The organism is Streptococcus sp. HMSC062B01, from assembly GCF_001811085.1.
In the GTDB taxonomy this organism is placed as follows: Bacteria; Bacillota; Bacilli; order Lactobacillales; family Streptococcaceae; genus Streptococcus; species Streptococcus gordonii.
Genome location: NZ_KZ672765.1, coordinates 1 through 55,637, shown reverse-complemented (window position 1 = coordinate 55,637; position 55,637 = coordinate 1). Strand labels below are relative to the sequence as shown.

64 protein-coding genes, 1 tRNA gene and 1 riboswitch (1 of these 66 running past the window's edge) are annotated in these 55,637 nt (G+C 39.3%); of the genes, 8 read left to right on the top strand and 57 right to left on the bottom strand.

Features of this window, described 5'->3' with window-relative positions; translation table 11 throughout:
- The 26 genes from nifJ to HMPREF2780_RS00535 form a co-directional block, all read right to left on the bottom strand.
- Positions 1 to 2,119, bottom strand: partial view of a pyruvate:ferredoxin (flavodoxin) oxidoreductase gene (gene nifJ / locus HMPREF2780_RS00660; RefSeq protein WP_105025961.1) — the 5' portion only. The gene continues 1,535 nt to the left of window position 1, outside the view; 2,119 of the gene's 3,654 nt are visible here — the first part of the coding sequence; the start codon lies at positions 2,117 to 2,119; the stop codon falls past the left edge of the window.
- Between the two features lie 111 nt (positions 2,120 to 2,230).
- On the bottom strand, positions 2,231 to 2,512 hold the full coding sequence (gene eutM / locus HMPREF2780_RS00655) for an ethanolamine utilization microcompartment protein EutM (RefSeq protein ID WP_061599033.1): 282 nt from the start codon (positions 2,510 to 2,512) through the stop codon (positions 2,231 to 2,233).
- 26 nt (positions 2,513 to 2,538) lie between these two features.
- Positions 2,539 to 2,811, bottom strand: coding sequence for an ethanolamine utilization microcompartment protein EutM (eutM, locus tag HMPREF2780_RS00650; protein ID WP_061599035.1), 273 nt, complete (start codon positions 2,809 to 2,811; stop codon positions 2,539 to 2,541).
- Between the two features lie 93 nt (positions 2,812 to 2,904).
- The gene (locus tag HMPREF2780_RS00645; RefSeq protein WP_061599037.1) at positions 2,905 to 3,597 is read right to left on the bottom strand and encodes a phosphate propanoyltransferase; all 693 of its coding nucleotides are present in this window, start codon (positions 3,595 to 3,597) and stop codon (positions 2,905 to 2,907) included.
- A gap of 9 nt (positions 3,598 to 3,606) precedes the next feature.
- Positions 3,607 to 5,256: an acetaldehyde dehydrogenase (acetylating) gene (locus tag HMPREF2780_RS00640; protein WP_061599039.1), complete on the bottom strand. Its 1,650-nt coding sequence runs from the start codon at positions 5,254 to 5,256 to the stop codon at positions 3,607 to 3,609.
- A 14-nt stretch (positions 5,257 to 5,270) separates the two neighbouring features.
- Positions 5,271 to 5,906, bottom strand: coding sequence for a BMC domain-containing protein (locus HMPREF2780_RS11870; RefSeq protein ID WP_061599041.1), 636 nt, complete (start codon positions 5,904 to 5,906; stop codon positions 5,271 to 5,273).
- A 9-nt stretch (positions 5,907 to 5,915) separates the two neighbouring features.
- A complete protein-coding gene (locus tag HMPREF2780_RS00630; protein ID WP_061599043.1) occupies positions 5,916 to 6,548 on the bottom strand; it encodes a cupin domain-containing protein in 633 nt (210 codons plus the stop codon).
- Between the two features lie 15 nt (positions 6,549 to 6,563).
- A complete protein-coding gene (locus tag HMPREF2780_RS00625; RefSeq protein ID WP_061599045.1) occupies positions 6,564 to 6,860 on the bottom strand; it encodes a EutN/CcmL family microcompartment protein in 297 nt (98 codons plus the stop codon).
- Positions 6,861 to 6,871: 11 nt separating this feature from the next.
- Positions 6,872 to 7,714 carry an ethanolamine utilization protein EutJ gene (eutJ, locus tag HMPREF2780_RS00620; RefSeq protein WP_061599047.1) on the bottom strand — a complete coding sequence of 281 codons (843 nt, stop codon included), beginning with the start codon at positions 7,712 to 7,714 and terminating at the stop codon, positions 6,872 to 6,874.
- 4 nt (positions 7,715 to 7,718) lie between these two features.
- Positions 7,719 to 8,321, bottom strand: coding sequence for a hypothetical protein (locus HMPREF2780_RS00615; protein ID WP_061599049.1), 603 nt, complete (start codon positions 8,319 to 8,321; stop codon positions 7,719 to 7,721).
- Positions 8,322 to 8,382: 61 nt separating this feature from the next.
- Positions 8,383 to 9,531 (bottom strand): 1-propanol dehydrogenase PduQ, encoded by a 1,149-nt coding sequence (locus tag HMPREF2780_RS00610; protein WP_061599051.1) that lies wholly within the window; start codon positions 9,529 to 9,531, stop codon positions 8,383 to 8,385.
- On the bottom strand, positions 9,528 to 9,974 hold the full coding sequence (locus tag HMPREF2780_RS00605; protein WP_081106048.1) for a EutP/PduV family microcompartment system protein: 447 nt from the start codon (positions 9,972 to 9,974) through the stop codon (positions 9,528 to 9,530). Before HMPREF2780_RS00605 ends, HMPREF2780_RS00610 begins: the two co-directional genes overlap by 4 nt.
- Positions 9,971 to 10,321: a BMC domain-containing protein gene (locus HMPREF2780_RS00600; RefSeq protein WP_061599053.1), complete on the bottom strand. Its 351-nt coding sequence runs from the start codon at positions 10,319 to 10,321 to the stop codon at positions 9,971 to 9,973. Before HMPREF2780_RS00600 ends, HMPREF2780_RS00605 begins: the two co-directional genes overlap by 4 nt.
- Before the next feature lie 20 nt (positions 10,322 to 10,341).
- On the bottom strand, positions 10,342 to 11,328 hold the full coding sequence (cutD, locus tag HMPREF2780_RS00595; protein WP_105025960.1) for a choline TMA-lyase-activating enzyme: 987 nt from the start codon (positions 11,326 to 11,328) through the stop codon (positions 10,342 to 10,344).
- Positions 11,329 to 11,399: 71 nt separating this feature from the next.
- Positions 11,400 to 13,946, bottom strand: a complete 2,547-nt coding sequence (gene cutC, locus HMPREF2780_RS00590) for a choline trimethylamine-lyase (RefSeq protein ID WP_061598646.1) — start codon at positions 13,944 to 13,946, stop codon at positions 11,400 to 11,402.
- A gap of 49 nt (positions 13,947 to 13,995) precedes the next feature.
- Positions 13,996 to 15,351, bottom strand: coding sequence for an aldehyde dehydrogenase family protein (locus HMPREF2780_RS00585; protein ID WP_105025959.1), 1,356 nt, complete (start codon positions 15,349 to 15,351; stop codon positions 13,996 to 13,998).
- Positions 15,352 to 15,366: 15 nt separating this feature from the next.
- Positions 15,367 to 15,675, bottom strand: a complete 309-nt coding sequence (locus HMPREF2780_RS00580; protein ID WP_061598643.1) for a BMC domain-containing protein — start codon at positions 15,673 to 15,675, stop codon at positions 15,367 to 15,369.
- An 11-nt stretch (positions 15,676 to 15,686) separates the two neighbouring features.
- Positions 15,687 to 15,986: a BMC domain-containing protein gene (locus HMPREF2780_RS00575; protein ID WP_061598641.1), complete on the bottom strand. Its 300-nt coding sequence runs from the start codon at positions 15,984 to 15,986 to the stop codon at positions 15,687 to 15,689.
- 18 nt (positions 15,987 to 16,004) lie between these two features.
- A complete protein-coding gene (locus HMPREF2780_RS00570; RefSeq protein WP_061598639.1) occupies positions 16,005 to 16,277 on the bottom strand; it encodes a hypothetical protein in 273 nt (90 codons plus the stop codon).
- Complete coding sequence (locus HMPREF2780_RS00565; RefSeq protein ID WP_061598636.1) at positions 16,278 to 17,306, bottom strand: DMT family transporter; 1,029 nt, start codon at positions 17,304 to 17,306, stop codon at positions 16,278 to 16,280.
- A gap of 27 nt (positions 17,307 to 17,333) precedes the next feature.
- Complete coding sequence (gene eutM / locus HMPREF2780_RS00560; RefSeq protein WP_061598634.1) at positions 17,334 to 17,615, bottom strand: ethanolamine utilization microcompartment protein EutM; 282 nt, start codon at positions 17,613 to 17,615, stop codon at positions 17,334 to 17,336.
- A gap of 574 nt (positions 17,616 to 18,189) precedes the next feature.
- Positions 18,190 to 19,059: a MerR family transcriptional regulator gene (locus HMPREF2780_RS00555; RefSeq protein WP_061598632.1), complete on the bottom strand. Its 870-nt coding sequence runs from the start codon at positions 19,057 to 19,059 to the stop codon at positions 18,190 to 18,192.
- 216 nt (positions 19,060 to 19,275) lie between these two features.
- Positions 19,276 to 19,584, bottom strand: coding sequence for an MGMT family protein (locus HMPREF2780_RS00550; protein ID WP_061598630.1), 309 nt, complete (start codon positions 19,582 to 19,584; stop codon positions 19,276 to 19,278).
- Between the two features lie 96 nt (positions 19,585 to 19,680).
- The gene (locus HMPREF2780_RS00545) at positions 19,681 to 20,331 is read right to left on the bottom strand and encodes a phosphatase PAP2 family protein (protein WP_061598628.1); all 651 of its coding nucleotides are present in this window, start codon (positions 20,329 to 20,331) and stop codon (positions 19,681 to 19,683) included.
- Positions 20,321 to 20,878 (bottom strand): ECF transporter S component, encoded by a 558-nt coding sequence (locus HMPREF2780_RS00540; RefSeq protein WP_061585578.1) that lies wholly within the window; start codon positions 20,876 to 20,878, stop codon positions 20,321 to 20,323. The genes HMPREF2780_RS00545 and HMPREF2780_RS00540 overlap by 11 nt, the downstream gene beginning before the upstream one ends.
- Positions 20,879 to 21,009: 131 nt before the next feature.
- Positions 21,010 to 21,160: riboswitch (FMN riboswitch) on the bottom strand.
- 55 nt (positions 21,161 to 21,215) lie between these two features.
- A complete protein-coding gene (locus HMPREF2780_RS00535) occupies positions 21,216 to 21,722 on the bottom strand; it encodes a tRNA (cytidine(34)-2'-O)-methyltransferase (protein ID WP_061598626.1) in 507 nt (168 codons plus the stop codon).
- Between the two features lie 360 nt (positions 21,723 to 22,082).
- Here HMPREF2780_RS00535 and trkA point away from each other — a divergent pair, with 360 nt between their 5' ends.
- Positions 22,083 to 23,432 carry a Trk system potassium transporter TrkA gene (trkA, locus tag HMPREF2780_RS00530; protein WP_061598624.1) on the top strand — a complete coding sequence of 450 codons (1,350 nt, stop codon included), beginning with the start codon at positions 22,083 to 22,085 and terminating at the stop codon, positions 23,430 to 23,432.
- A 4-nt stretch (positions 23,433 to 23,436) separates the two neighbouring features.
- Complete coding sequence (locus tag HMPREF2780_RS00525) at positions 23,437 to 24,879, top strand: TrkH family potassium uptake protein (RefSeq protein ID WP_061598622.1); 1,443 nt, start codon at positions 23,437 to 23,439, stop codon at positions 24,877 to 24,879.
- A 368-nt stretch (positions 24,880 to 25,247) separates the two neighbouring features.
- Here HMPREF2780_RS00525 and yidD read toward each other — a convergent pair whose 3' ends face one another.
- The 11 genes from yidD to HMPREF2780_RS00470 all read right to left on the bottom strand — a co-directional run bounded on the left by yidD (position 25,248) and on the right by HMPREF2780_RS00470 (position 32,607).
- Positions 25,248 to 25,502 carry a membrane protein insertion efficiency factor YidD gene (yidD, locus tag HMPREF2780_RS00520; RefSeq protein WP_008809589.1) on the bottom strand — a complete coding sequence of 85 codons (255 nt, stop codon included), beginning with the start codon at positions 25,500 to 25,502 and terminating at the stop codon, positions 25,248 to 25,250.
- Positions 25,499 to 26,227 carry a pseudouridine synthase gene (locus HMPREF2780_RS00515; protein WP_045773079.1) on the bottom strand — a complete coding sequence of 243 codons (729 nt, stop codon included), beginning with the start codon at positions 26,225 to 26,227 and terminating at the stop codon, positions 25,499 to 25,501. Before HMPREF2780_RS00515 ends, yidD begins: the two co-directional genes overlap by 4 nt.
- A gap of 36 nt (positions 26,228 to 26,263) precedes the next feature.
- A complete protein-coding gene (gene scpB, locus HMPREF2780_RS00510; RefSeq protein ID WP_048777600.1) occupies positions 26,264 to 26,830 on the bottom strand; it encodes an SMC-Scp complex subunit ScpB in 567 nt (188 codons plus the stop codon).
- Positions 26,831 to 26,832: 2 nt separating this feature from the next.
- Positions 26,833 to 27,534, bottom strand: coding sequence for a segregation/condensation protein A (locus HMPREF2780_RS00505; protein ID WP_045773078.1), 702 nt, complete (start codon positions 27,532 to 27,534; stop codon positions 26,833 to 26,835).
- Positions 27,534 to 28,262 (bottom strand): site-specific tyrosine recombinase XerD, encoded by a 729-nt coding sequence (gene xerD / locus HMPREF2780_RS00500; protein WP_061596013.1) that lies wholly within the window; start codon positions 28,260 to 28,262, stop codon positions 27,534 to 27,536. Before xerD ends, HMPREF2780_RS00505 begins: the two co-directional genes overlap by 1 nt.
- A complete protein-coding gene (gene cbpB / locus HMPREF2780_RS00495) occupies positions 28,259 to 28,720 on the bottom strand; it encodes a cyclic-di-AMP-binding protein CbpB (RefSeq protein ID WP_061596014.1) in 462 nt (153 codons plus the stop codon). Before cbpB ends, xerD begins: the two co-directional genes overlap by 4 nt.
- A complete protein-coding gene (locus HMPREF2780_RS00490) occupies positions 28,717 to 29,238 on the bottom strand; it encodes a metallophosphoesterase (protein WP_008809595.1) in 522 nt (173 codons plus the stop codon). Before HMPREF2780_RS00490 ends, cbpB begins: the two co-directional genes overlap by 4 nt.
- The gene (locus tag HMPREF2780_RS00485; RefSeq protein WP_061596015.1) at positions 29,214 to 30,191 is read right to left on the bottom strand and encodes a nucleoside-triphosphate diphosphatase; all 978 of its coding nucleotides are present in this window, start codon (positions 30,189 to 30,191) and stop codon (positions 29,214 to 29,216) included. The genes HMPREF2780_RS00490 and HMPREF2780_RS00485 overlap by 25 nt, the downstream gene beginning before the upstream one ends.
- Positions 30,188 to 30,982, bottom strand: coding sequence for a glutamate racemase (racE, locus tag HMPREF2780_RS00480; RefSeq protein WP_008809597.1), 795 nt, complete (start codon positions 30,980 to 30,982; stop codon positions 30,188 to 30,190). The genes HMPREF2780_RS00485 and racE overlap by 4 nt, the downstream gene beginning before the upstream one ends.
- Positions 30,983 to 31,053: 71 nt before the next feature.
- Positions 31,054 to 31,302: a YneF family protein gene (locus HMPREF2780_RS00475; protein WP_061596016.1), complete on the bottom strand. Its 249-nt coding sequence runs from the start codon at positions 31,300 to 31,302 to the stop codon at positions 31,054 to 31,056.
- A 54-nt stretch (positions 31,303 to 31,356) separates the two neighbouring features.
- On the bottom strand, positions 31,357 to 32,607 hold the full coding sequence (locus tag HMPREF2780_RS00470; RefSeq protein ID WP_061596017.1) for a diaminopimelate decarboxylase: 1,251 nt from the start codon (positions 32,605 to 32,607) through the stop codon (positions 31,357 to 31,359).
- Between the two features lie 330 nt (positions 32,608 to 32,937).
- On the opposite strand from HMPREF2780_RS00470, the gene HMPREF2780_RS00465 reads away from it, so the two are divergent.
- The 4 genes from HMPREF2780_RS00465 (at position 32,938) to HMPREF2780_RS00450 (ending at position 36,208) form a co-directional block, all read left to right on the top strand.
- The gene (locus HMPREF2780_RS00465) at positions 32,938 to 33,927 is read left to right on the top strand and encodes a PTS sugar transporter subunit IIB (protein WP_105025958.1); all 990 of its coding nucleotides are present in this window, start codon (positions 32,938 to 32,940) and stop codon (positions 33,925 to 33,927) included.
- 118 nt (positions 33,928 to 34,045) lie between these two features.
- A complete protein-coding gene (locus tag HMPREF2780_RS00460) occupies positions 34,046 to 34,846 on the top strand; it encodes a PTS mannose/fructose/sorbose transporter subunit IIC (protein WP_061596018.1) in 801 nt (266 codons plus the stop codon).
- Between the two features lie 17 nt (positions 34,847 to 34,863).
- Positions 34,864 to 35,775, top strand: a complete 912-nt coding sequence (locus tag HMPREF2780_RS00455) for a PTS system mannose/fructose/sorbose family transporter subunit IID (protein WP_008809602.1) — start codon at positions 34,864 to 34,866, stop codon at positions 35,773 to 35,775.
- 70 nt (positions 35,776 to 35,845) lie between these two features.
- Positions 35,846 to 36,208 carry a DUF956 family protein gene (locus HMPREF2780_RS00450; RefSeq protein ID WP_002908911.1) on the top strand — a complete coding sequence of 121 codons (363 nt, stop codon included), beginning with the start codon at positions 35,846 to 35,848 and terminating at the stop codon, positions 36,206 to 36,208.
- A gap of 187 nt (positions 36,209 to 36,395) precedes the next feature.
- Here the strand turns inward: HMPREF2780_RS00450 and HMPREF2780_RS00440 are convergent, their stop codons facing one another.
- The 3 genes from HMPREF2780_RS00440 to HMPREF2780_RS00430 are packed head-to-tail and all read right to left on the bottom strand — an operon-like array spanning position 36,396 to position 38,170.
- On the bottom strand, positions 36,396 to 37,028 hold the full coding sequence (locus HMPREF2780_RS00440) for a GNAT family N-acetyltransferase (protein ID WP_061596019.1): 633 nt from the start codon (positions 37,026 to 37,028) through the stop codon (positions 36,396 to 36,398).
- Between the two features lie 13 nt (positions 37,029 to 37,041).
- Complete coding sequence (locus HMPREF2780_RS00435) at positions 37,042 to 37,620, bottom strand: NAD(P)H-dependent oxidoreductase (RefSeq protein ID WP_008809603.1); 579 nt, start codon at positions 37,618 to 37,620, stop codon at positions 37,042 to 37,044.
- The gene (locus HMPREF2780_RS00430) at positions 37,613 to 38,170 is read right to left on the bottom strand and encodes a TetR/AcrR family transcriptional regulator (protein WP_004193252.1); all 558 of its coding nucleotides are present in this window, start codon (positions 38,168 to 38,170) and stop codon (positions 37,613 to 37,615) included. The genes HMPREF2780_RS00435 and HMPREF2780_RS00430 overlap by 8 nt, the downstream gene beginning before the upstream one ends.
- Before the next feature lie 310 nt (positions 38,171 to 38,480).
- Here HMPREF2780_RS00430 and serS point away from each other — a divergent pair, with 310 nt between their 5' ends.
- Positions 38,481 to 39,758, top strand: coding sequence for a serine--tRNA ligase (serS, locus tag HMPREF2780_RS00425; RefSeq protein ID WP_061596020.1), 1,278 nt, complete (start codon positions 38,481 to 38,483; stop codon positions 39,756 to 39,758).
- A 498-nt stretch (positions 39,759 to 40,256) separates the two neighbouring features.
- Here serS and HMPREF2780_RS00415 read toward each other — a convergent pair whose 3' ends face one another.
- The 16 genes from HMPREF2780_RS00415 to HMPREF2780_RS00340 all read right to left on the bottom strand — a co-directional run bounded on the left by HMPREF2780_RS00415 (position 40,257) and on the right by HMPREF2780_RS00340 (position 53,839).
- Positions 40,257 to 41,321, bottom strand: coding sequence for an acyl-CoA dehydrogenase family protein (locus tag HMPREF2780_RS00415; RefSeq protein ID WP_048777617.1), 1,065 nt, complete (start codon positions 41,319 to 41,321; stop codon positions 40,257 to 40,259).
- Between the two features lie 18 nt (positions 41,322 to 41,339).
- Positions 41,340 to 41,888, bottom strand: a complete 549-nt coding sequence (locus tag HMPREF2780_RS00410) for a carboxymuconolactone decarboxylase family protein (protein WP_009659051.1) — start codon at positions 41,886 to 41,888, stop codon at positions 41,340 to 41,342.
- Between the two features lie 244 nt (positions 41,889 to 42,132).
- A complete protein-coding gene (locus HMPREF2780_RS00405) occupies positions 42,133 to 42,849 on the bottom strand; it encodes a hypothetical protein (protein WP_223359950.1) in 717 nt (238 codons plus the stop codon).
- A 118-nt stretch (positions 42,850 to 42,967) separates the two neighbouring features.
- The gene (locus HMPREF2780_RS00400) at positions 42,968 to 43,738 is read right to left on the bottom strand and encodes an acetyl-CoA carboxylase carboxyl transferase subunit alpha (RefSeq protein WP_045504127.1); all 771 of its coding nucleotides are present in this window, start codon (positions 43,736 to 43,738) and stop codon (positions 42,968 to 42,970) included.
- Positions 43,735 to 44,598, bottom strand: a complete 864-nt coding sequence (accD, locus tag HMPREF2780_RS00395) for an acetyl-CoA carboxylase, carboxyltransferase subunit beta (protein ID WP_012130743.1) — start codon at positions 44,596 to 44,598, stop codon at positions 43,735 to 43,737. Before accD ends, HMPREF2780_RS00400 begins: the two co-directional genes overlap by 4 nt.
- 67 nt (positions 44,599 to 44,665) lie before the next feature.
- The gene (locus tag HMPREF2780_RS00390; protein ID WP_045773066.1) at positions 44,666 to 46,045 is read right to left on the bottom strand and encodes an acetyl-CoA carboxylase biotin carboxylase subunit; all 1,380 of its coding nucleotides are present in this window, start codon (positions 46,043 to 46,045) and stop codon (positions 44,666 to 44,668) included.
- Positions 46,046 to 46,062: 17 nt separating this feature from the next.
- The gene (gene fabZ, locus HMPREF2780_RS00385) at positions 46,063 to 46,485 is read right to left on the bottom strand and encodes a 3-hydroxyacyl-ACP dehydratase FabZ (protein WP_048777619.1); all 423 of its coding nucleotides are present in this window, start codon (positions 46,483 to 46,485) and stop codon (positions 46,063 to 46,065) included.
- Positions 46,482 to 46,970: an acetyl-CoA carboxylase biotin carboxyl carrier protein gene (gene accB / locus HMPREF2780_RS00380; RefSeq protein WP_048777622.1), complete on the bottom strand. Its 489-nt coding sequence runs from the start codon at positions 46,968 to 46,970 to the stop codon at positions 46,482 to 46,484. The genes fabZ and accB overlap by 4 nt, the downstream gene beginning before the upstream one ends.
- A gap of 6 nt (positions 46,971 to 46,976) precedes the next feature.
- Positions 46,977 to 48,209: a beta-ketoacyl-ACP synthase II gene (fabF, locus tag HMPREF2780_RS00375; RefSeq protein WP_048777624.1), complete on the bottom strand. Its 1,233-nt coding sequence runs from the start codon at positions 48,207 to 48,209 to the stop codon at positions 46,977 to 46,979.
- Between the two features lie 89 nt (positions 48,210 to 48,298).
- A complete protein-coding gene (fabG, locus tag HMPREF2780_RS00370) occupies positions 48,299 to 49,033 on the bottom strand; it encodes a 3-oxoacyl-[acyl-carrier-protein] reductase (RefSeq protein WP_061596021.1) in 735 nt (244 codons plus the stop codon).
- A 9-nt stretch (positions 49,034 to 49,042) separates the two neighbouring features.
- The gene (fabD, locus tag HMPREF2780_RS00365) at positions 49,043 to 49,963 is read right to left on the bottom strand and encodes an ACP S-malonyltransferase (protein ID WP_048777628.1); all 921 of its coding nucleotides are present in this window, start codon (positions 49,961 to 49,963) and stop codon (positions 49,043 to 49,045) included.
- On the bottom strand, positions 49,956 to 50,933 hold the full coding sequence (gene fabK, locus HMPREF2780_RS00360; protein WP_048777631.1) for an enoyl-[acyl-carrier-protein] reductase FabK: 978 nt from the start codon (positions 50,931 to 50,933) through the stop codon (positions 49,956 to 49,958). The genes fabD and fabK overlap by 8 nt, the downstream gene beginning before the upstream one ends.
- Before the next feature lie 288 nt (positions 50,934 to 51,221).
- The gene (locus HMPREF2780_RS00355) at positions 51,222 to 51,446 is read right to left on the bottom strand and encodes an acyl carrier protein (RefSeq protein WP_002893611.1); all 225 of its coding nucleotides are present in this window, start codon (positions 51,444 to 51,446) and stop codon (positions 51,222 to 51,224) included.
- Between the two features lie 55 nt (positions 51,447 to 51,501).
- The gene (locus tag HMPREF2780_RS00350; RefSeq protein WP_048777633.1) at positions 51,502 to 52,476 is read right to left on the bottom strand and encodes a beta-ketoacyl-ACP synthase III; all 975 of its coding nucleotides are present in this window, start codon (positions 52,474 to 52,476) and stop codon (positions 51,502 to 51,504) included.
- Positions 52,476 to 52,910, bottom strand: coding sequence for a fatty acid biosynthesis transcriptional regulator FabT (gene fabT, locus HMPREF2780_RS00345; RefSeq protein WP_008809618.1), 435 nt, complete (start codon positions 52,908 to 52,910; stop codon positions 52,476 to 52,478). The genes HMPREF2780_RS00350 and fabT overlap by 1 nt, the downstream gene beginning before the upstream one ends.
- A gap of 137 nt (positions 52,911 to 53,047) precedes the next feature.
- Complete coding sequence (locus tag HMPREF2780_RS00340; protein ID WP_048777635.1) at positions 53,048 to 53,839, bottom strand: enoyl-CoA hydratase; 792 nt, start codon at positions 53,837 to 53,839, stop codon at positions 53,048 to 53,050.
- 252 nt (positions 53,840 to 54,091) lie between these two features.
- Here HMPREF2780_RS00340 and HMPREF2780_RS00335 point away from each other — a divergent pair, with 252 nt between their 5' ends.
- On the top strand, positions 54,092 to 55,462 hold the full coding sequence (locus HMPREF2780_RS00335) for an aspartate kinase (RefSeq protein WP_048777637.1): 1,371 nt from the start codon (positions 54,092 to 54,094) through the stop codon (positions 55,460 to 55,462).
- 98 nt (positions 55,463 to 55,560) lie between these two features.
- Here the strand turns inward: HMPREF2780_RS00335 and HMPREF2780_RS00330 are convergent.
- Positions 55,561 to 55,634, bottom strand: a tRNA-Asn gene (locus tag HMPREF2780_RS00330).
- Positions 55,635 to 55,637: the final 3 nt, after the last annotated feature.

Genomic DNA, 55,637 nt, shown 5'->3' with positions numbered 1-55,637 from the left:
GTCGAATAGCAGCATGCGGACAAACGAAAGAGCAAAGTCCACATTGAATACAAAATTCAGGATTCCATTCAGGAACTTCCCAGGCAAGTGATCTTTTCTCTGTTGCTGAACCTCCCAAGGGAATGGAACCATCTGCCATTCCATTATTTATTAATTGACTAACCGAAACAGAATTACCTTTTAAGCGATTGAAGGGTTCCTGTACTTCTTGTTTGAATATGGTCTTAGCTTTATGATTCCTTGGCTTCTCCACGCAGTTTGCCCACTCACTCGGAACTTCTATTTCCTCAAGCGCGTCTATAGACAAAGAGATCGCTTTTAAATTTTGTTCAACAATCAAATTTGACTTCTTAGAGAAATTCTTGGCAATCTCATCTTTCATAAATTCAAGAGCAATCTCAAATGGCAGTACCTTAGTTAATTTAAAGAAGGCAGCCTGCATACTGATACTAAATTTCCCAATCAAGCCAACTTCTTGGGCAATTTTATAAGCATTTATAATATAGAATCTAATATTGTTTTGAGACAGGTATTTTTTAATCTTATTAGGTAAATATCTATCCAGTTGTTCTTTCGTCCAAGTCGTATTGAGAAGAAAAATTCCTCCTTGCTTTAAACCTTCCAAAACGTCATACTGATGCAAATAGGCTGGCATCGAAACCCCAATAAAATCTGATTGCTGAATAAAGTAAGTCGACTGAATAGGCGCATCACCAAACCTTAAGTGTGAAACTGTAACCCCATCTCTCTTTCTGGAATCAAAATAGAAGTATGCTTGAACTTTTTTGTCCGTTTGGTTTCCAATTATACGTATACTGGAATGATTCATGCTCACAGTTCCATCCCCACCTAGGCCCCAGAATTTTACTTGATAGGTCCCTCGCGGAGTTAAATCATGTTCTGTTTCCACATTTAAAGATAAATGTGTAATATCATCCTCAATTCCAATGGTAAATTGTTTTTTAGGATTTTTTTTCCGAAGTTCTTGGAAAACAGCGAGGATCTGGCCAGGAGTGGTGTTTTTTGAGCCAATTCCATACCGCCCTCCAATGATTGTTGGGCGATGAGGACTGTCGTACAAAGCCGACTGGACATCTAAGTAAAGCGGTTCTCCTAACGATCCAGGTTCTTTAGTTCTATCTAGAACTGCGATCGACCTGATTGTTTCTGGAATCTTCTCTAAAAAACAATCCACTGGGAATGGTCTGTATAGGTGAACCTGTATCATCCCTACCCTTTGTTCCCTCTCATTCAAATAATCAACTACTTGCCGAATAGTTGCTGAAGCTGATCCCATAACTACAATTAATTCTGTAGCTTGATCATGACCATAATAGTTGACCAAATCGTAATCTGTCCCCTGCAACTCATTTATTTTTTTCATGTATTTTTGAACAATATAAGAAACAACTTGGTAGTTTCTATTCACCGTTTCTCTTTGCTGAAAGTATAAATCAGGCCCCTGATTTGTTCCAGATACTTTGGGATGATTTGGGTTCATTCCTCTTGTTCGAAAAACTTCCAATGCTTCATTATTTATGAGAGCTTTCAGCTCCTTCTCTTCCAAAACATGAATTTTTTGTATTTCATGACTAGTTAAAAAACCATCAAAAAAACTGACAAAGGGCACTGAACTTTCCAAAGTAGCTAAGTGAGCAACAGCTGATAAATCCATGACCTCTTGAACGGATCCTTCCGAAAGAATTGCAAAACCTGACTGACGAACAGCCATCACATCACTGTGATCTCCAAAAATACTGAGGGCATTCGTGGAGACTGATCTCGCAGCCACATGAAAAACAGAAGGCAATAATTCTCCAGCAATTTTGTACATATTTGGCAACATGAGCAATAGGCCTTGAGACGATGTAAAAGTCGTTGTTAAAGCACCCGACTTAAGAGATCCATGAATAAAACCTGCAACTCCAGCCTCCGACTGCATCTCAACTACTCTAACCTTTTCATCAAAAAGGTTTTTCCTTTCCTCAGCTTGCCAAATATCTACAAGTTCCCCAATTCCAGAACTAGGAGTAATAGGATACAAGCCAGCTACTTCACTAAAATTATAGGCTATATAAGCGGCTGCTGTATTTCCATCCATAACTTCTTGATGTGTCATGTTACCCTTTCCTCCTTACTGTTAATTTATTGATATTAGTTAATAAGCTCATCCCAAGAAATTTGGGATGAGCTTATCAACTGTCAAACAGTCTCGTTCGATTTCCCAAATTTATTTTTGATTAGGTAAAATCGATTCCACTTCGGTATGTGGACGTGGGATAACGTGAACTGAAATCAATTCTCCCACACGTTGTGCTGCAGCTGCTCCTGCATCTGTCGCCGCCTTCACGGCGCCAACATCTCCACGAACTAAAACAGTTACTAATCCACCGCCAACATGTTCTTTACCTATCAAGGTAACGTTAGCTGCTTTTACCATTGCATCTGCTGCTTCTATTGAACCAACCAATCCTTTGGTTTCAATCATTCCTAATGCTTCTGAAGTACTCATATCTAGATCCTTTCTATGCTATATCTTTATTGAGGTAAAATAGTTTCAACCTCAGCGTGAGGACGTGGGATAACGTGAACTGAAATCAATTCTCCCACACGTTGTGCTGCAGCTGCTCCTGCATCTGTCGCCGCCTTCACGGCGCCAACATCTCCACGAACTAAAACAGTTACTAATCCACCGCCAACATGTTCTTTACCTATCAAGGTAACGTTAGCTGCTTTTACCATTGCATCTGCTGCTTCTATTGAACCAACCAATCCTTTGGTTTCAATCATTCCTAATGCTTCTGAAGCCATTATATTCCTCCTTATTTTAAACCATTGTAAAAAGTTATGAAATGAATCTTGCACAATCTTCTAGATTCCGCAGAATCATTTTAATGAAGCCAATTATTTAATTATTTTCAAACGAGAGTCTCCATTAATCCCCAAAGCATTTGCTTCTTCGGTATCTAAATGGCACTCTAGAGTAAAGGATTTATCTACACGAATACTTACATTATGTATAACCCCACCTCTTTCTCCAGGAATTTCTAAGGACACATCCTGGTTATTCCTGACATCTAGACGAATTGCATCATAAGGATCCATGTGAATATGTCTCTTGGCAACAATGCAACCTGAATTCAACTGAACAGATCCAGCTGGACCAATCAAGGTACAACCAGGTGTTCCAGACAAATCCCCCGATAATCGAAGAGGTGCCCGAATTCCAAGTTTAAAACAATCCGTTGTCGTTAATTCAACTTGCGTTTGATTTCTAACAGGACCTAAGACCCGCACTCTCTCAACAACGCCTTTTGGACCCGCTAGAATAAGGCATTCCTTGTATGCAAACTGCCCTTTTTGTGATAAAGGTTTTAGTTCAGAAAAGTTATAACCTTTCCCAAATAATATATCTGCATCTGCTTGTGATAGATGAACATGGTGATTTGAGACACCCAACGGAATATTAAACTTTGGATCGCATTTGACAACAGGTTTCTCTATCGATTCTTCCTCCTTTATCTCCGTATGAAGCGCTTCTTTTCCACCTAAATGTTCTACAGCCATGTAAAACAAGTCTTCTAAGTCTTCACTCATAAGCGCCTCCTATTTTTGTTTTAAGCTTGATAAAATTTCCCTTACGATTGCCTCATTGTGTTCGTCATCCGTCAACACCGTTGTAGTAGAGCTTGATTCACAAATATCTTTCCCATTTTTACTTTCAAATGAAGCCTGAATTTCTTGAGGAGTCAAGTTCAAAAAATCTTTTGATGAAACACCAGCTACTTTGTTTTTTATAGAAGCTGAGCTTACTGCATCCACACTATTAGGACGATTGCTTACAGCTACCTTAGGCAAAGTATGGAAATAAGAATCTTCTTCAACTAATTTTGTAACATCCTTTATACCGTATGCTACTGTCTTCACATTGATGAGATGTTCAGGGGTTAGATTATCTGATACAGAACTTCCTCCATCCGTTCCACATCCCAATGTAAAGGCAATCGGTAAGCCTGTAGAGATTCCTGTCCCCCCTTGGCTACCACCTGTGTTAATCAGGATTCGAGAGGCAGGTTTACTAGAGAATTTAAAGATTATATCAGGATTACTTGTATGAAGACTCATTGTATGTCCGATACCATTCTGCAACAATCGGATGCTTAAAGCACAAGCTTCTTCCCAATTTTTCACGACATAAAAGCCTAAAACTGTAGTCAGTTTTTCAAAAGAAAGTGGATTCCCTTCGCCCACGCCTGATTGAGGACCGATCAAAATCTTGGTTCCGTCCGGAACTGAAATCCCTGCAGCATCTGCAATAACTTTAGCAGGCTGACCAACAAATTTAGGACTCATAGCAGGGTGACCATTAGAAACAGCTCTGAAGAGTAAGGAACAAACCTTGTCCGTTTCTTCTTTGGTCATCATATAGCATCCCTGCTTGACTAGCTCTGCAATGACTGCTTCTTTATTTGACTCTTCACAAATCAGAGCCTGTTCTGATGCACAGATAGTGCCGTTATCAAATGTTTTAGAGGCAATAATATTAGAAACAGCTTTTTGTACATCAGCAGTTCTCTCGATATAAGCAGGAGAATTTCCAGCTCCTACACCAATAGCAGGTTTACCACTGCTGTAGGCAGCTTTTACCATACCTGGCCCACCCGTTGCAATAATCACTGCTATATCGGGAGATTTCATAAGTTCATTAGTAGCCCCCATTGTTGGATTCATAACACATCCAACAATATGCTCAGGGGCACCTGCTTCCACAGCCGCTTTTAAAATCATTTCAGCCGCTGCAAAACTACAACGCTTTGCAGATGGATGGGGGGCAAAGACAATTGCATTTCGAGACTTAATGGCAATTAAAGCTTTATAAATAATAGTTGAAGTAGGATTTGTAGATGGCGTGATTCCCAGAAGCAATCCCATAGGTTCTGCAACTTTAAAAATTTTTCTTGATTCATCAAAGCTTAAGATGCCTGATGTCTTATAATCTTTAATTTCATCATAAAGCAAGGTTGAGGCTGCATAATTCTTATATGCTTTATCATTGAGCTTTCCAAAACCTGTTTCTTCAACGGCCATATCAGCCAAATAATATGCATTTGCTTCAATAGTCTTTACAATATTTTTTAAAATGAGGTCAATTTGTTCATCCGAATAGGACGCAATCTTTTCGGCTGCAACCTTTCCATTTCTAACCAAGTCACGTGCTTCTTGAATTGAACAAAGATCCACATCAATAGTTGTCATGCATTTACTCCTTTCTATTGATCTTTACTTTGATTTCGTTTTTCAAAATCATCTAACAAGATTCCTACCATTTGTTTTTTGGTTAAACCAATAGTATCCATTGCTGTCGAGTCATTATTTTTTAGTTTAGAGATTTCGTCTCGCAATTCAGCAGCTTTTAATTTCAAAAGTTTTCGTTTATAGTCTGGAAGCGTCAGTTTTTCTTTTACCTCACTTCTAACTTGCTGGGGTTGATTTGGTTTGACAACTTCTATTTTTTCTGAAAGAATCTCCTTTGCTTGGTCAACTTTAATATCTTGTTGAACTGGCTCAGTTACAACCACAATTTCTTCTAATTCCCTTTGACTTTTGATTTCCTCATCGCTTTCCTTCTTAATCTCTGATGAGTAAAAAGAATCGATTTGTAAATCCGGCCGTGGAATAACATGAGAAGCGTATAGTGATTGTTCACCTAGGGCTCGGACTGCCGTAGCAGCCGCTTCAACAGCAGTCTTTACCGCTCCCACATCGCCAGCAATGCTGACCAAGACAAGGCCACCTCTGACCTTTTCTTTCTTCAAGAGGGTTACATTTGCTGTTTTGAGCATGACATCAGCCGCTTCAATGGCACCAATTAAACCAAAAGTTTCAATCATTCCTAATGCTTTCATAAGAAACTCCTACATTAAATCTGGCCAGTTTGACGGGAAAGTCGTGTAGAAAACTCTTGCTTTATCTGGAGATCCCCAAACGACACTTGAACCAGAAGGTACAAAGAGGACATCACCTTCTCTTGCAACATAAGTCTGGCCGTCAATCTGAACGGAAAGGGTGCCTGAAATGACATAATCAATTTCTTCATATGGTAAATCCCAGGCAAAGGTTGAATGATCAATGGTAAGGAAACCTGCGCTCATTTTTGACTCATCCTTATGAACTAACTCCTGATACTCGACCCTTGCTTTTGGATTCCCAGTATCAAATTTATCTAAGCGAATAGTTTGGCCCTTGACAACTTTCAATCCATTACCATGCTTCACACAACGATAAGGTAATGGAGCCTCAACCTCTTTTGCGTTATCAACTGATAACATCTTTTTTAATAAGCAGAGTATTTCATCGCCTGTGATACTTTGATCATTTGCTTGATTAGATGAATCACAATGGTTGCAACACTCTTTTAATTCAATGTCCCGTTTCTTAGCTTCATCCCTTGCAGCAGGTGTTATGATTGTTCTTGCCTCAATATAACATACTGACTGCCCATTTTCGGAACACTCAATAATATCTTTGGCTGTAATTAATTTCGACATTTGTTCCCTCCTCCTTTAAGAGAATCTCTGAACTTCTCCATTTTGTCTTTTTACTTCATCATAATTTTCGTCAATGATACCAACAATTGCTGCATCTACTGGCATTGCATCATCTTCCATCATCCTTCTAGCTGCAGAGCCAGTAACGACAATTACTCGATCCCCAATTCCAGCACCAATCCTATCAACAACGACTAATAACTCACCAGACCTCAATCCACCTTTTACTTCTGCTAGTAGGAATTTTTCGCCATTCAAGGCTTCTGATTTCCTCGTAGCCCAGATTGTGTCCACTAATTCTGCAACTATCATGCAATTCCTTTCTAGTAGGAAACTTTATCCGTACAATTCATTGCAATTCCAATCGGAGTAACAAACAAAGGATTCAATGGTTTAACCGTTTTAATGGCTGTCTCTTTTTCAATAATTTCCTCAATTCCAGTCAGACAACTAGTTCCACCTACTAAATAAATCCTTTCTAAATCAAACCCAGCAATATTTCTTTTTATGATAGAGGCTATCTTTTCTACCACTGGTTTTAAAACTCCCATCAGCTCTCTATGATGACTAGGGTCCATTTTATATTTGTTTGCTTCTTCGTAGGACATCTTGTAGGCTCCCGAAACGACTAGGGTAAAGTGAGCACCACCTGTTGGTTCATCCACAGATTTAATCACTTCGCCATTTTTTACAATTGAAATACCAGTTGTACCACCACCAATATCAACAATTGCACCGTCCTTTAAGCCAACAATTGTATTTGCAGCTGTTGGTTCATCTAAGATTGCTGTTAACTCAAAACCTGCACTTTGGATCACATGTTTGATGGCTCCTCCATCCAACAAATCTGTTCCTGGAGGAATTGCTGCAGAAGCAAAGATTAGTTTCGTTTCTAGGTCTTTTTCCAATTTTTCTTTCATCTCACGAACCAGTTGAACAGCTCCTAGATAGTCAACCACCATACCATCTCGAACAACAGATGCTGGACGATGTGCTCCTGCTACAATATTCCTATTTTGATCTGTAACGACTAAAACGATATAAGCGGTCCCTAGGTCGACTCCAGTATAATAAGGACCTTTCCCTTTTTTTACTGGACTTTTCTCAGCCTTTTCGAAATCTTCCACATATTGATCACAAGATTTAAGCAAGTTATTTCTAGTCATACATTCATCTCTCTTCCTTACCAAGGTAATAAGAAATCAAATTTCCTAATCGCGATAAAGTTTTAGCAAGTCGCGTTTCATCTGAGCACTTATTTCTTTGAATGAAGGCTAACAAACTGAAGTAAATAGGATACAACTTCAGTAAAATTTCACCCTTTTGAGTCTTAATGAATAGACCTACATTGGATAGTTGTCCTATCAACAGGTTCGATTCTATCTCGTCTTCTTCAAAAAATCTTGAAGAAGAGAGGTTTTCAGAACCAAATCCATCAGCCAGATATCTTTCAATCAATGTCAATTCTTCTGTAATTGGTAGATCTACATTAGACAAGGCTTGTGCCGCTGATAAAATTTCACAACGAATAGCGAGAAGCTCTAAGTCCTCTACTTGATTGGATAGAGAGGAATCTTTAGGTTGACCTCTACTACCGCCATTACAGGTCCAACTTCCTTTTCTTGATTGATTATTATCAATAATCTTTACTTTTCTATCCGATAAAAAGGTTCTGGCTCCAGGAGTTAGCCTTTCGTCGCTATGAATTGTAAAAACTTCGAAGGGAATGTCACGATATGCTATTCTTAAATCATTTTCTGTTAAATATTTCATAACATCTTCTTCCAATCGAATTTTATATAGAAGTGTAAGTAGGATAATGTTTAAATTGTCTTCAGACTCTTACACCGTTTGCCAGTAAATGATAAATCATTTCCAAATCATCTTTTGATACTTTTCTTGGATTAGCTGGCGTACAAGCATCAGCCAATGCTCGCTCTGCCATTTCAGGAATGCGACTTATAAATGCTTCCTTTTCAATGCCTAGACTTTCCAGACCAGCAGTAATTCCAAACTGATTAGACAAGATTTTAATCCCTTCGATTAATTTCTCTACGCCTTCTTTATTGTCCCTAAATTCAAACTTCAACAATCGAGCAATTTCAGCGTATCGACTCGTAGCTTGAGAAGCTGTTTGTTCTGACAAATAAGAGTTAAAGGCGATAACATAGGGCAATAGTACCGTATTAATCCGTCCATGAGGTGAATGGAAGAATGCACCAATAGCATGAGATAAACTATGGCAAATTCCTAAGCCAGCATTATTGAATGCAATTCCCGCAAGAGAGGAAGCATTATGCATTTTCTCTCTGGCTCTTTGATTGCTCCCCTCTTTGAAAGCTAAGGGTAAGTTTTCCCAAGCTAAAGATATTGCTTTTTCTGCACATGCATCAGAGAAATCACTCGCACCATCTGCTACATAAGCTTCAAAACAATGGGTCAATACATCCATACCTGAATCCGCTGTCACAGCTGGAGGCACGCTCATTGTAAAAGTTGCATCTAATATTGCAATATCAGGAACTAATGACGAATCTACCAAGGCATATTTTTCATTTTTCAATAAATCAGAAATCACTGCGAAGGAAGTAATCTCACTTCCCGAACCACTTGTTGTAGGAATAGCTATTAAGACTGGTTTTTCTACATTTTCTAACTCAGTATAAGTCAACATAATCGCCTTAGAGGAATCCATAGCAGAACCTCCTCCCAAAGCAATCAAGGCATCCGGTTTAAATGTCCGAATTTCAGAAATACATTTTGCTATACTCTCAACAGTTGGGTTGGGAACAACTCCTGAAAAAGTTTTTGTTTCAACTAGTTGATCATCTAATATATCTAAAACGTGGTGAACCATTCCACTTTGAACCATATATGGATCACATATGAGATAGGCTCTCTTTATTGATAATTTGGCGAGTTCACTGATTGCCTTCTCACCAAAAATAAAGCGTGGCCCAACATTGAACTCTTGTATCTTCATGAACTACCTTCTTTACTTAATTTAATTTTTTGTAAAAACTCTTGACACTGTACATGATTTTTAAGATCTAAGAAAATTAAGTCATCTACACTTGCTCTTTCTAGCTCCAAACTTCCATTAGATAACCGGTTCCTCTCAGCAACTCCTTCAATTAGAACTACTCCCAGAGTCGGTATTCTAAAAGCATTTGCAAAGTTCGGAGAATAACTATTTCCCGGAACTTTAGCAGAATATAGCATGAGAACACAATCCGCATTCTGCTGGATAGCAATTATATGCTTTTTCATTCCAGGACTTCGCAAATAAGAACTGGGTATCAAAATTGTCTCATCATAGTACATGACCGAAGGTCTGAAGGTCAAAGTTTCTTTATTCTCCAGAAAACAAAGAATTTTTTTATTTTCTTCATCATCTGGGCCAATGAGTAAAATTCTTTTTTTCATGATTTTGTTAATGGAACAGTTGAAAATCCTAACGTATCTTTAAAATATCTCAAAACCTGATCTAGGGATGTTTCAACACTTTGGATATCCCCATTAAACATGACCGAGCCTGTAAATCGATCAACAAAACAAATATCCACATCAGCCGCCTTACCAGCGATGTCTGCTGCGATTATCGCAGTTTCATTGGGGGTCAGCGACAAGATGCCGATAGCTCCGACATGACCGACTCCCAAGCTGTCATAAACTGCCGCAATCGGGGCAGCGACAACATGGGCCAAGGTTATTTGCTTCCCAGGTACGGACTCTTGGATAATACGATTATTTTTTCCAAGTTCTTCAATCAATGCCCTTTCCTCCAACAAACTCAATGTTTCACTACTGTTACTGGAAAATCAGCTGCCAAGATATATTTTTCAATCCGATCTAAATCATACTGACTCAGTGAGGGATCGCCCTTAATTTCATAATCCATACCTAATTGATAGTACTTGTTAACTCCTAATTTATGATAGGGTAATAAATCAATTCCTTTAAAGTTTGGAAAATTTTTATAAGGACTTAGAAAATTTACAATCGCTTGTATTTCTTCCTCACTATCATTAATATCTTTGAGCATTGGCATCCTAACTTTTACATTATAGCCGCCCTCCATCACAGTTTTGAAATTCGTCAAGATTCTTTCGTTTCCAACTCCCGTTAATTCATTATGGCGTTTAGAATTCATATGTTTTAGGTCAAAGAGAAATAAATCTGTGTACTCTGCGACCTTCATCACAACTATATTCGGAACATGACCTGCAGTTTCAACGGCTGTATTTAGCCCATCCTGTTTACAGGCTTGTAATAATGCTAGGGCGCCTTCACCTTGAGCCAGGCATTCGCCTCCTGATAAGGTTACTCCTCCGCCAGACATTTCATAAAACGCATCGTCTTCGTGTATAATTTCCATCAATTCAGATACCGTTTTTGATTCTCCTGCGATGGTTAAGGCCCCTTCGGGACAACCTTTTATATCCTCAACATTAGGATGTTTTTTATCAAACTTTTTGATATCTATTGGATGATCTCTGTCTTCATAATCATAAGGAATTTTATCTTTTGTTTTATATTTAAAACAAATTTCTCCTAGTGGACAAGTTTTTGCGCAAGCATTATAGGGTTTACATAAAGTTTCTTTGTACATAATGTTTGTACTAAATTCTAGACCTTCTGGATTGGCGCACCATTTACAACGCATCGGGCATCCTTTAAAGAACACTATCGTGCGAATTCCAGGACCATCATATAGATTGTATTTTTGTACATTAAAAACATTAATGCGAGTTTCATGTAATTTTTTTACCACTTCCACAATCTTCTCCTAACGATTGTTGTAGTAGTTTTCACTCGTATGAAAACTACTACAACCTTCTAATTTTTAGATTATAATTGTGTCAATACTGTACGAGAAATAATTTCATCTTGAACATCTTTACACAATTCAACGAAGAATGCACTATAACCAGCTACACGTACAATCAAGTCACGGTATTTTTCTGGGTGTTTTTGAGCATCAATCAAGATAGCATTATCAAGATAGTTAAACTGCATTTCACCATTTCCTAGAATACTTGCTGTACGAAGCAAAGTAATCAAGCTATCTTCACCTTGAGGAGTATCTAGCAAACCAGCCATAATCTTGAAGTTATGAACAAGCCCAATGTTCATATTTTCATTGGCCATCTTAGATACTGACTTGATAATAGCAGTTGGGCCTTTTGTATCCATACCATGGTCTGGTGAAATACCATCTGATAAAGGCATCCACGCACGACGTCCAGAAGCAGATGCTCCCGTAATTTGTCCAAGCGGAGTGTTGTTTGAAATTGACAAGGTACCGTGACTCAAAATTGAATACAGGGTCTTGTATTTACGGTGCTCTTCTTCTGTAAATTCAATAATATCAGAAGTGAAGTAATCAACGTAGTCATCATCATTACCATATTTTGGAGCTGCCAAACAGTCTGCTTTCACTTGATCAAATCCTTCAAAGTCTGCTACTAAAGCCTTGTTTAGTTCTTCTAAGGTATACTTTTTATCTTCAAAAACAAGTTTCTTAATAGCTGCCATTGAGTCTGCATAGTTGGCCAATCCAGACCAAACTACACCAGGTCCAAAGTTATACATTGCACCTCCAGCCTTAACATCACGACCATGTTCCATTGTTCCTTCGTACATAATTGACATGAGTGGAACTGGTGCCAACTCTCTTTGAACACGTTGTGATATAACAGTCATTACAGACGTCCATTTTGTGACGTACTTAATGGTTTCTTTGACCGCGTGTTCAAATTCCTCGAAGGTCTTATATTGATCAAGAGGTCCCATATCTGGTGTGACTGGTTTACCATACCACAGTGGTATACCGTGATTCAAGGTTGTTTCAATTAAGATTGGCCACTGGGTATAGGCCGTAGACGTCCATTGATACAGACGACCAGATTTTTGTGGTTCCACACAGCCCATCAAACAGTAATCACGTGCATCTTCCATAGATACGCCTTTAGCCAGCATCATCTTGATGTGAGTATCATCAAAGTGACAAGCTGGGAAACCAATTCCCGCACGAACAACATCCACAATCTTCTTCAAGTATTTACGAGGAGATTTATTATTGATACGAGCTGCCAAAGTTGGTTGATAAACCTTAACATGGCGAATAGCATCCATCAATAAGTAGGTGAGGTCATTTGTAGCATCGCGTCCTTCACGAGTTACACCACCAACACACATATTTACAAATGGTTGATAACCTGCAAAGAATTGAGATGAGCCTTCAGAAGTTAGCCACATCATTTCTGACATCTTAATGAACATACTACCAGCCAATTCGAAAGCTTGATAGTCATTCATACGGCCAGATTCTTTATCTTTCTTATAAAACGGATACATATATTGGTCAACACGTCCAATAGAAAGACCTGTTTGGTTTTCTTCACAAAGCAGTAAATGTTGAATGGTAACAACATATTGCATTGCTTCCCAGAAAGTTTCTGGCTTGTTGGCTGGAACATTAGCATTAACCTTAGAAATCATTTCCAATTCAGCTTTCCGTTTTGGATTAGTTTCTTTAGCTGCTAATTGAGCCGCATATTCAGACATACGTTTAGCATAGATCATAACACCTTCCGCTGTCAGAATACGAGCTTTATAGAAATAAATCTTTTCCAAGTCGTCTGGATTAGCATAATCCAATTCTTTCAAGCAAGCTTCTGCTTCTGCTTTGATATCAAGCATCCCTTTTTTCATACCTACTACATCATAACCTGGATTAGAGTCTCCCCCTCCTGATTGAGCATGGTAAGAACAATCTGATACAAAAGATTCACCTGATAATTCCCAAGCTCCTGCTTCACGATATTGAGATTCGCAGGCTTCATCAACTGATTTTCCTTTCCAATAAGGGAAAATTTCATCGCGTAAGATTCGTTTATTTTCTTCTGACAAGAAGTACGGGTCTTGAGGACGAGTTGATACAGTATCAATTTCATCGCGAAGCCAACGCCATGAAATATCTGGCGAGAAAGCTCCCCATCGAGCCCCACCGTTTGGAGCACCGACAAGCAACTCATTATCTTGAATTACTAGAGGAGCAATTTTACAAAATTCCTTAAAGGCAGTTCCTCTCAGAATTGCTTTTGGCATCCCTTCATTTTCTTTAGAAATCTTAGTAAGATTAATCGCGCGGATCAATGAGATTGTAGGAGTTGCCTTTAAATATTGATCTTTCAAAGCTTGTAGACGGGGAGTAATACCATCAGGTATATCAACACCCTCAGACGCAACATATTGTGCTCCTGATACAACCACATCTGGCTTAGTAATATCTTCCGATACACTCTGGAAAATTTTCACCAATGAAGCCCGATCTTCAGCACTTAACTTTTTAGTAGCTTCTTCTAATTTAGCGGTAAATTCATTCATATCCATTTTGGAATTTCCTTTCTTTTACGGAATCATCAGGAAAGATACAAAATACTTACTGATCAACTTTAAATCCAACCTGACGTCTATATGTCCAATGTTTTGGTGTGATATTCTCTGATGTATACCCTCTACCAGTAGTAATGCCACCTAGTATCAAAGAGGTAGGCAAATGTGACATAACTCCTGTTGCCACACAAGCAGTAGGTGAATTAACTACCATACGTCCTACTTCTTTTACTAGAGCAAATTCTCTTATGACTTCCCAATCTTTCGAATGGATGGTCAAAGTATGCCCCATTTTCAATTCTGATAACAAGCTCATACATTTATGACAAGCCATTTTCCAATCTGGCTCAAGGTACACAATCATGATTGGACAAAGTAATTTTTGATTGAAAAAATCTTCATGATTAATATAGTCTTGTAAAGATACTAGTACTCTAGTTGTATCAGGCACTTCAAAACCTGACATGCTTGCTAACCATTTGGCAGACTGTCCAGCGAAATGGCATAAAGTATTATTTTTCGATTTCTCTAGAAAACCAATTAATTGTGTACATTCTGTTTCATTTAGAATGTAGGCTCCTTCTTGAACGAGTGCCTCTCGAATTTCTTGCTCAATAATATTTTCAGTTACAAGAAACTGCTCAGAACCAGGTAAAATCCCATTATCAAAGCTCCTAGAATGAATGATGTCTTTCACTGCTTTGTTAATATCAGCAGAACGTTCAATAAAAACTGGACCCGACCCCTCACCACCATAAATGGTAGGAATCGTTGTTTTAAAGTTTTTATTAATATATTCTGGACAACCAATATTAATAATTAGCGATGCCTTATCACTATCATACAATTCCAAGATACTTGAATCGCTAGTTGCTTCAATAATCCCTATCCCACCCTGAGGATAGCCAGCTTGTTCAGCCAATAAAAGTAGCTGCTTGAAAATATCAATCACTGCAGGTTTATTTCGCTTATTAGCAACAACAACCAAAGAGTTTCCTGATTTAATTGTTAAAAGAATAATATTCACCAATAATGTAAAGGTCGGATTGGGAGGAAGCAAAACAGCCACTACCCCTAGAGGAACTCCAATTTCAATGGTTTGTTTAGCAACATCTCCTTCAAGAATACCAATATAATTTTCCTTTTGAATCTTCTCTTTAAACCGATTTAGAAAATGATGAAATAGAAAAACTTCGTCAGCTTCTAAACCATAATCATTTCTTGCAATATATTCTGAAATCAGTTTATCTGCTTCTTGTTCAATTTTCTCTATAAATTTTTCACCATAGACATTTAACTCGTTTTGTTCAAGATACTGTAATTGGAGAAAAGACATTTGAGCATTTAGAAGTAGATTTCTCATTTCTTGAATTGAATCTAAATCTTTGTCAATATATCTCATTTACATTTCACTTTCTTATTCATCCGGTAGCAGAACAGATAAGGAATAACGATCAATTATTTTTCTCAAATCTTCGTGAGGTCCTGGAATAACTACATGACTGTAGACTTCTGCACCCATGTTTTCAACAGCCTTTACACCAGCATCAACTGCTGTTTTGCAGGCTGCTGTTTCACCTTGAACGATAACAGAAATATAACCTGAAGCGGTGTTTTCATAGCCAATAACTTCAACATCTGAAGCTTTTACCATAGCATCTGCTGCTTCTAGTACATATACAAGACCAAACGTTTCAATAGCACCAATGGCTTGATATCTTTCCATGAAACTCTCCTTTATCCATTATCAATATCATGCACTGAAACTATATCCCCAACAGAAGGGATTGGTCGAGGCATAACATTATGTGAAGTTAATTTACCAATAGCTGCAGCTGCCTTGGCGCCAGCTTCTACAGATGCCTCTACTGCAGCTACATCTCCAACAACCATAATTGTAACTAAAGTCGATCCGACATTTTCGTAAGAAACTAGTTTGACATTACTTGCTTTTAACATCTTATCGCAAGCTTCTAGTGCTGGGACTAGACCCACAGTTTCTACTAGCCCTAAGGCTTGCCCACCGTGATATCTCATACTGCTTACTCCTTTTCCTTATTTTGAAATATATTTTTGAACAGCTCGTCTACCATCATCATTAATTTTATAGCGAATACTTAGATCCCCATTAGAATTCAAGTCGTATCCTGTCTGAACGAGATAACCATTGCATTCTAAGGACATCAAATGTTCTAAAAACGAAGACACAGTAAATTGTTTTTCTTGTCCATAAATAGATTTTAGAGCATCCATAACTTGATAGACGTCTGCCTCATCCACTGTATTCATGAAATTTAATACAGCGGTTCTAGCTGGTAAAGTCGCCATTTACGCCTCCTTTTTTCTTAAAAAATCCAATGGATTCGTTGTAACTACGATTGCACCCAAAATAATAACAATTGATCCAACTATAATAGTCGTTGTCACAGCTTGTCCCAAGAAGAGGATACTTAATAGAACTCCCCAGAATGCATAAGTAATATTAAGCGACATACCGATAGCTGTTCCTACCATTGCATTTGACCGGTACCATTCCATATAGGAAAATCCAACTAAAGTTCCTGAAATAACCAATAATAATAGCAAGAATGGTGATGATATTGTTCCGACAAATAATCCAGTAGCACCAATTAATGGAACAATAATAATCATTTGAATTAGTCCGGAAACAAGCTGTCTTAAAGTAACTGTAACTTCCGAATCCAGCATAGCTCCACCAAATGCTGATATTGTTCCTTCTAATCCCCAACAGATTGCGGCAATAAATGCAAGGATGATACCTAAAGTGAAGTTGGGTGCACTATCTGGCTTCACTAAATTTATAATGACAGCTCCTATTACACACATCAACATACCTGCAATAACACGTAAATTCAATTTTTGTTTTAAAAAGATTGCAGAGAAAAGTGCTCCAAACGCGGCTGTTGTAGCTGAGATAGGGATAGCAAAGGCACCCGCCAGGTAAAGTCCTATCAAATAAGCACCATTGGCAACGGGACCACCAAGAATATAGCCCAATAGCATAATCTTGCCTGGTTTCGTAGCCAAGGTACGACTAAGTTCCTTGAATTTCCCATTTCTAATAACATTTAAAAGTAAAACACAGCCACCCAGTAAATCATTGAGAGCCCCCATTACAAATGGAGCTGCCAAAATTCCTACTGCAGATTTAATCGGATCAAATCCTTGCAAAATCATAATGACAAAGGAATACAATCCATAGAATAAACCTGAAACAATTCCACTTCGGATACCAGCAATATGAAAAGCCTTAGTCGTCTCCATCATTTTTTGCTGAGCATCCGTTCTACTAGTAGTTTGGGAAGCATTTACGATATTTTGACTAACTTGTTCCATATATTATTACCTCTTCTCATCTTAGGCCTATACCTTGTCATTTGGTAAAATTGCTTCAACTTCTGTATGAGGGCGTGGAATAACGTGCACAGAAATCAATTCACCAACTCTTTGGGCAGCTGCAGCACCAGCATCAGTTGCAGCTTTAACAGCTCCCACATCACCACGAACTAAAACTGTTACAAGTCCACCTCCAACATGTTCTTTCCCGATTAAAGTCACATTCGCCGCTTTAACCATTGCATCAGCCGCCTCAATAGAACCGACTAAACCTTTAGTTTCAATCATTCCCAATGCTTCGGAATTCATGCCACTACCTCCTTTTATATATTAATTTTTAATTATGACAATATAAAAATTCATTATTTCACAAACCGTCTAAAATACTAATCTAGCTATATTGTAAACCCTTACATAAGGTTAAAGTCAATCGTTTTTTCAATAAATTATAAAATAAAAAAATATTGTGATTTAATTCGCAATATATCAGGCACTACATCATTTTTTTTATAATGAATTAGCGAACGTTTTATATTAAAGTGTATATACAATTTAATATAAGAACTCTATTTAGCGCATTATTTCCAAAAATTAAATTTTCAAGATTACCCTAAGGGTAAAGTTTTTAATGATATTTTATACAAAAAAATTGATCGTCTATTTTTTAGTGGGAAAGAAACTTTCTTTAAATTGTTGTTATTTCAGGACCTCAATTCTCTTATAGATTCTATTAAATATTCAAAAAATTTTATAAGAATTCTAGATTGCAAGAAATTTAGATGTTCAACCAGTTTCGCTCTCAAAATTAAACCGTCTCGCTCGGCATCCACATTTTTAGACCACAACAAAAAGCAACTACTTCATAGGTAGTTGCTTTTATAGATTAAAATCGTTTCAACTCATCATTTTTTACAATAGGAATAATGACTTCTGTTACAAATTCATCAACTTTTTGTGTAACCCAATAATCAATTACATGTCTCTCGTAAGACTCATTTTTCAATGACAAACCTTTATCCTCAGCATACTGCAAAAGCTCTTGGTAAGTTTCAGAAATCCTATCCAAAGAACCAATATGATAGGCTCCAAGTGCAAAGAAACCACCAAACGAATAGATGCAATCGCTCTCTGGAAAACAATGTTGCATAATTGTCACAGAGTCTATTTTCCCCAACATCTTTTGACGATAAGAATCATACTTTAAAATGACCGGCCCAGAAACTTCTAAACTTTTTTCTTCTAAAAATTTGATCCAATCCAGATTTATAATAGCCTCTTTATAATTATAATCAAAATCTTGCTTGATTTGACAAAAATGTTTCTCCTCGTCATAATATTTCAAACTAATGGTTGAATTTTTCTTTGAAGGATATGCACTAAATTGGCTTTGAAGGCAAAGTTCACCCTCAACAATTAGTTTCATCCAATCGTCTACTGAAGACATTGAAACTAATAGCTTTTCTCTTTCAAGCATTATTTCATCTTTTCTTTGCTCTAAATAATGATAATGATTTGCACAACTTGCCTCAGAAATCAGTTCTTTTATTCTCTTTAAATCCAAGCCAATTTGCCTGTAATATTTTATGACTGGAACCAACAACAAAGTCTCTCTGTCATAATATCTATATCCACTTCCGTCAGAAACTTTCTTTGGAACAATCAAACCCAAGCTCTCATAATACCGCAAGGTCTTGGTGGATACTCCGCTAATACTCGCCGCTCTCCCAATTGAAAATAAACTCTCTGCTACCATTCAAATACCTCTAGAGCAATTGCTCTTTTCTTTAAGCAATGGAAACTACTGTTTTAACCACTTTGAATTTATATTACCGATTAGTACTTCATTTATTGGAAAGTTTGAACTTGTATATTAAATATATCACATTAAATTTAACATGCCAAGTGCTTTTTACATTTTAAAAATTATCAAGTATTGAAAAACAAATACAAAACTTCCTCCATTTATTACTTATTTCTCCCACAAATAGACTTTCAAATCCACACAGCCATTAGCCTTCAAGTCCACTCCCTCCGCCCAGAGCAAGTGCCTCTGATCTTCCCAGCCAGGTGCGAGGCGCCCTGCTGCATTGACTACCCGATGGCAAGGATGTATACCGCCATAAAGTTCCGATTGACTGAGAATCTTTCCCACCAAGCGGGCATTTTTTGGTCGACCAATTAAACGAGCAAGCTGGCCATAGGTCGCCACGCGCCCAGAGGGAATACTATCTACTAATGCTAAAACAGCATCAACGAGTTCTTGATCTAAAAGAGACATTCTGACCTCCTAATCTTGTTTGCTCCTATCTTAAAGAAAGGGATTTTCTTTGTCAAGACAAAAAGGCCAGCTTTGCTGGCCTTTCCTTATATAGACTTATTTTTGCTTCCCTTTGAAACGCCATTGAAAACGTAATTTATCATAAAAGGGAAATTCGATATTGAGAATGGCAAAGCCCATCAAAGCTCCTCCGATTACATCTGTCGGATAGTGCACGCCCAGATAGACTCTGGAGGCCATAACAGTGAAAATATAGAGTAGGAGCAAAGCTTGTACCAAGCGCTTAATATGCTGGTTCTGAACCCGTTGCTGAATAATTATAATCAAGGTCCCAAGTACAATGGCTGTCGCCATGGCATGCCCGCTCGGGAAAGAATAACCTCCTTCTTCAACCAGATGTGTAATAGAGGGCCTGTTTCTTTGGTAAACAAATTTGATCAACTTGATTAAAATTCCATGTAAGACCAGATTTCCTGCTAGCAAGGCAGCCTCCAGCTTCCATTTTCTATACAGGAAAAATAGGACAAGAGCCGAAACCCAGATGATAATCCCCATCGGATCAATCGCACTGGTTACAAGTTTGAAAAAAGTTGTCAAAGCTACAGGTAAATCTCCCCGCAACCAGGTCTGAATCGGGGTATCAAAATTAGTTAGCTGGTCAGGATAAAACTTGACCATATAACCGAGTATAACGAAAAGTAAAAGGGCAAAAGTGCCCTTTGTTAGATAAGATTGTTTATTTTTCATAGCGTTTTAGAACAGGCTGTAAAAGTGTGTAAATTAGCCAAAAGACAACAGCCCAGATCACTCCTTCTAATAGATTAAAAGGGACAATCATAGTCAGCAGATACTTGGACATACCATATGTTTTATTAATATCAAAATTAGCAAATCTCGCAAAGAGTGGAACTGCATAAATGATATTTAAAACGATCATAGTGACGGTTAGACCAAGCGTTGCCACCAGAGAGGCCTTCGCATAGTCAGACAAGCTCTTCCTCTTTTTCCATAAGAGTGCAAAAGCAGAAACAAATACAGCTACCGCCAATATATTCATGGGGAGACCGATAAGAGTGCCTATACCATGATTATTCAAAGCTAGCTTTAAGGCCGAGCGAATCAAGAGTACTGCCATTGAGCTTTTGAAATCCAAGACCACCAAAGCCAGTAAAATCGGAATGATTGAAAAATCCAACTTTAAGAACTCGGTTATCAAAGGAATCTCATAAAGCATGAGTAGAAATGAAAGTGCAGATAAAACTGCTACAATCGCCAATTTACGAGTATTTGTCATCACAGGTTCCTCCAATTTATAAAAATTAGAGAAGCTGGAAAGGCTACCGAAAAAAGCTTGTCAGCTAATGATTATTTAGTATAAGGCTCAGCCCTTAAATAAAGATTAAATGGCAAAATAAATTCAATGCCCTTCGTCTTCTCCCATCCAGACTATACTGTCGGTTGTGGAATCTCACCACATCAGCTTACGCTCGCGGACTTGATTTGGCATTGAGGAAAAAGCATTTCCAGTCCAAAAATTACCGCCGGTCGGGAATTACACCCTGCCCTGAAGACTCTTTTATGATACCAAAAAGAACCTGCAATAGCAAGTTCCTTGTTTGATGTAATACAAATTATTTCAGCTTATCCGCTTCATATTCATGTACCAGTTCAAGGCCAGCAAAATTCTGCTGACGCAGGGCCTCGTAAACAATCATGCAGACTGTATTTGAAACATTAAGGCTTCTGACATGCTGATCATTCATGGGAATACGTAGAGCTTTTTCTGGGTGCTGACGCATGAATTCTTCTGGCAGGCCTTTGTCTTCACGACCAAACATAAAATAATGTTTGCCCTCCTTGGAAAAATCCTCTTCAGAATAGACCTTTTCAGCAAACTTTGAAACCAAGTAGAGCTGGCCATCCATTTTTTCCATAAAGTCTTCCAGACTCTCATAATAGCTAATATCCAGCTTATCCCAATAATCCAGGCCTGCTCGCTTCATCTTACGGTCATCAATAGGGAAGCCCATAGGCTTTATAATATGTAAGGGAGCATTTGTTGCTGCACAAGTCCGAGCTATATTCCCAGTATTTTGTGGAATTTGAGGTTCAAATAGTACAATGTGATTTTCTAACATCTTTCTCTTTTCCTAGTCGTCATTTGTATAAAAAAATAGCCACACTGCCCGGAGTCAAGCTCAGCAAACAGCGTGGTTAAAGCTTCATTAACTTACATCACAACAGGTTTGAGGTAAATCAATGATAGCACTTTTCTAGTATATCATTTTCCTTTGACATGTCAACTTAAAGAGCTTGAAAATGAACGATTTTTTTATTTTTTCTAAATTATATAAAAAGAGAGCTTTAATTTCTCGAACAAATGGAGGAACAACTAGAAAAAATCCTCTCTTATTCCAGGAAAAACCACTACATTGAAGCAAAGAGATGAAATTTTTTGCAAAATAGAGTATGATAGATACATATCTCGGAGGTATAAGATGAAGATTATTCTTGTTGGTGGTGGTAAAGTTGGAAGCGCCCTTTGCCGCTCGCTTGTTGCTGAGAATCATGATGTGGTTCTTATCGAGCAGGATGAGGCTGTTCTCAACCACTTGACCAAACGTTACGATATTATTGGTATTCTAGGAAATGGAGCCAACTTTAAAGTTTTAGAGCAAGCAAGTATTGAATCTTGCGATATTTTTATCTCTATGACTGAACACGACGAAGTCAATATGGTTTCCGCAGTTTTAGCAAAGAAAATGGGAGCTAAAGAAACTGTTGTCCGCGTCCGCAATCCTGAATATTCCAATCCTTTCTTTAAGGAAAAAAATATTCTTGGCTTCTCTTTAGTTGTCAATCCTGAACAATTGGCTGCACGCTCAATTGCTAATATCATTGACTTCCCTAACGCCCTATCTTTTGAGCATTTTGCCAATGGACGTGTGGCCTTAATGGAGTTCAAGGTAAAGGACAATAGTCCCTTGTGTCAGACAACTATTTCTGACTTCCGGAAACAATATGGAAATGTCATTATCTGCGCTATTGAACGGAATAATGAACTGACTATTCCTGATGGAGATGTCAGGATCCAGGCAAACGATAAGATCTTCATGACTGGAAATCGATCAGAAATTATGGCTTTCCACCATTACATCCGCCCACGTGTTATCAAGAGCCTGCTGATTATCGGGGCAGGTAAAATCGCCTACTATCTTTTAAACATTCTGAAAGATAGTAAAATTGATCTTAAAGTCTTAGAAATTAATCGTCAAAGAGCTGAATGGTTCAGTCAGGAATTTCCTGATATTTACGTTGTTCATGGTGACGGTACTGCCAAAGATATTCTTTTAGAAGAAAGTGCGCCAAATTATGATGCTGTTGCTACTCTTACAGGTGTCGATGAAGAAAATATTATTGCGTCTATGTTCCTAAACAGCATCGGTGTTCAAAAAAATATTACAAAAATCAATCGAACTAGTCTGCTAGAAATTATTGATAGTCAAGATTTTGCTAGTATCGTTACACCAAAAGGAATTGCTGTAGATACCATTATGCACTTTATCCGCGGTCGCTACAATGCACAATTCTCTAGCTTAGAAGCCTTGCACCATGTTGCAAATGGTCGCATTGAAACTCTGCAATTCCAGATTAAAGAAGAGAATAAGATGACAAATCGACCTTTGTCTCAGCTGAAACTGAAAAAAGGAGTTCTTTTGGCGGCTATCATTCGTCAAGGAAAAGCCATCTTCCCAACTGGTGACGATCAAATTAAGGCTGGAGACAAAATACTTGTCACAACTTTATTGCAAAACATCACCAAAATTTATGACTTGTTAGAGGAGTAATCAGATGAATAAATCCATGATTCGTTATCTCCTCTCTAAGTTGTTACTGATTGAGGCCTGCCTGCTTTTAGTGCCAGTTGTCATAGCTGTCATCTACCAGGAGACAGCTAAAGTCTTTCTATCTTTGGGTCTTACAATTGGCATTTTACTAATTTTAGGTGGAGTTGGTATTTTCTTTAAACCCAAAGATGCTCACATCTACGCTAAGGAAGGCGTCTTGATTGTTGCACTCTGTTGGATTCTTTGGTCCTTCTTCGGAGCCCTACCTTTTGTCTTCTCTGGACAAATTCCAAATATTATTGATGCTTTCTTTGAAGTTAGCTCAGGATTTACTACAACTGGTGCCACTATTCTCAATGATGTTGGTGTTCTCTCCCACTCTCTGCTTTTCTGGCGTAGTTTTACCCACTTAATTGGTGGTATGGGAGTGTTGGTCTTTGCCTTAGCTATTATGGATAATGCTAAGAACGGCCACTTGGAAGTTATGAAGGCTGAAGTGCCAGGTCCTGTCTTTGGCAAGGTCGTCTCCAAACTTAAAGACACTGCCCAAATTCTCTACATCATCTACTTGGCCCTCTTTGCCATCTTTACTCTTCTTTATTTCCTAGCAGGAATGCCATTATTTGACAGCTTCATTATTGGTATGGGAACAGCTGGTACAGGTGGTTTTACCGTTTATAATGACGGAATTGCCCACTACAATAGTCCACTGATTACCTATCTGGTTAGCTTTGGAGTTTTGACTTTTGGGGTCAACTTTAACCTTTACTATTTCTTCCTGATCAGAAAATTCAAGGCTTTCTTTGCGGATGAAGAACTAAAAGGTTACTTGACAATCGTTGGGGTTTCTACTCTCCTCATCACCTTCAATATCCTCCATATTTTCCATGGGAATATTGCTGACAGCTTGGAAATGTCATTCTTCCAAGTCTCCAACACCATCACTACAACAGGTTTTGGTTTTGGAAACACTGTTGATTGGCCTCTCTTTTCACAGTTTATCCTCTTGCTTTTAATGTGTATCGGAGGGTCTGCAGGTTCTACCGCCGGAGGATTTAAAGTCATTCGTTGTATGATTTTGGCGAGGATTGCAAAAAATCAGATTCTATCAACCCTTTCTCCAAACCGGGTATTGACCTTACATGTCAACGGAAATGTACTAGATAAAGATACCCAGCACAAGGTCTTAAAGTACATGGTTGTCTATATGATGATTATTGCGGCACTTATTTTTATTGTTAGCTTTGATAATAACAATTTAATGACCGTTGTCAGTGGAGTACTAAGCTGTTTTAATAACATCGGACCGATGATCGGAACAACTGAGAGTTTTTCTATTTTCAGTCCCCTTTCTAAATTCCTTTTATCCTTGGCTATGATTGCTGGACGCCTGGAAATCTATCCAATGCTCCTGCTCTTCCTGCCCAAAACTTGGTCTAGAAGATAGGATGCATTCAGGGAATACCGGTCTATCAAAAAAGTCTTACTAAATAATGTTAGCTCTCTCATTTCTGCAGTGGTTCAACAACTATAGACATGAGAGAGCTTTTTGATTGCAAAGAATAGGCCTGGTAAAACTATAATAAAAACAAATTCTCCATCATCATAAAGTTACCTAGAGGACCTAGACGAAGCTCCTACTCAAGAAAGGTTTCCCAACTTCGCCTATAAAAAACAGAGAGACTGGAGCCCTATACCCAGCCTCTCTATGTGACTTGTTATTTTGCATAATAAAGGCTCACTATTTTCTCTAGTGGTTAAAAGCACTAGAGAAAATAGTGAGCCTTTCGATTAGAGATAAAGAACTATACGTATCTAGTGAGACTGTTTTCTTGTATCGTTTCTTTTCAGGCTAAAATGGTCTGGTACGGGATCTTCTCCCGGCTGAGACCAAGGATGGCAACGAAAAATCCGCGCCAAACCCATCAGGACACCTTTGGCTCCATGCTTCTGGATAGCCTCAATCATATAATTAGAGCAGGTAGGCCGAAAACGACAGGAAGGTGGAAATGCAGGTGAAATAAAACGTTGGTAAAAGCGAACTGGAGCGATTAAAAGCTTTTTAATCATTTTCCAGCCTTTGTAATAGCCAAATTATGAAGCTGGCTTATTTCTTTTTTATTGAGGCGTCTAGATTCACCTGGTCGAAGTCCTGTCAAATCCAAATGTCCGAAGCGAGTCCGAGACAGCTTGTCTACCTCTAAGCCGACCGCTTGGAACATCTTCTTCACTTGGTGATTCCGTCCCTCATGGATGGTCAGCTGAACGACAGACCGATTTTTGACAGGATCGACTTTTATGATTTCATAAACTGCCGGTTTGGTCTTTTTACCATCAATCTCTACACCACGAGTCAAAGGGCGAAGATTTTCCTTATTTGCAATTCCTTTTACACGAGCAACATAAACCTTGTCAATCTCATTACGTGGGTGAATCATCTCGTCTGTAAAATCGCCATCATTCGTCAGGATAAGAAGTCCAGAAGTATCCCAGTCTAGACGACCAACAGGATAAATCCGTTCTTTGACTTGAGGCAACAAGTCTACCACCGTTTTACGTCCCTTGTCATCTGTCACACTAGAAATGACTCCACGAGGCTTATTCAAAAGGTAATAGACCTTTTCCTCATTATAGATAGGCTGCCCTTCTACTTCGACTTTGTCACCTGTTTTAACTAAGGTCGCCAGTTCTCGAACCACCTGGCCATTGATTGTCACAAGGCCTTGCTTAATCAGCTCTTCTGCTTTCCGGCGGCTAGCCACTCCAGCATGGGCAATATATTTATTAATTCTCATCTTTTATCCTTTCACAAGATACACAGTTCAGCCATTTTATTCTAACTCTGATTCGGTCGCTTGACCAAATAATTGGCTTTCTTCTGCTACCAATTCTGTATCTGTCACGACTGGTAATTCTTCCAAATGGTTGATCCCCATGTAATCTAAGAAATATTCTGTTGTCACATAAAGATTAGGTCGACCAAGGACCTCCTTTTTACCATCTTCTCGAACCAGCTCAAATGCTAATAACTTGGCAAGTGCCCCGCTAGAATTGACCCCGCGGATATCATCAATCTCTACCCGCGTGATTGGCTGTTTATAAGCAATAATTGACAGAGTTTCTAAAGCAGCACGTGAAAGGCTCTGATTAATCGGCGATTTAGAATAAGCACGCAGGAGTTCTGCAAAAGCTTGTTTGGTAACCAATTTATAAGTGTTAGACGTTTCAAGTAAAGCCAGACTACAGTCAGCATCGGCTTCGTACTTAGCTGCCAATTTTTCTATACTTTGGCTAACTCCTGTAGGAGGAATGGACAAAATTTCAGCAATCTGCCGAACTTTCAAGCCGTCTTCTCCTGCCACAAAAAGAAGCGCTTCTATTTCTGATAACTTACTCATGTTTACTTCCTAATTAGATAGATACTTCCAAAATTTTCTTCTTGGAGCAATTGAATCTCCTGTACTTTCACTAATTCCAAGGTTGCTAAAAAGAGAGTGATGACCTCGTTCATGTCCTTGGTCTCAGTAAATAACTCCTGTAAGGCCAATTTTTTTTGACTCTTACAGCGTTCCAAGACCACATCCATCATGTCTTCAATCTTATATTCATCTTTGACAATGGTAGTATGACTATGACGAAATTCTTCTCTTTTTTTAGCTAATAAGCCAGAAAAGGCCAAAAACAAATCAATGGCTGAGCGGTCATGCACCAACTCAGCATCTTCATAGACTAATTCAATCTTAGGTTTAGAATAATACAGAGCCCGCTCTTCGTGCTGCTCCGCCATTTTCTCACCAAGAAGTTTAAATTTACGATACTCCTCGATTTGACTCAACAGGTCATGTTCTAAATCTTCCTCTAAGTCAGCATCATCCACTACTTTAGGTAGAAGTTTGCGACTTTTAATAAGCATAAGCTGACTAGCCATGACCATATATTCCCCAGCCACCTCCAGACGCATGGCCTGCAAGGTCGCAACATAGGCTAAATATTGTTCAATAACCTCTGTAATTGGAACATCATAAATATCCATCTGGTACTTGGAAACTAAATGGAGTAGCAAATCCAGGGGTCCCTCAAAATCTTTAATTTTTATATCCATTATCTATATTTTTCTAATGTGGTAATACTTTTCAACCCTAGGTCACGAGCAATATCATGTAGGCTTCGCTTATCTTTCAACTGACGCAAAATATATTGTTCTCTCAAACTCTGAGCAGACAAACCTGCCTGCCCTTTTTCTGATAAAAAAGCCTCCAGCTGACGAAAGGCCCACTGCCTAGAATAAGGTTTTCCCTTTTTTTCAAATAAATAGGTTCCTGAAGCCATCCTACTTAATTCTTCTGTCAGTTTGGAAGAAAGTTGGACAATTCGCTTTTGCCCCGCTTTCTCAACACTTAAAATCTGAAAATCAAACTGGATATCCGTGACTTTTATAGACAAAATTTCACTCGGCAAAAGACCATTTTCTAAAATTAGAAGGGCAATTAAACGCCCCTGAGGAACTTGACTCTCCTGCCAAAAAGCTGATAAATCAAGAAGCGAACCTTGTGAAGAGCTTTCTTTCTGATCCTTGGGAATACTTAATTTGTAGTAATGTTCTATATATTTCTGATTATAGAGAAAATACAAAAATTGGTTAACTGCTGATAATTTCCGTTTTTGCACAGAAAGCTTTAAAGGCTGCAAAGAAGACTGATAGAGTCGCAGACTGGTATCATTTATTGTTCCAACTTGCTCAAGAAACTGTTCTAAATCGTAGGTATAAGCAAGCCTGGAATTTTTAGATAACTGTTTTGGCTGTATAAACTGTTCGATTGCTTCTTTCATTTAGCTTTCATCTCATATCGGCTTGAAAAATCATGCAAAAGGGCATTAACTGCTTTGAGAATCGACTTTCTCGTAATAATTCCATGAAAATGCTGATCATCTCCTACCACAGGCAAGAAGGACTCATCTATCAATTTATGCAAAACTTCAGAAATTGTGTAATTCACTCCTACAGTTAAACCATCTTTCCTAGTCATGTGAACGATATCCATCGCCATAAATTCTTCTTCTGGAAGATCATGCTGCATCCGATAAGCCATGATATCCGTCAGAGAAATGGTTCCGACAAATTTCTTTTCAGCCGTCACAACCGGAATCCGCGAATAGGTCATCTGACTCAACAACAAAATAGCGTGATCAACATTGTGACTGTCTACCAACACTGCTAAATTTTCAGCAGGTGTCAGAAAAGCACCTTCTTGTTTCACAAGATATTCTTCAAATGCCTGGGCTATCATCTAGCAAACTCCTTTGACAAACTTGGGTATAGTTGATGCTGACGAGTGAAATAATCCACTCTGAAACGATCTTCTTCAATTTCAACCTTAGCATAAAGACGCTCCGTAATCAAACCGCGTGGTTGACTGATAGACCCTGGATTTAAAAATAGAGTCTTCCCTTCCATCCAAGCATCCGGAATATGTAGGTGGCCATAAAGACAAATGTCCGCATTTTCTTCTTGTGCCCACAAATCTAGCTTTTGAAAAGAAAAGTTGATTTGGAATAAATGACCGTGGGCTTGAGCTATACGAGTCCCATTCAAATCTGTCACTAGTCGATCCGGATAGCCATCATAAAAGTCCATATTGCCAGCAACAACATGAATCCCCTCCCACACAGGGTCATCACTTGGCAATTCAGAGTCACCATTGTGGAAAATACCGTCTACCTTACCTAAGTAATAATTTTTTATCTCCTCGACAATTGAGCGATCACCATGAGAGTCACTCATTACAATGATTGTTTGCTTTGCCATGCTGGAAATACCTCCATTAACTTTTTCACCGCCTGAGCGCGATGAGATTGCTCATTCTTCTCTTCTACTGTCAGCTCAGCTGATGTCTTGCCTGTTTCACCAACCAAAAAGAGAGGATCATAACCAAAGCCATTTTCTCCTTTTGGCTCAAAATTGATAAAACCAGGCCAGTCAGCCTCAACTACTAAACTTTCTTTTTCAGGACTGGCCACGACCAGTGTTGTATGAAAATGAGCTGCACGATCCTTTAATTCAAAGACCATAGCCAACTCATGCAAAAGCTTGATATTATTCTCCGCATCAGTTGCACCTACTCCAGCAAAGCGAGCGGACCAGACTCCAGGAAGTCCCCCAAGAATATCAACTTGTAAACCCGAATCATCAGCTAAAACCATTTTACCGGTTAGCTGGCTGATGGTTTCTGCCTTAAGCCGAGCATTCTCTTCAAAGGTCATTCCTGTTTCAGCCACTTCTGGCAAGTCGGGGTAGTCATTGAGATTCTCAACCTTGTAGCCCAATTTTCCAAATAACTTTCGAAACTCTTTCGTTTTGCCTTCATTTCGAGTAGCAATTAAAAGAGTATCCTTGACTTCTTTAGCTCCCAAAAAATCAGTCAATGAAACTCCGCCTTGAGGTATATAGACATACAAAAGTTGGCCTGACTCCACTACAAGTAAAGCCCCTTGACGCTGGATCAGTTCTATCTTTCTTTTAGCCTCTTCATTGATAAGGTCTACTAAAAAGACTAATAAGCGATATGCAGAATGGTAACGTAAAACCGTCACTTCAATTGGGAAATTATGTCCATCCTTATTCAGAGCTACTTGCAAATCTTCTAAAATTTTGCCAGCCTCAGCTGATACCTGCGAAAAATTACTAAAAGATTCCGTTTCGCTCCACTTAGTGATATACCAGTCTTGGTCATCCTTATATTCATATATTTTTTCACTCATAAATCTATATGCTCCACGCTTACCTTCTGTCCTAGCCAATGTTCAGCAATCTCAGCAAAACTCTTAGCACTGGCTGTTGTATAAAAACGATGCTGCAAAGTCTGTTCTTCTCGGCTTCGATTAATTTCAAAGTAGTTTAAAAGAACAGAGATATCCCTTACACACTCTGCCCCACTGTCAATCAGTTTAACATCCGGTCCCATCACATTTTGAATAATAGATCTCAGGAGAGGATAATGTGTACAACCCAGAACAAGCGTGTCCACCTTCCCTGCTAACGGAAGCAAGGTCTCATAGACAACTTTTTTTGTAACACTGGACGTTAGCTCATTTGACTCAACTAGAGGAACAAACTTAGGACAAGCCAAGCTACTAACCTCCATCTCAGGTGACAAAGCTTCAATTTTCTTGCGATAGATATCTGAAGTGACTGTCATTGGTGTCCCAATCACTCCAATCTTTCCTGAATGAGTTGACTTTATCGCTGCAGAAGCCCCAGGTAAAATCACTCCTAAAACTGGAATATCTAGTTTTTCTTTAATCTCTTCCCAGACAACAGCTGTCGCAGTATTGCAAGCAATAACTATCATTTTCACATCTTTAGTCAAAAGAAAATTGACCAGTTGCCAGGTATAGTCTCTGATTTGCTCAGCCGGCCTAGGTCCATAAGGAGCACGAGCAGAATCCCCGATGTAAATGACTTCTTCGTGGGGAAGCTGTCGCATCAATTCACGTACAACCGTCAAACCGCCCACTCCGGAATCTAGAAAACCAATCGGTCGATTATCCATAAAATCTTCTTTCTAAATAAGGGATTGGGCCTACAGCCCAAATCCCCTTTTGATATTTAATAATCAAATGATTATTTTTTCTTTTTGCTGTTAGCTAAAGCTGATTTTTGTTGGTTGATAATTTGGCGATAAACTTGTTGGACTTTTGCCTCACTTGGACGCTGTCCACTTGCTCCAAGCAAAGTACGAACTGCTTCCACATTCAAACGCGGATTTTCAGCAAATTCTTTTTCGACTTGCTTACGAAGGATATACATTCCTGCAAATACACCACTTGCAAAAGCAAGAATAATCAGCAAAATTGCTAAAAATAAACTCATAAAATAAATCTCCTATTTCCTTTTTTGCGTTGCTTTCATTATACCAAATCTTCTTTATTTTTCAAAGTCAAATCCATAGAGAGTCGCAAAATAATCTTCTGGTCTTTCAGCTCGACGAATCATACGAACATTTCCGTCTTCTTCCAAGAGAATTTCGCTGGAACGAAGTTTGGCATTGTATTGATACCCCATTGAAAAGCCATGAGCACCTGTATCGTGAATTACGAGTGTATCACCGATTTGGCTCACTGGTAGCGGACGATTAATAGCAAATTTGTCGTTATTCTCACAGAGGCTGCCAACAACATCCACAATCTCTGTCTCACCCTCAGGTCGATCCATATTGGTAATGTGGTGATAAGAGCCATACATGGCAGGGCGCAACAGATTGACCGCAGAGGCGTCCACTCCCAGATAGGTTCGGTAGGTCTGCTTCTTATGGGTAACCTTGGTGACCAGCAAGCCATAAGGTGCCAGCATAAAGCGGCCCAGCTCCGTATAAATTTTGACCTGTCCTAGGCCAGCCGGAGTTAGAATAGCTTCATAGGCCTGACGAACTCCTTGACCGATGACTGCAATGTCATTTTCCTCGCCATCAGGTTGATAATTAATGCCGACACCACCAGATAGATTGATAAAGTCCAGCTCGACTCCTGTCTCAGCCACCACTTCTACAGCCAGCTCAAAAAGCTGACGGGCCAGTTCAGGATAGTAATCATTGCTTACTGTATTAGAGGCCAAGAGCGCATGGATCCCAAACTTCTCAGCTCCCAACTCCTTGAGTTCTTTGAAAGCCTGAATCAGCTGGTCCTTAGTCATACCAAACTTGGCTTCTTCTGGATTATCCATGATGCTGGTTCCTAGCTCAAAGACACCGCCAGGGTTGTAACGGCAGGAAATGACCTTGGGAATACCAGCGGCTTCCTTTAGAAAAGCCACATCTTCATAGGCATCCAGATTGATAGTCGCTCCAAGGTCACGCGCAAACTGAAATTCCTCAGCTGGTGTGTTATTGGACGAAAACATGATATCCTGTCCAGCAAAGCCCAGCTTTTGACTCATGAGCAACTCAACATAGCTGGCACAGTCCACCCCGCAGCCTTCTTCTTTAAGGATTTTTAAAATAGCAGGATTTGGGGTAGCCTTGACAGCAAAATACTCTTTAAAACCTGGATTCCAAGAAAAGGCCTCATGCAGGGCACGCGCTCTTGCCCGAATTCCCTTCTCATCATAAAGATGGAAAGGGGTTGGAAACTGAGCCGTAATCTCATCTAACTTTTCACGACTAATAAAAGGAGTTTTCATAACATGTCACACTTTCATTGTAATTCACTCTATTATACCATAAGCTAGCCGTTCTAGAATACCTCCTGCACAATTATCATTTTCTACCACTTTCATTCATATATTAACCGATCTTTTTTCAAACTGGTCTTTTATTTTTATATTTTTCTACTATTTAAATATTAAAAAATGTACTTGTAGCAATATTTTAGAGTACTTTTATTCCTTGAATGAATTTGATTCATTTTGGCGCCTCCCCCTTGTTTTTTTCCTGAAAACGTTTTATAATAAGATAGTCTTAAACTTTTCTTAAAGTTTGGTCAAACATTTTAATAAGGGGGAATGTCAATAATGAGTATTGGAATCATTATTGCAAGCCATGGTGAATTTGCTGCTGGCATTCATCAATCAGGTTCTATGATTTTTGGCGAACAAGAAAAAGTAACAACTTGTACTTTTATGCCAAATGAAGGCCCTGATGATTTGTATGCTAAATTCAATAACGCTGTGGCACAGTTTGATGCGGACGATGAAGTCTTAGTCTTGGCTGACCTTTGGAGTGGTTCTCCATTCAACCAAGCTAGCCGTGTAATGGGTGAAAATCCAGATCGCAAGTTCGCTATTATTACAGGTTTGAATCTGCCAATGTTGATTCAAGCATATACAGAAAGAATGATGGATGCTAACGCTGGTGTTGATGCCGTCGTAGCTAATATCATCAAAGAAGCTAAAGAAGGTGTGAAGGCTCTGCCTGAAGAATTGAATCCAGCAGAAGAAGTTGCAAGCGCTCCTGTTGCAGCAACTGCTCAAGCTGCTATTCCAGAAGGTACTGTTATCGGTGATGGCAAGCTCAAAATCAATCTTGCGCGTATCGATACACGTTTGCTTCATGGACAAGTCGCAACTGCTTGGACACCAGATTCAAAAGCAGACCGTATTATCGTAGCTTCTGACTCAGTAGCTAAGGATGAACTCCGCAAAGAGTTAATCAAACAAGCCGCACCGGGTAATGTAAAAGCAAACGTTGTGCCTATTGACAAACTTATTGCTGTTTCAAAAGACCCACGCTTTGGTAATACTCATGCTTTGATCCTGTTTGAAACTCCTCAAGATGCTCTTCGTGCTATTGAAGGCGGTGTGCCAATCAAGACTCTCAATGTAGGTTCTATGGCTCACTCGACAGGTAAAACAATGGTTAACAACGTACTATCAATGGACAAGGACGATGTAGCGACTTACGAAAAACTTCGTGACCTTGGCGTTGAATTCGACGTACGTAAAGTACCAAATGACTCTAAGAAAGACTTGTTTGACTTAATTGAAAAAGCAAACGTTCAATAATACATTAATTGAATAAAATTTGGACGGATAGTTTAGCAAAACTACACCTCTCAGTTCTTTCTAGGTCTTGCCTGACTATTTTACGTCCTCATATCTCATGAAAGGATAATTATAAATCATGTCTATTATTTCTATGGTTTTAGTGGTCTTTGTTGCCTTCCTTGCTGGTCTTGAAGGTATCTTGGACCAATTCCAATTCCACCAACCAATTGTTGCATGTACTTTGATTGGTTTGGTAACAGGTAACCTAACTGTCGGTGTTATGCTAGGTGGTTCACTTCAGCTAATCGCTCTTGGTTGGGCAAATATCGGTGCTGCTGTAGCTCCCGATGTAGCTCTTGCATCCGTGGCATCTGCAATTATTTTAGTGCAGAGTGGTGGTGCAAAAGATGATATCTCAGTAGCTACAGCCACAGCTATTCCTCTTGCAGTAGCTGGTCTCTTTTTGACCATGATTGTCCGTACTGCTTCAGTTGCCCTAGTTCATGGTGCTGATTCTGCTGCTAAAAAAGGAGATATTCGTGGTGTTGAAAGAGCACATTATACTGCCCTCCTCCTCCAAGGGTTACGTATTGCAGTCCCTGCTATTCTTTTACTTTTGATTCCTGCGGAATCAGTAAAAGCAGCTCTTCAATCAATGCCAGTTTGGCTCAAAGAAGGGATGGAAGTAGGCGGTAGCATGGTCGTAGCTGTCGGTTATGCTATGGTTATCAACATGATGGCAACTCGTGAAGTATGGCCTTTCTTCGCTATTGGTTTCGCTCTTGCTGCTGTTAGTGGTTTATCTCTCATCGCTTTTGGTACAATCGGTGTTGCACTTGCTCTTATTTACATTAACCTTTCTAAGAAAGGTGGAAATGGTGGTGGAGCAGTCGCTTCATCTAACGACCCAATCGGCGATATTTTAGAGGACTACTAAGAAAGGAGAAACGAATCATGACTGAAAAACTGCAATTAACAAAATCAGATCGTCAAAAAGTTTGGTGGCGTTCTACTTTCTTACAAGGTTCTTGGAACTATGAACGCATGCAAAACTTGGGTTGGGCTTATTCACTAATCCCAGCAATTAAAAGATTATACACTAAAAAGGAAGACCAGGCTGCAGCTCTTGAGCGTCACTTGGAATTCTTCAACACTCACCCATATGTTGCAGCTCCTATTCTTGGTGTAACACTTGCACTTGAAGAAGAAAAAGCAAACGGTGCGTCAATTGATGATGCAGCTATCCAAGGGGTTAAGATTGGTATGATGGGACCTCTTGCTGGTATCGGAGACCCTGTTTTCTGGTTTACTGTACGACCAATTTTAGGAGCACTAGGAGCTTCTCTAGCCGCATCAGGAAATATCATCGGTCCACTACTTTTCTTTGTTCTTTGGAATGCAATTCGTATGGCTTTCCTCTGGTACACACAAGAATTAGGCTACAAGGCTGGTTCTGAAATCACCAAAGATATGTCTGGTGGTATCCTCCAAGATATTACCAAAGGTGCCTCTATCTTGGGTATGTTTATCATTGGTGTTCTTGTAAAACAATGGGTCAACATTGGTTTCAAAATTGCCTTGCCATCTACAACTCTTACAGATCCAAAAGCTTATGTTGAAATTCCTAACGGCCCTGTAACCGGAGAGAAATTAGTTGAAATATTAAACAGAGCCCCTGGTGTAAACCTTGGACCAGTAAAACAAAATACCCTACAAGGTCAACTTGATTCTTTAATACCAGGACTGCTAGGATTACTCTTAACATTCCTCTGTATGTGGTTATTGAAGAAAAAAGTTTCACCAATCATTATCATCGTTGCATTATTTATTGTTGGTATTGTTGCTCACTACTTCAATATTATGTAATCAAAAAGAAGGTTTCGGCCTTCTTTTTCTTGTGGTATAATAGAAAGAGATTTACTTTGAAGGAGCAATTATGGCGCAATCACAAAACAAAACAGTTGAATTTAATACCACTGGCGTTTCCTACCTCGGATTAGGCGGTAAGGTTGGGAAATTTTTAATCGGCGAGACAGCTCTTGAGTTTTATGCTGATGCCAATGTAGAAGATTATATTCAGCTGCCTTGGACTAGCATCACTGCTATCGGCGCCAATGTTTCTGGCAAGAAAGTCAGCCGCCACTTTGAAATCTGGACTGACAAAGGAAAATTTCTCTTTGCCTCCAAAGACTCTGGTAAGATTCTCAAAATTGCTCGGGAGCATATCGGCAACGACAAGGTGGTTAGATTGCCGACTCTGTTACAAAAAATTGCTGGAATCTTTAAGAAGAAAAAATAGGGTTGAAAAAGTTTCAACCTTATTTTTTATATTTTCGACTAAGACAAAAGTTGCTTATATCAGCAAAATGGAGCTAGCACAAAAAATTGAAAAGTGAAACAGGTTTGAGAATGCACTATTTCAGCCCTTTGAAATGATGGGGTGGAGTAAGCTGACATTATCAATGCAAGACCGCATCATTAGATCTTCAAAAAGTATAAACATCAGCTATTTTTTTCTCAAAAGTCCATGTCTTGACACCTTCAACATCACGGACATCTAGTTGTTTAAATCCGTTCTTTTTGTAAAAACGACAGTTGCTTTCTGTATGAGTAATTAAAGTAAGCCGCTGGCATTTCTCTTCTTTTGCAAGCAACTCAAGTCCCTTTGAGATAAAAAGACCGCCAACTCCCTGTCCTTGATAATCAGGTAGCACCCCCAGCAATTCAAGATAAAGAGTTGAACTACCCCTTTTTTTAGCTTCTTTACTGCCCTCCCCAAAGACTTTTTGAAAAGCTAAAAGCTGAGGAATATATTGCCACATCCTCCATGCTCCTGCCCGCAAAAAGGAAAGCATACCGACAGGATGATTACCGAGCTTATGAATAGTAGCGACCCCCATAAGACGCCCGTCCACTTCAGCAAGCAGACAAATATGATGACGCATCGCTGCCTTAACCATAACTGCATGCAATCTATTTAGAAAATCAATATAAGACTGGCTACTGCCAAAGAGAGGACGAAATTTTTCTCTGTAGATCTCATGCTTAGCAAAAGCAGCAGTTAAAACCGAGACCGCAGCAGCAAGATCTCGTTCATCTGCTCTTCGAAAACGAATCATGATAGCTACCTCTTCAAATCTTTTCTGCCAATTTTTCTAAAAAATCTTGACGTTTTTCAGCTGTAGACTGAGAAATATTCCCGAAATTCAACCAACGGCGCTGTCTAGCACCGATAGACTTAAAGGTATGGCCCAACATGGCTTTCTTGACGACGTCACCACAGAAATACTTAAGATAGAAGGTCGGTGCTGCAGAGGTAGTAATAGCCAACACCTCTTTAATATTGGTCAGACGACCAACTAACTGGCGAGTTTTGCTCTCCTCGTAAATCTTATTTTTCAAAAAGACCTTATCTTCAAAGCCCTTGACAATAGCTGGCATATCCGCCCACCAGATAGGAAAAATCATGATAAGGCGGTCACAGGACGCAAGAGCTTCCTGATATTTTAAAACCAGTGGGTCAAGTGCCTGCCCTTTATTAAAAAGTGCTAGCTCTTCCTTGGTATAGACTGGATTAAAACCATCCTCATAGAGATCGATCAATTCATAGGTCTGACCTTTCTTCTCCAACAAATCTTGAACCTGCTCTAAAATAGCATGGTTAAAGCTTTTCTCATAGGGATGTGCATAAACAATGAGATTTTTAATCATGTTTGTAACCTCCTAGTAAATCATTGAACATTGAGCGATAGACTTCCTCATCAAAAGGCTCCAAGCCTTTGGCAATAAAATGACCATAGCCTGTGATGAAGGTGTCCAGCTTGAGCAAGAGAATCTTTTTCTCTTTCTGACTCTCAATAGGCAGCTGATCCAGATAAACCACTGTCTTATTCCCGATTTCCAGAAGCTCACCTTTCCGGTAAGCCTCTGTCGCTACAGGGCTGAAAAAGAGAAAATCCATTATCTGACTGTTGGTCTTGTATTCCGATAAAAGAAAGAGTCCTATCTGCCAAATGCAATCCAGAGGATCAGAGACTCCATCTAGATACTGCTCCTCTAAACGCTTAAGCTGCTTCTGGTTTTCCAAAAGACAGACCTGATAGTAAAGTTCCTCCTTATTCTCAAAAGCCTTGTAGAAAGCACCAGTCGTAACCCCCAGCAGAGATGCCAGTTTCCTTAGGGGGATATTCTGATAGCCATACTCTCTGATAAGCTGGCTTGCCTTTTCAATCATACGGTCACGCGTTGTTTGTTTTACCATAAGAACTCCTTTGGATAACTGTATTACCCCTATCTAAAGATAACATAGTTATCTTTTTCTGTCAAGATTTTTCCCATCCTGGGATTTACATTTTCCGGAAAATCCTGTATAATAGTCGAAACGGATAAGTACTATTGGGCACTTTTCAGAAAGTCTGCGGTGGCTGTGAGCAGATAAGAAGAAAATAGGAAATTCTACCGTTAGTTTAAAAATGAATAATTAAGCAAGTGCACTTTTGTGAAGTTGGATGGAACCGCGGCTCTGTCGCTCCAACAGTTTCATAAAGTGCTTTTTATTTTTGGAGGTACCTATGTTAGATTTAAAACGCATCCGTACGGACTTTGATACTGTAGCTGCAAAATTAGCTACGCGAGGTGTTGACGCTGCTACCCTTAACCAAATGAAAACTATTGACAAAGAACGTCGGGATTTATTGGTCAAGGTCGAAGAGCTAAAGGCAGAGCGTAATACTGTTTCTGCCGAAATTGCCCAAGCTAAACGCAACAAAGAAAATGCAGATGACAAGATTGCTGCCATGCAAAAACTCTCTGCTGAAGTCAAGAACTTAGACGCAAGCTTGGCTGAGCTGGATGCTAAGTTGACTGAATTCACTACTACTCTACCTAATATCCCGCACGAAAGTGTTCCTGTCGGAGCAGACGAGGATGAAAATGTCGAAGTTCGTCGCTGGGGTACACCACGCCAATTTGACTTTGAAGCTAAGGCTCACTGGGATTTGGGTGAAGATCTGGATATCTTAGACTGGGAGCGCGGGGCAAAAGTTACTGGTGCTCGCTTCCTCTTCTATAAGGGCTTGGGAGCAAGACTTGAGCGTGCTATCTATAACTTCATGCTGGATGAGCATGGCAAAGAAGGCTATACCGAAGTCATCACTCCTTATATGGTAAACCATGATTCCATGTTTGGGACTGGGCAGTATCCTAAGTTCAAAGAAGATACGTTTGAGCTAAGCGATACCAACTTCGTTCTGATTCCGACTGCTGAAGTTCCGTTGACCAACTACTATCGAGACGAAATTCTCGACGGAAAAGAATTACCAATCTACTTCACGGCTATGAGCCCATCATTCCGCTCTGAAGCTGGCTCTGCCGGTCGTGATACGCGCGGTCTGATTCGTCTGCACCAATTCCACAAGGTTGAAATGGTGAAATTTGCCAAGCCAGAAGAATCTTATGAAGAGCTAGAAAAGATGACTGCCAACGCAGAAAATATCCTGCAAAAGCTGAATCTGCCTTACCGCGTTGTAGCACTCTGTACTGGAGATATGGGCTTCTCAGCTGCTAAGACCTACGACTTGGAAGTTTGGATTCCTGCTCAGAACACCTACCGTGAAATCTCTAGCTGCTCTAACACAGAAGATTTCCAAGCTCGTAGAGCTCAAATTCGCTACCGTGATGAAGCAGACGGCAAGGTCAAACTCCTTCATACTCTCAACGGTTCTGGACTTGCTGTCGGACGCACAGTGGCTGCTATCTTAGAAAATTACCAAAACGAAGATGGATCTGTGACTATCCCAGAGGTTCTACGTCCGTATATGGGTGGATTAGAAGTCATCGCACCAAAATAAAAAGCAGATTCTCCTGATACTTTGCCTATATCACTAGGTCTAAGTATAGACTTAATTTACTAAAATAAAAAAATCCGAGAATAACTCAGAGAAAATCAAAAACAGATTTTCAAAGAATATCATCTTGGATTTTTTCTTATCTTTCTGACCAGCAATGAGACTGTATCGTAAAAACAGACATAGACGACATCTCAACAGCCAGAAAGGATATATAGCAACTTAACTGCTTCTACAAAATATATCTAGCTCGCATAGGAAATAAGTAAAAGGTAGCCTACTAAACTTGAAATAAGGAGCAAGAGTCACTAAAAATGTTAGCTTATGTCGATCCTTGCAATTGTTTTGAGATGATATGGCTACATTAGTGTCAGAAATAAGCAAATCATCAAGACTATTCAAGAAACTAAAGCACCGTTAATTGCTTACAAAGTGACTCTTTTGCATCATCGTCTTAATGTCCATTCTACTGATAAATCAGTCACTGGTTTGCCTTCATTTCTATGAAGCTTCTAAAATATGCCGTAGCTGGACTGCACTCGGTGAGACAATGGGAAGAAAAGCTCCTTCGTTCCAACGGCGTATAAAGCCTGAAGTCGAATTACTCAAGTATCCTCTGCCTCCACTAGCCTGTAGCTCCAAGAGCAGACTTTGAGCCACCACATCAACTATATCAATTCGCAGCTGAAAGAGTTCCTTAGGACGCTCAACAAAATAGCCAGGCTGGAGAAGACCTCTATAGAGCTGATCCTGGATTTCAGTCAGAGCAGCCACTTGCTCCTCCCACTCCTCTCTCAAAATAGAGCGAACTGACAGATTGGCTTCAACCTCTGCCAGAGACTTCTCCGCTAGACCAAGAGCCAGACCAAATTGATAACCGAGAAAAGCTGGGCGATTTTCTGCCAAAAAGGCCTGGGCATCTTGTGCAAGAATCCATTCCTCTTGCAAAGGCACATGATTGAAGGTCAGGGCAGCTGTATTTCCCCCTTGCAAAGATACAAACTCTAAATCAGCTGAACGGGAAAAATTCTCTGCATCAGACGGCACAGCCAGAACCAGTGGCTGGTGGCTCCCGTCTTCGAAACCGGCAACAAATATGCTGAGGAAGCGATCCGCGCGAGCATTGGTTACCCAAGGCAGACGTCCCTTGAGATAAAGATTCCCGTCTTCTTCTACAATAGAGACATTTAACTCCTCTAGGTCCGATAGGAATTTAACGGCATTGGACAGGGCTGTCGCACCTGCATATTCCCCTGACAGGAGACCCTCCAAATAGTGCTCTCTAAAGTAGGGATTAGGAGATTTTAAAATGTTATCAATAAAGGTCCTTTGCCCCCAAGAGATAAAGGAGGCGGTCAAAGAATGGTGAGCCAACTCCTTGAGTACTTCTATCACATCCGTATCATTGCCACCTCGGCCTCCCAGCTCTTCTGGAACACCAACCCGAAAGGCTCCTTCTGCAGCGATACGCTCAATCAGTTGATTGCCAGCTGCACAGGATTCTTTGTCAATCTGATCAGCGTGGTCATCCAACCAGTTGATAAACTCTTCTGAAAAAAATGTCATTTGCCACCTCCTCAAAGACTAGGCATAAGGCTGTAATTCCGGATTAATTGGCGTGTTTGCCAAATTATTGGCATAATTGCAAAGGGTCGCAAGGCTAACACCCAGAACTACATCCAGAGCATTCTCATGTGTATAGCCCGCTTCTAGGAAATCTGCCAAAGCCTCATCTCCGACCCGTCCCTTAGTATTAATGACAGCAATAGTAAATTTAGCAAGCGTATCTAACTTCGGATCTGTATCAATCGGAGTACGATTGCGCAGTGCCTCCAAAAGATCATCATTCATTTGAATCTGCTTGATTGAAAAAGCTGTATGACCCGCCACACAGAAAGCACAGCCATTAGTAACTGCAGCCGTAATCTGCACTACTTCACGCTCAGTTGGTGTTAGGCTGTTACGGCGATTGATGGCTCCAACCGTCCGATATGTTTCCAAAGCTGTTGGCGCATTTGCCAAAAGACCGATAAGATTAGGAATGTAACCCCCGTTATCTTTTTGAACGGTTTCTAAAACTTCCTTCACTTCAGCAGGAGCAGATTCAATTGTATGGATAGTAAATTCTGACATAAATGACCTCTTTTCTTTTAATTAGCAACTATCTTAACATAGGTTCTACAGCTTGTATAATATATATTTTATATAAGTCCTATAAAGAGAATATAATGCAGTAATTCAAACTAAAATTTTTTACCTAAATTTATCGTGATCAAACAAAAGTTTAAACAAAAAAAGAAGCCTTCTGGCTTCTTTTTTAATTTTTTCACCTCTATGGTTACTAAGACACTTTTTCATTAGCAATTCTTATAGAAGATTATTCTTTATCGCTCTCAACTGCTTCGTCAGAAACAACGGCATCTAAGCTTTCCTCTTCCACTGTTGGTTCAGACTGAACCTGTTTTTCAACTGTTTCTTCTGTTACTAGCTTTGTGGGCTCTTCTTTATTTTCATCTGCTTCTACTTTTTTAGATTCTTCAGCTGAAGCAGGTGTTTCTGTATCTTTTGGCTGATCGGTTTCTTTTTTGATTTCATTTACAGCGGTTTTTACTGTTGCAGAAGTTACACGGCCAACAGTTTGAGCAAATTCCTTACTTACATTGGCTGCATCTGTCAAGGTTTCTTTTGAAATCTTTCCACCTGAAAAAGCCATTAATCCTAAAACAAATGTTGCAATTGAAGCAATTGCAGTCAAGTACAAACCTATACCGACTGAAATACCATAACCACCATAACCAAAATTAGCACTCATATCACCTAAGCGAAACAGGGCATAAATAGAAATAGCTGTCTCAATAACTCCCAAAGCCACAACTCCCAGAGCCAAGTTTTTAATCAAAGGCTGAGTACGATCTTTAAGAATAGCTAAGACAATAGATCCGATGGCTAAAATTATAATAATTTTCCCATCACCTTCAATTCCTGAAACACTTAAACCACCCAATCCACCTAGGTTTACAGTCCCCCAAGGCAAAACACTTCCAATTATTACTGCTACTGACGCAATGATAATGTACAAACGATTTTTTTCCATTTGACTTCTCCTTCTCTAAGCACAAGCTATCTGATTTAAGGTAAAAAAGATAGATTGTAGACTAACAATTCTTAAAAAGAGACCAAGACAAGAATATCTTGGTCTTCAAAAAATCTTCTTAATATTTTCTAAAACGCTGATAACGTTGGTCTACCAATTCTTCCACGCTCCACGAAGAAAGTTGTTCTAATTCAACTAAAAGTTCTTGTTTGATAGAAGTAATCAAGTCCTGATTGCTTAAACCTGTTTCCTCAATTACCTTATCAACAATCTCCATTTGTAAAAGTTCGTGGGATGTTATTTTCATTAACTCAGCAGCTTCCATTGCTCTACTGCCGTCCTTCCACAAGATAGAAGCAAAGCCTTCTGGACTCAAAACTGCATAAATAGAATTTTCTAACATCCAAACTCGATTCGCCACTCCTAGAGCTAAGGCCCCTCCAGAACCACCTTCACCAATAATAATGGCAATAATAGGTACTTTCAGATCACTCATCTCCATCAAGTTTCGAGCAATAGCTTCACCTTGGCCACGCTCTTCTGCTCCAACACCTGGATAAGCTCCAGCAGTATTGATAAAAGTAACGATTGGGCGACCAAATTTTTCTGCCTGCTTCATTAGGCGCAAAGCTTTACGATAGCCTTCAGGATGAGGCTGACCGAAATTCCGTTTTAGATTATCTTGAAGATTCTTCCCTTTTTGAATTCCAATAACAGTCACTGGACGGCCGTCTAGGCTACCGATGCCCCCAATCACAGCTCCATCATCTCGAAAAGAACGATCTCCATGCAATTGAATGAAATCATCAAAAATTGCCTTGGCATAATCAAGAGCCGTCAGCCGAGTCTGATCTCTCGCTTCTCTTACAATCCGAGTAATCTTTGTCATTGCTGCCCTCCATGAAATTCCAACAATTTAGCAATCTTATCTCTTAATTTTGCTCGTTTAACAATAGCATCTACAAAACCATGTTCCAAGAGAAATTCTGCCTTTTGAAAACCATCTGGCAAATTTTCACGAACAGTGGATTCAATAACTCGACGACCAGCGAATCCAACAAGACTTTGAGGTTCCGCTAAAATAATGTCACCTTCCATTGCAAATGACGCTGTTACCCCACCAGTAGTAGGGTCTGTCAAAATCGTCAGATAAAACAAACCTGCTTTAGAATGTCTTTGTACTGCCGCTGAAATTTTAGCCATCTGCATGAGACTAATAATCCCTTCCTGCATACGTGCCCCTCCAGAAGCTGTAAACAAGACTACTGGTAATCGAAGTTCAGTTGCATATTCAAACAAGCGTGTAATTTTTTCTCCAACTACACTTCCCATGGAGGCCATGATAAAGTTTGAGTCCATTATTCCCAAAGCTGTTTTATGTCCTTTGATGGAGGCAGTTCCTGTTAACACAGCTTCATCCAAGCCAGTTTTTTCACGCATTTGGGCCAATTTGTCCTTATAATTAGGAAAATTCAATGGATCTTTCGTTTCAATGCCTGTAAATAATTCTTCAAAAGTATCTTCATCTACAGTTAAAGCAAGTCGCTCAAGTGCTGTAATACGGAAAGTATAACCACAATTAGGACAAACACGATCGCTACCTAAATCTTTTTGGTAAATGGTATGCTTACAACCAGGACATTTCGAAAAGAGCTCATCCGGTACCTCTGGTTTTTGTTGAGGCAGTTCCCTATATGAACGATTAGGATTAATCCGGATATATTTATCCTTTTTGGAGAATAAAGCCATCATTTACTCCTTTATTACTACAGTTTCCCTTTACAAAAGCTTAGCTTCCTTCGCTTTATGAAAGGTTTTATTTATCTTCTTTTAATCTTTCTTGGTAAGCAGGGAGAAATTTCTCCATTAAAAAGGCTGTATCATAATCCCCTGCAATAACCTGAGAGTCTGAAATCAAGTCTAACTGAAACTCACTGTTGGTTAATACACCATCGATTTCCAATTCATAAAGAGCTCGTTGCATCTTCATCAAAGCGTCAAAACGATTTTCCCCATGAACAATGATTTTAGCAATCATACTATCATAGTATGGAGGAATAGTGTAACCTGGATAAACAGCTGAGTCCACACGAAGACCTACCCCACCACTAGGCAAATATAGGTTTGAAATCTTACCCGGACTTGGGGCAAAATTAAAGGCTGGATTTTCAGCATTGATCCGGCATTCGATGGCATGACCGCGAATTTCAATATCATCTTGTGTGAAAGAAAGTTCTTGACCATCAGCAATGCGAATCTGTTCCTTAACAATATCTACGCCAGTCACAAATTCTGTTACAGGATGTTCTACTTGAACACGAGTGTTCATTTCCATAAAGTAGAACTCACCCTTATTTTCATCATAAAGAAACTCAATTGTTCCAGCATTTTCATAGCCGACTGACTGAGCTGCTCGTACAGCTGCATCTCCAATCTTTTGACGAAGAGTCTTCCCTATAGCCACTGATGGAGCTTCTTCTAAGACCTTTTGGTTATTACGCTGGAGCGAGCAATCACGTTCGCCCAGATGGACAACATGTCCATACTGATCTGCCAAAATCTGCACTTCAATATGACGAGCAGGATAAATAACACGCTCCATATACATGGCTCCATTACCAAAGGCTGCCTTGGCTTCGCTTGAAGCAGACTCAAAAGCCGCTACCAAATCTTCAGCCTTTTCAACCTTACGGATTCCCTTTCCGCCACCTCCAGCAGAAGCCTTAAGCATAACAGGGTAGCCAATTTTTTCAGCAACCTCCAAAGCCTCTTCTGCAGTAAAAACTTCTCCGTCAGATCCTGGAATAACTGGAACATTAGCTTTAATCATCTGAGCACGAGCATTAATCTTATCGCCCATCATATCCATGATCGCCCCAGAAGGACCGATGAATTTCACACCAACTTCTTCACACATGGTTGCGAACTTAGAATTTTCACTCAAAAATCCAAAACCAGGGTGAATAGCTTCGGCCTCTGTTAGAACAGCTGCTGAAAGCACAGCATTCATATTTAGATAAGAATCAGTAGACTTAGCAGGGCCAATACAAATAGCTTCATCTGCCAACAATGTATGTAGAGCTTCTTTATCAGCTGTTGAATAGACCGCCACTGTAGCAATCCCCAACTCTCGAGCCGCACGAATAATTCTGACCGCAATTTCCCCACGGTTAGCAATCAATATTTTACGAAACATGGTGAAATCTCCCTTTTCTATTGGCCAATAGCAAATGTCAAGGTGCCACTAGCTGCAAGTTTGCCATCTACTTCTGCTTTAGCTTCAACAACTGCAATAGTACCACGACGTTTCACAAATTTAGCAGTCATGATAAGCTGATCACCTGGAACAACTTGTTTCTTGAATTTGACCTTATCCATTCCCGCATAAAAGACTAATTTGCCTTTGTTTTCTTCTTTAGACAATTCCAGTACACCCGCAGTCTGAGCCAAAGCTTCCATAATCAAAACACCCGGCATGACTGGATACTGTGGAAAATGTCCGTTAAAGAATGGTTCATTAATTGTCACATTTTTTAAAGCAACAATCTCATCTTCGCCAACTTCTAATACACGATCCACCAACAACATTGGATAACGATGCGGAAGCGCCTCTTTTATTGCATTGATATCGATCATTTAATGCGTACCAGACCTTTCCCAAATTCAACCATTTCTTCATTTTGAACTAAAACTTCCGTGATAATACCATCTTTAGGAGCAGGTACTTCGTTCATGACTTTCATAGCCTCGATAATCATCAAGGTTTGCCCTTTCTTCACTTGGTCACCTACGTTCACAAAAGCAGGTTTATCTGGTCCGGCTGCTAAATAGGCTACTCCAACCAAAGGACTTTCCACAACATCACCTTCAGCTGCACTTGGTGCAGGTGCTGCTTCAGCAATCACTTCTTGCTGTTCAACAACTACTTCAGCCTGAGGAGCTGGAGCAATTGGAGCTACTGGTGTAGCTGTAGGAAGAGTACTTGCATTAACCTCTTGAGGTACAATTCTTCCTTCGTTTTTACTGAATGTCAGTTCATCTTGTTGATTTTTATACGAAAATTCCCGCAAACTTGATTGGTCAAACTGTGCCATCAAGTCTTTAATTTCATTGATATTCATAAGTTATTATGCCTCCCAACGTTTAAAGGCTAGAACAGCATTATGTCCACCAAAACCAAATGTATTGGAAATAGCATAAGGAATTTCCTGTTCTTTTCCTTGTCCAAAAATGACATTGGCTTCAATGTAATCAGACAATTCTTGAGTTCCTGCAGTCTTTGGTGCAAAGCTATGACGCATTGCTTCAATAGTCGCAATAGCTTCCACTGCTCCAGCTGCTCCAAGTAAATGCCCTGTAAAAGATTTAGTTGAAGAAACAGGGACATCTTTGCCTAAAACAGCCACAATCGCACCACTCTCTCCTTTTTCATTGGCAGGAGTAGAAGTTCCGTGAGCATTAACATATGCCACATCTTCAGGCTTAATTTCGGCTTCTTCTAATGCTAGTTTAATAGCTTTAATCGCACCAAGCCCTTCCGGATGTGGTGAGGTCATGTGGTGAGCATCACAAGTATTTCCATAACCAACAACTTCAGCAAGGATTGTTGCACCACGTTTTTCAGCATGTTCTAGACTTTCCAACACCAACATTCCAGATCCTTCACCCATAACAAAACCATTTCTGTCTTTATCAAATGGAATAGATGCACGAGTTGGGTCTTCAGTTGTGGACAAAGCCGTCAATGCTTGGAAACCAGCAATCGCAAAAGGAGTGATGGAAGCTTCAGAACCACCAACTAACATCACATCTTGGAAACCAAATTTAATAGAACGGAAGGCATCTCCAATTGCATCGTTAGATGAGGCACACGCTGTATTAATGGATTTACAAACTCCATTGGCACCAAAGCGCATGGCAACATTCCCAGAAGCCATATTTGGCAAGGCTTTTGGAAGTGTCATTGGTTTCACTCGTTTTGGACCTTTTTCGTGCAAGCGGATAACTTGATCTTCAATTTCCTTAATACCACCGATACCTGAAGCAACGATAACACCAAAACGATCTTTATCAATAGCTTCCACGTCAAGACCAGCATGATTTACAGCTTCCTCTGCAGCATAAAGAGCATACAGTGAATAATTATCAAAACGGTTAGTGTCTTTTTTAATGAAGTATTTATCAAAAGGAAAATCTTGAACCTCAGCAGCATTATGAACAGCAAATTCACTGTGGTCAAACTTAGTGATTGGTCCAATACCAATTTTTCCTTCCTTAAGGCTAGTCCAAAATTCTTCTGGTGTATTTCCAATTGGGGAAGTTAGGCCATAGCCAGTTACTACAACACGATTTAGTTTCATCTCAACACTCCTTTTTACGGTAAGATTTAAACTTAGAAAATTGCAACTAAGATGCATTCTAAGTAGATTTTTTCTATACTTTTACTAAATTATTGCATTGTCAAGCCACCATCGATAGTGATTACCTGACCTGTTAAGTATTCCTGACTGGCAAGAAAGACTGCAACATCTGCAACTTCCTCAGTATTACCAAAACGCTTCATTGGTATTTGAGCCAGAGAAGCTTCTTTAATTTTTTCTGGCAAACCATCAGTCATATCAGATTCAATAAATCCTGGGGCAATCACATTGACGCGAATATTACGAGCCGCAACCTCACGAGCTACTGACTTAGAAAAGCCAATCAAACCTGCTTTAGAGGCGGCATAGTTTGCTTGTCCAATATTTCCTGTCAAACCGACCACGCTAGACATATTGATAATAGCTCCCTGACGCGCCTTAGTCATTGGTTTTAAAACAGCTTGCGTCATGTTAAATGCACCAGTCAAATTAACCTTTAGCACTTGTTCAAAATCTTCCTCAGTTAATTTAAGCATGAGTTTATCTTTAGTAATTCCTGCATTATTAACCAAAACATCTACTGAACCCAAAGCTAGAGCTGCTTCTTCTACCATGCGCTTTGCATCAGCACTATCTGAAACATCCCCAGTAACCGCAAAAACCTTTACAGGATAGCCTTTAAACTCTGCCAAGACGTCCTCTGAGACTTCTCCACGGCCATTTAAAATAATATTAGCTCCAAGACTAGCGAATTTATGGGCAATAGCAAGACCAATTCCCCGAGTGGAGCCTGTAATCAATACGTTCTTATCTTTTAATTCCATATTGTTTCCTCATTTTTCCAGAAGTTGTGTCAAACTAGCTTGATCTTCAACTTGATAAATAGCAGCAGACTTATCAATCTTTTTTACAAATCCAGAGAGAACTTTTCCTGGACCAATCTCGATAAACTCTGTTACACCAGCTTCTTGCATTCTGGCAATACTATCATAAAAGCGAACTGGCTCCATCACTTGACGTGTTAATAGCTCCTTGATTCGTTCCTTTTCCATAACACTGGCTTCCGTATTCCCTACCAGAGGAACTTTAAAGTCAGAAAAATTGACATTCTCTAAAGCTTCAGCTAATAAATCACTAGCAGGTTTCAATAGAGCCGTGTGGAAAGGTCCTGATACGTTAAGTGGAATCAATCTCTTTACCCCAGCTTCTTGCAAAAGCTCTACAGCTTTATCCACTGCTTCAGCTTCTCCACCAATTACAATCTGGCTAGGTGTATTATAGTTCGCTGGAGACACTACGCCAAGCGCACTAGCCTTTTTACATGCATTCTCTATCAGATCTAAATCAGCATTAAGAACTGCCACCATTTTACCAGAACCTGCTGGAGCTGCTTCTTCCATGAAGGATCCGCGTTTAGCAACCAAAGCTAGAGCGCTTTGAAAATCTAAGGCTCCAGAAGCCACCAAAGCAGAATATTCTCCTAAAGAAAGACCAGCAACCATATCAGGATGGATTCCTTCTTGAATTAACAAACGGTAAATGGCCAGAGACGTAGTCAAAATTGCTGGCTGGGTATAGCGGGTCTGATTTAGTTTTTCTTCATCATTATCAATCAAATCACGCACATCATAGCCTAAAATTTGACTAGCTTCCTCAAAAGTTGATTTCACCACGTCATATTGATCATAGAGCTCACGTCCCATACCAAGGTACTGTGCCCCCTGACCAGCGAACAGAAAGGCTTTTTTAGTCATTATTTCTAGTTACTCCTGCCCAACGTTTAGCTTCTTGCTGAATTCTTTCAGCAGCACCATAGTAAACATCTTTCAAAATTTCTTCAACGGTCTCTTCCTTGCTGACCAAACCAGCAATTTGTCCTGACATGACCGAACCATTCTCAACATCTCCACGGACAACTGCATTTGCTAAGGCACCCGCACCAAGATTTTCGAATACTGTTAAATCTGGATTTTCTTGTTTGAAAGCTTCTTTTTCAGCTTTTTCAAAATCTCTTGTCAGCTTATTTTTCAAAGCGCGGACTGCATGACCAAAATGCTGAGCTGAAATTGTTGTATCAATATCGCGCGCCTTCAAAATCATATCTTTATAATTTTGATGAGCATTTGATTCCTTAGCAACCACAAAGCGAGTTCCTAATTGAACTGCTTCTGCTCCTAACATAAAGCCAGCAGCTGCACCTGAACCATCTGCAATACCTCCAGCTGCAATAACAGGGATATTGACCGCTTCTACAACTTGCCGAGTAAGGGCCATCGTTGTCAATTTCCCAATATGACCTCCGGCTTCCATTCCCTCAGCAATAACAGCATCTGCACCAATTTTTTCCATCCTCTTAGCGAGAGCAACACTTGGCACTACTGGAATGACCGTAATACCCGCTTCGTGAAAACGAGCCATATACCGACTTGGATTCCCTGCACCAGTTGTCACTACTTTTACGCCTTCTTCAATGACTAAATCAACAATATCATCAACGAAAGGTGATAAAAGCATGATATTCACTCCAAAAGGCTTATCTGTCAAAGACTTAATCTTATCAATATTTGCTTTAACAACTTCTTTGGGAGCGTTGCCTCCACCGATAATTCCTAAACCACCTGCTTTAGAAACAGCACCAGCTAAGTCTCCATCTGCTACCCAAGCCATTCCACCTTGGAAAATAGGATATTTAATATTTAGTAATTCTGTAATTCGTGTTTGCATAATACCTTCCTTTTATCATTGCTTAAGTAATAGCTTGATTCTCTTAAAAACGAATGTTTTCTATACTTTGACAGTCAAACTATTACCTAAACAAGAGGGAGTGGATAAAAAATCATTTAAACAGACTTTTTCGTTCCACCCCGGCCATCTTGACTTCATCGAATCTTTACTCTGCCTATTGTTTCCTCTTAAACATTAGAAGAGATAAAAGACAGTCAAGACTGCCACCTCAAATTCGTCTTCTTTAAAAGAGGGCGAGAACGTATTCTCAGCCCCATTTACTTTTTCTTATTTAGTTTTTTCTTCTACATAAGCAACCAAATCACCAACTGTGTTCAAACCTTCTTCAGTTTCGATTTGGATGTCAAATGCATCTTCGATTTCTGAGATAACTTGGAACAAGTCAAGTGAATCTGCTTCAAGATCATCGAAAGTTGACTCAAGAGTAACTTCTGATGGTTCTTTACCAAGTTCTTCTACAATAATTTCTTGTACTTTTTCAAATACTGCCATGATAGACTCCTTTAAAATAAAAATATTTTTTAATATGTGAAAACCACATGATTAACTAAATTGTAACAATAAGTGTTCCCCATGTCAAACCTCCACCGAAACCAGATAATAAAATTTTCTGACTTCCATCTAGCATAACAAGGCCTTGCTCGACACACTCAGATAGTAAAATAGGGATACTAGCTGCACTTGTATTTCCATATTCCATCATATTAGCTGGAATTTTATCTCTTGAAACACCAAGCTTTTTCGCTATTTTATTCAAAATACGATCATTGGCCTGATGGAGCAAGAAATAATCTATTTCATCAACTTCCAGCGGACTAGCTTCGATCGTATTTTTAATAGACTGAGCAACATCTCGAATAGCAAAATCAAAAATTGCCCTACCATCCATTGTCAAATATTTTTCATCATCCTCAGTCTGCGCAAAAGGCGATTGCAAACCAATTTGGCAAGAGGTGAGACTTTCTCCACGAGAACCATCCGTTTTCTGGATTTCTGCAAGAAAATGTTGATCAGAAGTGCTTTCCAGCAAGACTCCTCCCGCACCATCACCAAACAAGACCGCAGTGCCTCGATCAGACCAATCTACAACCTTTGATAAGGTTTCACTTCCAATAACCAACCCCTTCTGATAAACACCTGAAGATATAAGTTTTTCAGCTGTCGAAAGTGCAAATACAAAGCCACTACAAGCAGCTATTAAATCATATGCAAAAGCTTTCTTTGCTCCAATATTAGCCTGAACGCGAGCCGCTGTTGATGGCATCAATGAATCTGGCGTAATAGTAGCAACGATGATAAAATCAAGATCTTGAGCAGAAATTCCTGACTTTTTCAGTAAATCTAAGGCAACTCTTGTCGCTAAATCGCTTGTCGATTCATTATGAGAAATATGACGCTTTCTGATTCCAGTCCGACTTGAAATCCATTCATCACTTGTATCCATGATTTGGGCTAAATCGTCATTCGTAACGACTTGCTCAGGTGCATAATGAGCAACTTGACTGATTTTTGCAAATTTCATTATTTTAAATCCTCAAGAAACTGATATAGGTTTTTCAAGCCTTTTTGCATCACTTGAATTTCATCCCTACTCATACCAGCAATAATCTTGTCTAGCATTGAATGATGAAAACGTCGATGCAAACGATACAAAAGACGACCACTTTTCGTCAAACTCAAATGAACCACACGACGATCAATATCAGAACGAGTTCGTTCTACATACCCTTTTCGCTCCAGATTATTTAAGCTCGTTGTCACAGTTCCTAGAGTCACCATAAGCTCTCTAGAAATGTCACTAGGAGTTGCATTGGGAGTTTCGCCAATAACATCAATCGTATGCATTTCTTTGATAGAGACGTCATTGAAGCGACTGCCCCGCAAACTGGACTCTTCAATCACCAATACATTATTAAAAATCGACGTCAAATAATCATTTACTAATTGGTAATTCAATCATCCATCCCCCTTTATAAATATTCAAGCATCAAAACATTTGACTATCAAATTATATCAAAGTCCAAATATTTTTGCAAGTTCTTTTTGAAAATGATTTACTTTTTTTCAATTTATATAATTTCAATAAACAGATATTATTTCCCTTGAAATTTAGGACGACGCTTTTCTGAATAAGCACAGACCCCTTCTTTAAAATCTTCGGTAAAAGCTAACGACTTTTGTAAGTGCAATTCCAATTCAGCATATTCTTCCCAATCAGAAAATTGACTTTTCCAAATCATTTCTTTCATTGCCTTATACGAATTTCCTGAACCACGTTTTAGTTTTTTGATTAATTGCTCTGTCGTTTTCTCCAACTTTTCAGATTCACAAAGTCGATAAAGAATCCCGTATTCCAAAGCTTTGTCAGCTGTCAAAGCCTCACCAGTCATGACAAGGTGGGTTGCACGAGTCACACCAATAGCACGAGTAAGTAAATACAGTCCTCCCGCATCTGGAGCTAATCCAACTCCAACGAAAGCCTGAATAAATCGCGCTTTTTCACTTGCAATACAAAAATCAGCAGCAACGACCATATTAGCAGCAGCACCTGCAACAGGCCCATCGACACTCATGATGACAGGCTTAGGTAATTTCTTCATCTCAAAGGAAATAACATTTACTAACTCAGCAATCTTCACTAAGGATTGGATATCATCCGCATCAACAGCACGCTGCATTTCTGCTAAATCTCCTCCAACTGAAAAAACCTTACCATTTGCCTTGATAAGCAAAATTTTTACACTATCATCTGACGCAGCCAATGAAATTGCTTCTAAAATTTCTTGGCACATTGGAATATTAAATCCGTTAGAAACCTCTGGTCGGTTAAAGGTAAGAACAGCTACTTCGTCCAGAACTTCGTAGAAAATATTTGTAAATGTCATATCACTTCTCCAAATTCTATCTTAGCAATTTGATTTGATATGCAAATATTTTGAATATCAAATTGTTGCTTTTAAAATATTCTAGCACAAAATTTTATTTTCTCAAAACAAAATCTGAAAGAATAAAGCAATAGTTCGGCTTTTCTACTTTTTATTCCTAAAAAAACTGACACTATGCTTGATATTTGCTATAATGTAAAGAAGCAATATTACAAATTGTCTGAATAATAACAAAACCCTTTAGGAGAAAATATGAAAGTTGTCAAATTTGGTGGTAGTTCACTTGCCTCTGCAACTCAATTAGGAAAAGTTTTAAACATTGTAAAATCTGATTCCGAACGAAAGTTTGTAGTTGTTTCTGCACCCGGAAAACGAGAGCAATCTGATACAAAGGTTACAGACGCACTAATCAAATATTACCGAGCTTATGTTGAAGAAGGTGATGTCACCCCACACCAAGAATGGATCATTAATCGATATGCCCAGATGATTGAAGAATTAGAGCTCAAACCTGTTGTCCTTGAAAAAATAACAAAGAGCATTTTAAATCTAGCTACACTACCAATCGAAGATAATCTCTTTCTTTATGATAGCTTTTTAGCAGCTGGAGAGAACAATAACGCCAAGCTGGTTGCTGCATTTTTTAATAAAAACGGCCTTAATGCCCGTTATATTCATCCTAAAGATGCAGGAATATTTGTCAGTAGCGAGCCTGGAAACGCAAGAATTTTGCCCTCTAGCTACGATAAAATTGAAGAATTAACCAACTTTGAGGAAGTACTTGTAATACCTGGATTCTTTGGTGTAACTAAAGATAATCAAATCTGCACTTTCTCAAGAGGTGGCTCTGACATAACAGGCTCAATCATTGCAGCCGGAGTTAAAGCTGACCTATACGAAAACTTCACAGATGTAGATGGCATTTTTGCAGCCCATCCTGGTATTATTCACGAACCAGATTCTATTCCTGAGTTAACCTATCGTGAAATGCGAGAGTTAGCATATGCAGGTTTTAGTGTTCTTCACGATGAAGCACTTATCCCAGCTTACCGTGGTAAGATTCCTCTAGTTATTAAAAATACGAATAACCCTAATCATCCAGGAACAAAAATTATTCTAAATCATACTGATAAAGCAATCCCTGTTGTCGGGATTGCAGGAGATTCCAACTTTGTTAGTATAAACATGTCAAAATATTTGATGAACCGTGAAGTTGGTTTCGGTCGCAAAGTTCTCCAAATCTTGGAAGAATTGAATATTCGTTGGGAACACATGCCGACAGGAATCGATGATTTATCAATCATTCTAAGAGAAAGGGAATTAACCCCAATAAAAGAAGAAGAAATTCTCCGTCAACTTACACAAAAAATTGAAGTAGATCATGCAGAAATCGAACACGGCTTGTCAATCATTATGATTGTAGGTGAGCAAATGAAAAGCCATATCGGTCTGACTGCTACTGCTACAAAGGCTCTATCAGACAGCAAAATTAATATTCAAATGATCTCTCAAGGATCTAGCGAAGTTTCTATCATGCTCGTAGTAAACTCAGAACAAGAAAAAGCAGCTATTAAAGCCCTCTATGAAGCATTCTTTAATAAACATAAAAAGCTTGAAGAATAATCTTCAAGCTTTTTATTAAATAAGAACTTAAAAGTTAAATTGCAAAAACACAATAAATATAAAAAGACAAGAATTTCTTGTCTTACTTATAGATATAACTCCGGCAGTAGGACTCGAACCTACGACATCATGATTAACAGTCATGCGCTACTACCAACTGAGCTATGCCGGATAA

Excerpts from the sequence above, each read along its gene's own strand:
- eutM (WP_061599033.1), bottom strand. The coding sequence starts at position 2,512 with ATGAGTACTTCAGAAGCATTAGGAATGATTGAAACCAAAGGATTGGTT.
- eutM (WP_061599035.1), bottom strand. The coding sequence starts at position 2,811 with ATGGCTTCAGAAGCATTAGGAATGATTGAAACCAAAGGATTGGTTGGT.
- HMPREF2780_RS00645 (WP_061599037.1), bottom strand. The coding sequence starts at position 3,597 with ATGAGTGAAGACTTAGAAGACTTGTTTTACATGGCTGTAGAACATTTA.
- HMPREF2780_RS00640 (WP_061599039.1), bottom strand. The coding sequence starts at position 5,256 with ATGACAACTATTGATGTGGATCTTTGTTCAATTCAAGAAGCACGTGAC.
- HMPREF2780_RS11870 (WP_061599041.1), bottom strand. The coding sequence starts at position 5,906 with ATGAAAGCATTAGGAATGATTGAAACTTTTGGTTTAATTGGTGCCATT.
- HMPREF2780_RS00630 (WP_061599043.1), bottom strand. The coding sequence starts at position 6,548 with ATGTCGAAATTAATTACAGCCAAAGATATTATTGAGTGTTCCGAAAAT.
- HMPREF2780_RS00625 (WP_061599045.1), bottom strand. The coding sequence starts at position 6,860 with ATGATAGTTGCAGAATTAGTGGACACAATCTGGGCTACGAGGAAATCA.
- eutJ (WP_061599047.1), bottom strand. The coding sequence starts at position 7,714 with ATGACTAGAAATAACTTGCTTAAATCTTGTGATCAATATGTGGAAGAT.
- HMPREF2780_RS00615 (WP_061599049.1), bottom strand. The coding sequence starts at position 8,321 with ATGAAATATTTAACAGAAAATGATTTAAGAATAGCATATCGTGACATT.
- HMPREF2780_RS00610 (WP_061599051.1), bottom strand. The coding sequence starts at position 9,531 with ATGAAGATACAAGAGTTCAATGTTGGGCCACGCTTTATTTTTGGTGAG.
- HMPREF2780_RS00605 (WP_081106048.1), bottom strand. The coding sequence starts at position 9,974 with ATGAAAAAAAGAATTTTACTCATTGGCCCAGATGATGAAGAAAATAAA.
- cutC (WP_061598646.1), bottom strand. The coding sequence starts at position 13,946 with ATGGATATGAATGAATTTACCGCTAAATTAGAAGAAGCTACTAAAAAG.
- HMPREF2780_RS00585 (WP_105025959.1), bottom strand. The coding sequence starts at position 15,351 with ATGAGATATATTGACAAAGATTTAGATTCAATTCAAGAAATGAGAAAT.
- HMPREF2780_RS00580 (WP_061598643.1), bottom strand. The coding sequence starts at position 15,675 with ATGGAAAGATATCAAGCCATTGGTGCTATTGAAACGTTTGGTCTTGTA.
- HMPREF2780_RS00575 (WP_061598641.1), bottom strand. The coding sequence starts at position 15,986 with ATGAGATATCACGGTGGGCAAGCCTTAGGGCTAGTAGAAACTGTGGGT.
- HMPREF2780_RS00570 (WP_061598639.1), bottom strand. The coding sequence starts at position 16,277 with ATGGCGACTTTACCAGCTAGAACCGCTGTATTAAATTTCATGAATACA.
- HMPREF2780_RS00565 (WP_061598636.1), bottom strand. The coding sequence starts at position 17,306 with ATGGAACAAGTTAGTCAAAATATCGTAAATGCTTCCCAAACTACTAGT.
- eutM (WP_061598634.1), bottom strand. The coding sequence starts at position 17,615 with ATGAATTCCGAAGCATTGGGAATGATTGAAACTAAAGGTTTAGTCGGT.
- HMPREF2780_RS00555 (WP_061598632.1), bottom strand. The coding sequence starts at position 19,059 with ATGGTAGCAGAGAGTTTATTTTCAATTGGGAGAGCGGCGAGTATTAGC.
- HMPREF2780_RS00550 (WP_061598630.1), bottom strand. The coding sequence starts at position 19,584 with ATGTCTCTTTTAGATCAAGAACTCGTTGATGCTGTTTTAGCATTAGTA.
- HMPREF2780_RS00545 (WP_061598628.1), bottom strand. The coding sequence starts at position 20,331 with ATGAAAAATAAACAATCTTATCTAACAAAGGGCACTTTTGCCCTTTTA.
- HMPREF2780_RS00540 (WP_061585578.1), bottom strand. The coding sequence starts at position 20,878 with ATGACAAATACTCGTAAATTGGCGATTGTAGCAGTTTTATCTGCACTT.
- HMPREF2780_RS00535 (WP_061598626.1), bottom strand. The coding sequence starts at position 21,722 with ATGTTAGAAAATCACATTGTACTATTTGAACCTCAAATTCCACAAAAT.
- trkA (WP_061598624.1), top strand. The coding sequence starts at position 22,083 with ATGAAGATTATTCTTGTTGGTGGTGGTAAAGTTGGAAGCGCCCTTTGC.
- HMPREF2780_RS00525 (WP_061598622.1), top strand. The coding sequence starts at position 23,437 with ATGAATAAATCCATGATTCGTTATCTCCTCTCTAAGTTGTTACTGATT.
- yidD (WP_008809589.1), bottom strand. The coding sequence starts at position 25,502 with ATGATTAAAAAGCTTTTAATCGCTCCAGTTCGCTTTTACCAACGTTTT.
- HMPREF2780_RS00515 (WP_045773079.1), bottom strand. The coding sequence starts at position 26,227 with ATGAGAATTAATAAATATATTGCCCATGCTGGAGTGGCTAGCCGCCGG.
- scpB (WP_048777600.1), bottom strand. The coding sequence starts at position 26,830 with ATGAGTAAGTTATCAGAAATAGAAGCGCTTCTTTTTGTGGCAGGAGAA.
- HMPREF2780_RS00505 (WP_045773078.1), bottom strand. The coding sequence starts at position 27,534 with ATGGATATAAAAATTAAAGATTTTGAGGGACCCCTGGATTTGCTACTC.
- xerD (WP_061596013.1), bottom strand. The coding sequence starts at position 28,262 with ATGAAAGAAGCAATCGAACAGTTTATACAGCCAAAACAGTTATCTAAA.
- cbpB (WP_061596014.1), bottom strand. The coding sequence starts at position 28,720 with ATGATAGCCCAGGCATTTGAAGAATATCTTGTGAAACAAGAAGGTGCT.
- HMPREF2780_RS00490 (WP_008809595.1), bottom strand. The coding sequence starts at position 29,238 with ATGGCAAAGCAAACAATCATTGTAATGAGTGACTCTCATGGTGATCGC.
- HMPREF2780_RS00485 (WP_061596015.1), bottom strand. The coding sequence starts at position 30,191 with ATGAGTGAAAAAATATATGAATATAAGGATGACCAAGACTGGTATATC.
- racE (WP_008809597.1), bottom strand. The coding sequence starts at position 30,982 with ATGGATAATCGACCGATTGGTTTTCTAGATTCCGGAGTGGGCGGTTTG.
- HMPREF2780_RS00475 (WP_061596016.1), bottom strand. The coding sequence starts at position 31,302 with ATGAGTTTATTTTTAGCAATTTTGCTGATTATTCTTGCTTTTGCAAGT.
- HMPREF2780_RS00470 (WP_061596017.1), bottom strand. The coding sequence starts at position 32,607 with ATGAAAACTCCTTTTATTAGTCGTGAAAAGTTAGATGAGATTACGGCT.
- HMPREF2780_RS00465 (WP_105025958.1), top strand. The coding sequence starts at position 32,938 with ATGAGTATTGGAATCATTATTGCAAGCCATGGTGAATTTGCTGCTGGC.
- HMPREF2780_RS00460 (WP_061596018.1), top strand. The coding sequence starts at position 34,046 with ATGTCTATTATTTCTATGGTTTTAGTGGTCTTTGTTGCCTTCCTTGCT.
- HMPREF2780_RS00455 (WP_008809602.1), top strand. The coding sequence starts at position 34,864 with ATGACTGAAAAACTGCAATTAACAAAATCAGATCGTCAAAAAGTTTGG.
- HMPREF2780_RS00450 (WP_002908911.1), top strand. The coding sequence starts at position 35,846 with ATGGCGCAATCACAAAACAAAACAGTTGAATTTAATACCACTGGCGTT.
- HMPREF2780_RS00440 (WP_061596019.1), bottom strand. The coding sequence starts at position 37,028 with ATGATTCGTTTTCGAAGAGCAGATGAACGAGATCTTGCTGCTGCGGTC.
- HMPREF2780_RS00435 (WP_008809603.1), bottom strand. The coding sequence starts at position 37,620 with ATGATTAAAAATCTCATTGTTTATGCACATCCCTATGAGAAAAGCTTT.
- HMPREF2780_RS00430 (WP_004193252.1), bottom strand. The coding sequence starts at position 38,170 with ATGGTAAAACAAACAACGCGTGACCGTATGATTGAAAAGGCAAGCCAG.
- serS (WP_061596020.1), top strand. The coding sequence starts at position 38,481 with ATGTTAGATTTAAAACGCATCCGTACGGACTTTGATACTGTAGCTGCA.
- HMPREF2780_RS00415 (WP_048777617.1), bottom strand. The coding sequence starts at position 41,321 with ATGACATTTTTTTCAGAAGAGTTTATCAACTGGTTGGATGACCACGCT.
- HMPREF2780_RS00410 (WP_009659051.1), bottom strand. The coding sequence starts at position 41,888 with ATGTCAGAATTTACTATCCATACAATTGAATCTGCTCCTGCTGAAGTG.
- HMPREF2780_RS00405 (WP_223359950.1), bottom strand. The coding sequence starts at position 42,849 with ATGGAAAAAAATCGTTTGTACATTATCATTGCGTCAGTAGCAGTAATA.
- HMPREF2780_RS00400 (WP_045504127.1), bottom strand. The coding sequence starts at position 43,738 with ATGACAAAGATTACTCGGATTGTAAGAGAAGCGAGAGATCAGACTCGG.
- accD (WP_012130743.1), bottom strand. The coding sequence starts at position 44,598 with ATGGCTTTATTCTCCAAAAAGGATAAATATATCCGGATTAATCCTAAT.
- HMPREF2780_RS00390 (WP_045773066.1), bottom strand. The coding sequence starts at position 46,045 with ATGTTTCGTAAAATATTGATTGCTAACCGTGGGGAAATTGCGGTCAGA.
- fabZ (WP_048777619.1), bottom strand. The coding sequence starts at position 46,485 with ATGATCGATATCAATGCAATAAAAGAGGCGCTTCCGCATCGTTATCCA.
- accB (WP_048777622.1), bottom strand. The coding sequence starts at position 46,970 with ATGAATATCAATGAAATTAAAGACTTGATGGCACAGTTTGACCAATCA.
- fabF (WP_048777624.1), bottom strand. The coding sequence starts at position 48,209 with ATGAAACTAAATCGTGTTGTAGTAACTGGCTATGGCCTAACTTCCCCA.
- fabG (WP_061596021.1), bottom strand. The coding sequence starts at position 49,033 with ATGGAATTAAAAGATAAGAACGTATTGATTACAGGCTCCACTCGGGGA.
- fabD (WP_048777628.1), bottom strand. The coding sequence starts at position 49,963 with ATGACTAAAAAAGCCTTTCTGTTCGCTGGTCAGGGGGCACAGTACCTT.
- fabK (WP_048777631.1), bottom strand. The coding sequence starts at position 50,933 with ATGCAAACACGAATTACAGAATTACTAAATATTAAATATCCTATTTTC.
- HMPREF2780_RS00355 (WP_002893611.1), bottom strand. The coding sequence starts at position 51,446 with ATGGCAGTATTTGAAAAAGTACAAGAAATTATTGTAGAAGAACTTGGT.
- HMPREF2780_RS00350 (WP_048777633.1), bottom strand. The coding sequence starts at position 52,476 with ATGAAATTTGCAAAAATCAGTCAAGTTGCTCATTATGCACCTGAGCAA.
- HMPREF2780_RS00340 (WP_048777635.1), bottom strand. The coding sequence starts at position 53,839 with ATGACATTTACAAATATTTTCTACGAAGTTCTGGACGAAGTAGCTGTT.
- HMPREF2780_RS00335 (WP_048777637.1), top strand. The coding sequence starts at position 54,092 with ATGAAAGTTGTCAAATTTGGTGGTAGTTCACTTGCCTCTGCAACTCAA.